This window comes from Xanthomonas chitinilytica (assembly GCF_026107455.2).
Classification (GTDB): domain Bacteria; phylum Pseudomonadota; class Gammaproteobacteria; order Xanthomonadales; family Xanthomonadaceae; genus Stenotrophomonas; species Stenotrophomonas chitinilytica.
On the sequence record NZ_JAPCHY010000003.1, the window covers coordinates 55,148 to 110,999 of the forward strand.

Sequence of the window (55,852 nt, forward strand, 5' to 3'; positions counted from 1 at the left end):
GCTGCCGCAGCTGCGGGCGATCGCCTGCAACGGCGGCAGCGCCGCGCAGGCGTTCGCAAGGTGGGTGCAGCCTTCGTTGCCCGTCGCCGCGCGGTCGCTGCCGGTGCTTGCGTTGCCCTCGACCAGCCCGGCCAACGCCGCATTCACCTTGCCGCGGTTGCTGCAGCAATGGCAGCGGGTCGGCCCGTACCTGCCGCCGCCGCCCTGACTGCCGCTGGCGCGTTCTGGCCGCGGCGGACAGGGCCGGGACAGCCGTCATCACGCCCGCCTCGCAGGGACGCCGCGGCCGCGGCCGTGGCGCCGGCCTGTCCCGGGACATACGTATTCGAATTGAGGCGCGGCGGTTGGCGCAGCGGCCCGGTGCCGCCACAATAGGCGTTTCCCTCACCGTTGCTGGAGTTACCCATGGCCGAAATCAAGGAAGCACTTGTCCCCGATATCGGTGACTACAGCGATATCCCGGTGATCGAAGTGCTGGTGGCCGTGGGCGATACGGTCAAGAAGGACCAGGGGCTGGTGACGCTGGAATCGGACAAGGCGACGATGGAAGTGCCGTCGGCCTATGCCGGCGTGGTCAAGGAGCTCAAGGTCAAGCTGGGCGACACCCTGTCCGAAGGCAAGGTGGTGGCGCTGATCGAGGTGGCCGAGGGCGATGCCAAGCCGGCCGCGGCAGCCCCCGCGCAGGCACCGGCGCCGGCCGCCCGGGTCGAGACCGCCGAGACCGGCGCGGTGGTCGAGCCGGTGGCCGTGGACGAGCAGCCGGACAGGCTGGCCCAGCGCGAGATCCAGCAGGTCGATTCGCTGCCGACCGGCGGCCAGCCGGCCACACCGCCGGTGCAGTTCAACGCCGACAGCGTGCTGCCGGCCAAGGTGCCCTATGCCAGCCCCGCGGTGCGCGTGTTCGCGCGCGAGCTGGGCGTGGACCTGAACCAGGTGTCCGGTACCGAGAAGGGCGGGCGCATCACCCGCGAGGACGTGCAGCGCTTCGTCAAGGCGGCCTTGGGCGGTGGCGTCGCCGCGGGTGCGGCGGCTGGCGGCGGCAACGGCCTGAGCCTGCTGCCGTGGCCGAAGGTGGACTTCGGCAAGTTCGGCGAGGTCGAGACCCAGCCGCTGTCGCGCATCCAGAAGATCTCCGGCGCCAACCTGGCGCGCAACTGGGCGATGATCCCGCACGTCACCCAGTTCGACCAGGCCGACATCACCGACCTGGAAGCGTTGCGGGTGGCGCTGAACAAGGAGAACGAGAAGGCCGGCATCAAGCTGACCATGCTCGCGTTCCTGATCAAGGCCAGCGCCGCGGCGCTGAAGAAGTTCCCCACCTTCAACGCCTCGCTGGATGCGTCCGGCGAGAACCTGACGCTGAAGAAGTACTTCCACATCGGCTTCGCCGCCGACACCCCGAACGGGCTGGTGGTGCCGGTGATCCGCGACGTCGACAAGAAGGGCGTGATCCAGATCGCGCAGGAAACCGGCGAGCTGGCGAAGAAGGCGCGCGACGGCAAGCTCGGCCCGGCCGACATGTCCGGCGGCTGCTTCTCGATCTCCTCGCTGGGCGGCATCGGCGGCACCGCGTTCACGCCGATCGTCAACGCGCCGGAAGTGGCGATCCTGGGCGTGTCCAAGTCCTCGATCCAGCCGGTCTGGAACGGCAAGGAGTTCGCGCCGAAGCTGCTGTTGCCGCTGTCGCTGAGCTACGACCATCGGGTCATCGACGGCGCGCTCGCCGCGCGCTTCACCACCTACCTGTCGCAGGTGCTGGCCGACATGCGCCGGGTCCTGCTGTGATGCGGGCAGCGGCAATGGCGGTGCTGCTGGCGCTGCCGGCGGCACAGGCATGGGCGGCGCGCACCTGCAGCACCGACCTGGGCCAGGGCTGGCCGCCGGCGGTGGGCAACTATGGCGAGGCGGTCGAGCGGCTGTTCGACGGCGCGCGGACGCCGATGCTGTCGCTGGTGGTACTGCCGCCGCGCGGCGTGGAAAGCGGGGTGTCGCTGACCCCGGCCGGCGATGGCCAGGACTGGATCCTGCGCTCCAGCGTGGCCGACAAGCGGGTCTACAACTGGAACAGCAACAGCCGCGGCGGTGGTCTGGAGCTGCGCGTGGACCAGAGCCCGAAGCAGGACGAGGTGCCGATGCCGGCGGCGCTGGCCCAGCGCCTGGTGCGCACCTGGCAGGCGGCGCTGGAAGGCGAAGTGCCGGCCGACGTGCGCGCGCCGGTGCTGGAGGGCGAGGTGCTGTCGTTCCAGGTGGATGGCGCGCGTTACAGCGGCAGTCGCCCGGGTTGCGGCGCCGGCAAGCTGATGCTGGAACAGGTGTCGCTGCTGGTCACCGCCAGCGACACCAAGGAAAAGAAGCGCGACCGTCGCTGGAGCGACCTCGAGGCGTCGCTGGACGAACTGCAGCAACTGCTGACCGGCGCAGCCGGTTGAGCACCAGGAGAACAGGCATGGCGGTGATTGAAATCAAGGTTCCGGACATCGGCGACTACAGCGATGTGCCGGTCATCGAGGTGCTGGTCGCGGTCGGCGACACGGTGAAGAAGGACCAGGGGCTGGTCACGCTGGAATCGGACAAGGCCACCCTGGAAGTGCCGTCCTCGGCCGCCGGCGTGGTCAAGGAGCTGAAGGTCAAGCTGGGCGACACCCTGTCCGAAGGCAGCGTGGTGCTGCTGCTGGAAACCGAGGGCGCCGGCGAGGCGCCGGCCAGGGCCGAAGCGCCGAAGAGCGAAGCGCCGGGCAGCAAGCCGCCGGTCACGCCGTCGCATCGGGCGCCGGATCCGGCGGTCGCGGCCAAGGCGCTGCCGTCTTCCGGCCGCACTGCCGACATCGAATGCGCGATGGTGGTCTTGGGTTCCGGCCCGGGGGGCTACACCGCCGCATTCCGCGCCGCCGACCTGGGCCTGGATACGGTGCTGGTCGAGCGTTATCCCAGCCTCGGCGGGGTCTGCCTCAACGTCGGCTGCATCCCGTCCAAGGCGCTGCTGCATGCCGCCGCGGTGATCGACGAGGTGGCCCATGCCGGCGATTTCGGCGTCGACTTCGGCAAGCCGAAGATCACCCTGGACAAGCTGCGCGAATACAAGGAAAAGGTCGTCGGCCAGCTGACCAAGGGCCTGGCCGGCATGGCCCGGCAGCGCAAGGTGCGCACCGTGCAGGGCGTGGCGAAGTTCGTCTCGGCCAACGAGCTGGAGATCGTGGGCGGCGACGGCAAGACCCAGCTGCTGCGCTTCGGGCAGTGCATCATCGCCGCCGGTTCGCAGGCGGTGAAGCTGCCGAACTTCCCGTGGGACGACAAGCGGGTGATGGATTCCACCGATGCGCTTGAACTGCAGGAAGTGCCCAAGTCGCTGCTGGTCGTCGGCGGCGGCATCATCGGCCTGGAGATGGCCACCGTGTACGCCGCGCTGGGCAGCAAGGTCACCGTGGTCGAGTTCATGGACCAGCTGATGCCCGGCGCCGACAAGGACTTGGTCAAGCCGCTGGCCGATCGCCTGAAGAAGCAGGGCGTCGAGGTGCACCTGAAGACCAAGGCCACCGGCGTCAGCGCCGACAAGAAGGGCATCACCGTGACCTTCGAAGCGGCCAGCGAAGGCGAGAAGCCGGCACTGCAGCAGGGCACCTTCGACCGCGTGCTGGTCGCTGTCGGCCGCGCCCCGAACGGCAAGAAGATCGACGCCGACAAGGCCGGCGTGGAAGTGACCGAGCGCGGCTTCATCCCGGTCGACCGGCAGATGCGCACCAACGTGCCGCACATCTTCGCCATCGGCGACATCGTCGGCAATCCGATGCTGGCGCACAAGGCCACGCACGAAGGCAAGCTGGCCGCCGAAGTGGCCGCCGGCGAGAAGAAGGAGTGGGTGGCGCGGGTGATCCCGTCGGTGGCCTACACCAACCCGGAGATCGCCTGGGTCGGCGTCACCGAGACCGAAGCCAGGGCCAAGGGCCTGAAGGTCGGCGTGGCCAAGTTCCCGTGGGCGGCCAGCGGCCGCGCCATCGGCATCGGTCGTACCGAAGGCTTCACCAAGCTGATCTTCGACGAGGACACCCACCGCATCATCGGCGGCGCCATCGTCGGCGTGCATGCCGGCGACCTGCTCGCCGAGATCGGGCTGGCGATCGAGATGGGGGCGGAAGCCGAGGACATCGGCCACACCATCCACGCCCACCCGACCCTGAGCGAGTCGGTGGCGATGGCGGCCGAGGTCTACGACGGCACCATCACCGACCTGTACATCCCGAAGAAGAAGTGATGCGCGGGCATCGCCGCTGAACCGACGACGCCCCGCTTGCCGGGGCGTCGCTTTTTCGTGTCGGCCCCGGCGGTTTTTCCGTGGTCTTGCAGGCGCGACGCCAGTCGCGACCGGGGCATTACCGGTGAGGCCCGGTCGCGACTGACGTTGCTCCTACGAAGGCATTGAGGGAGCGTCAGAACGCCAGCGTCACGCCTGCCACCGGGCCCTTGAATTCCTGCTTCAGGCCGATGAGGCCGTCGCTGCCGCTCCTGTCCACATCGAGCTTGAACCAGTCGTAGCCGGCGAAGAGGCCGAAGTTGTCGGTGAGGCGGTATTCCACGATCGCGTTGGCGCGGCTCAGGTCGCCGTCGTAGTCGTCGAAGCTGCCCCAGTCGGTGTTGAGGTACTGGCCCTGCAGGTTGACCAGCCAGCGCTCGGCGGGCCGGAACGTGGCGCGCACGCCGACCACCGGCGCCACGCCGTCGGTCTTCTCGTCGAGGAAGCGGCCCTGGTACAGGTCGCCCAGATCGGCATCGGCCTTGGCGCTGACCTTCGCCCATTCCGCGCCCAGCTGCAGGCCCAGGTTGAAGCGCTCGTTGTCCACCACCGCATAGTCGTACACCAGGCTCGCCACCTGGTACTTCAGCTCGCCCTTGACGAAGCTGCCGGCCGGCACCGTGACGTCGCCGTAACTGACGTCGTCGCCCAGGGTTTCGCGACGGTCCTTGTCGTACTTGAAGTAATCGAAGATCAGGCGCTGGCGGTTGCTGATGCGGAACACGCCGTCCACCCGCGGCTCCCATTCCTTGCCGCCGAGGTCGAAATCCTCGGAGAAGGACAGCTCCTGGCCGCCCGCGGTGGTGCTGCCGCGCAGGGTGTTGTCCGAGTCGATGTTCATCGCACCCAGGCGCAGGGTGAAGCGGTCGTCGCCTTCGGCGGCGTCGGCGCTGCCGGCATGGACGGCGGCGGCCAGGGCGCAGGGCAGGGCCAGGGCGTACAGGACATGGCGCATCGTGTGTTCCTTGTGGGAGTCGTTGAGATCGACTTCCACTATCGGCGTTGCCGCGTCCACCATTCGTGATCGTACGGTGGACGTCGTGTCGATGCGGCTGGCCGGCGATGCGGCGAGAACAGCAGGGCGGCCCCGGAGAGAGCTGACGGGGCCGCCTTGCCCGGGCCTGCCGGGAAGCGTCCGACGAGGATGAGAAGGCGGGCCGCCTGCTCAGACACCGCGGCCGCAGCGGAGTTCCCGATGCTGCAATGCGGCGACAAGCTGCCGTTCGCGGCCGCCGGCGATGCAAAAAGGGCAGATATGTCGCGGACTTGCGCCGATCCATCGGTGAATGGGTGGCGGTTGTCTCGCAAAATGTCCCACTGCTATAATCTCGAAGCTCGACGGGGCGCATATCCACGCGCGCTCAGAACTTCCTTTCAACCATGGCGGGACATTCGTGCTGAACTCCGTTGATTCGGGTCGGCGGCTGATGCTGCGCGCAGCGGTGTACCCGCTGGTTGCGGTGACTGTCTTGGCCCTGGCGTTCCTGATGGTCGGGCCGAAGTACGCTATCGGCGCGGCGGCATCGGGTCTGGCCGTGGTGGCAGGGGGGTGGCTGGCAGCGAGGATGGCGCTCGGCGGCGGTGTGCAGGCCGCAGGGTCTGCGATGATGCGCCTGATTCTGGCCGTGGTGCTGAAGTGGGTGCTGGTATTCGCCGTATTGGCGCTGGGCTTTGCCTGGTGGCGGCTTCCTCCTTTGGCCCTGTTGGCGGGTATCGCGACGGGGTTGATGTTCCAGGTTCTGGCCTTGGCCAGACGTTGATCGAATTCATAAAAGGTTCCGGACACATGGCAGGCGAGGCACTGACCCCCACCTCCTACATCCAGCATCACCTTCAGAACCTGACCGTCCAGGTCCAGGAAGGTGGTTTCTGGGCGCTTCACGTCGACAGCATCGTGACGTCGGTCCTGATGGGGCTGGTGATGGTGTTCGCCTTCTGGCTGGCCACCCGCAAGGCCACCGCCGGCGTGCCGGGCAAGTGGCAGGCCTTCGTCGAGATCTGCCTGGAGTTCGTCGACCGCCAGGCCAAGGACACCTACCACGGCAAGAGCAAGCTGGTGACGCCGATCGCGATCACCCTGTTCTTCTGGATCCTGCTGATGAACCTGCTGAAGATGATTCCGGCGGACTTCATCTCCAAGCCGCTGGAACTGGCCGGCGTGCACTACTGGAAGCCGGTGCCGACCGCCGACGTCAACGTGACGCTGGGCATGTCGATCAGCGTGTTCTTCCTGATGCTGTTCTTCGCGCTGCGGTCCAAGGGCTTTGGTGGCTTCACCAAGGAGTTCCTGACCGCGCCGTTCGGCAAGTGGATGATGCCGTTCAACCTGATCCTGAACATCGTCGAGTGGCTGAGCAAGCCGATTTCGCTCTCGATGCGACTGTTCGGCAACATGTTCGGCGGCGAAATCGTGTTCCTGCTGATCTGGGTCCTGGGCGGAGCCGGCATTGCCGGCGCCATCGCCGGTGGTGCGTTCGGCCTGGGCTGGATGTTGTTCCACCTGCTGGTGATCCCGCTGCAGGCCTTCATCTTCATGATGCTGTCGATCGTGTATCTGAGCCTGTCCGAAGACAGTCACTGATCCGCAAGTTTTCGCTTCACCCTTCATCCGTTTCGTTTCTCAACCCTTAGCTACTCAAGTTCCTGGAGATAACCATGTACTTCGCCGCCCTGACCAACCTCGCCCAAGTCCAGAGCTCCACCGTCCTCGCTGTCGGCATCATGATCGGCCTGGCCGCGCTGGGCGCCGGTCTCGGTCTGGCCATCATGGCCGGTAAGTTCCTGGAATCGGCTGCCCGCCAGCCGGAGCTGATCCCGGTGCTGCAGGTCCGCATGTTCATCACCGCCGGCCTGATCGACGCCGCGTTCATCATCAGCGTCGCCGTCGGCCTGCTGTTCGCCTTCGCCAACCCGCTGGCCGGCGAGTTCATCTCGCGCCTGTCGCAGGTTGCGGGCTGATCCAGCGATAGCGACACGACCGGGCGCCACGCGCGCCTGGTCGCGGATGAAGGTTCGGGTGCGCCGCCACGGCGGCGCATCCAACCCGTCACCATCGATCGAGCGAAACCCATGAATCTCGGACTTACCATCTTTGCCCAGGCGCTGGCGTTTGCCGGTCTGATCTGGATCGTCGCGACCAAGATCTGGCCGCCGCTGATGAATGCGATCGAAGAGCGCCAGCAGAAGATCGCCGAAGGCCTCGCCGCTGCCGACCGCAGCCAGAAGGACCTGGCCCAGGCGCAGGAAAAGGTCAACGACACCCTGAAGGAAGCCCGCAGCAAGGCCAACGAGATCATCGACCAGGCCCATGCGCGCGCCAACCAGATCATCGAGGCCGCCAAGAACGAGGCGATCGCCGAAGCCGGCCGCCAGAAGGACCTGGCCCAGGCCGAAATCGACGCTGCTGCCACCCGTGCCCGCGAGGACCTGCGCAAGCAGGTGTCGGTGCTGGCGGTGAGCGGTGCCGAAAAGCTGCTCAAGCGCGAAATCGACGCCAACGCCCACAAGGCGCTGCTCGACGAGCTGGCTGCGGAGATCTGATAGATGAGCCAGGCCCTCACGCTTGCCCGCCCGTATGCCCGCGCCGCGTTCGCGATCGCGCGCGACGAAGGCAAGTTCGCGCCGTGGTCGGACGCCCTGGCGTTCTCCGCCCACGTTGCCGCCGATCCGCGCGTGTCGGCCCTGCTGTCGAATCCGGAGCTGGGCCGCGACGATGCCGTCGCGCTGCTGGCCCCGGAATCGGCGGGCGAGAGCTATGGCCGCTTCCTGAGCCTGCTGGCCGAAGCGCGCCGCCTGCCGCAGCTGCCGGAGATCGCCGGCATGTACGAACAGCTGCGCGCCGACGCCGAACACGTGGTCAAGGCCACCGTGACTTCGGCCGCCGAGCTGTCCGCCAGCGAACTGGACAACCTCAAGGCCGCGCTGCGCAAGCGCTTCGGCCGCGAGGTGGAAGTGCGGACCGCGGTGGACGCCTCGCTGATCGGCGGCGCGGTGATCGACGCCGGCGACGTGGTGATCGACGGCTCGCTCAAGGGCAAGCTGTCGCGCCTGCAGAACGCGCTCGCACACTGAATTCATTTAACGTCCGGCGTGACCGCCGGCACTAGGACCTGACCATGGCAACCACGCTCAACCCCTCCGAAATCAGCGAACTGATCAAGAACCGCATCGAGAAGGTCAAGCTGGCCGCGGAATCGCGCAACGAAGGCACCGTGACCAGCGTGTCCGACGGCATCGTGCGCATCTTCGGCCTGGCTGACGTGATGCAGGGCGAAATGATCGAGCTGCCGAACAACACCTTCGCGCTGGCCCTGAACCTGGAGCGCGACTCGGTCGGCGCGGTGGTGCTGGGCGACTACCAGCAGCTGCGCGAAGGCGACGTAGCCAAGACCACCGGCCGCATCCTGGAAGTGCCGGTTGGTCCGGAGCTGCTGGGCCGCGTGGTCAACGCCCTGGGCGAGCCGATCGACGGCAAGGGCCCGATCGGCGCCGCGCTGAGCGCGCCGGTCGAGCGCGTGGCGCCGGGCGTGATCTGGCGCAAGTCGGTCGACCAGCCGGTGCAGACCGGCTACAAGTCGGTCGACGCGATGATCCCGATCGGCCGCGGCCAGCGCGAGCTGATCATCGGCGACCGCCAGACCGGCAAGACCGCGATGGCGATCGACGCGGTGATCAACCAGAAGGGCACCGGCATCAAGTGCGTGTACGTGGCGATCGGGCAGAAGGCCTCGACCGTCGCCAACATCGTGCGCAAGCTGGAAGAGAACGGAGCGCTGGCCCACACCGTGGTCGTGGCCGCCACCGCTTCCGAATCGGCCGCGATGCAGTACATCAGCGCCTACTCCGGCTGCACCATGGGCGAGTACTTCATGGACCGCGGCGAAGACGCGCTGATCGTCTACGACGACCTGTCCAAGCAGGCCGTGGCCTACCGCCAGATCTCGCTGCTGCTCAAGCGCCCGCCGGGCCGCGAAGCCTACCCGGGCGACGTGTTCTACCTGCACTCGCGCCTGCTCGAGCGCGCCGCGCGCGTGTCCGAGGAGTACGTGGAGAAGTTCACCGACGGCGCCGTCAAGGGCAAGACCGGCTCGCTGACCGCGCTGCCGATCATCGAGACCCAGGCCGGCGACGTCTCGGCGTTCGTGCCGACCAACGTGATCTCGATCACCGACGGCCAGATCTTCCTGGAAACCGACCTGTTCAACGCCGGCATCCGCCCGGCCGTGAACGCCGGCATCTCGGTGTCGCGCGTCGGCGGCGCCGCCCAGACCAAGATTATCAAGAAGCTGTCCGGCGGCATCCGCATCTCGCTGGCGCAGTACCGCGAGCTGGCGGCGTTCGCGCAGTTCGCCTCGGACCTGGACGAAGCCACCCGCAAGCAGCTCGAGCGCGGCCAGCGCGTCACCGAGCTGATGAAGCAGAAGCAGTACGCGCCGATGTCGATCGCCGAGCAGGCGCTGTCGATCTACGCCGTCAACGAGGGTTACCTCGACGACGTGCCGGTCAACAAGGTGCTGGCGTTCGAAGAGGGCCTGCACGCCCACTTCGCCAACACCCAGGGCGAGCTGATCGGCAAGATCAACGCCACCGGCGGCTGGGACAACGACATCGAAGCGGCCTTCAAGAAGGGCATCGAAGAGTTCAAGACCACCGGCAGCTGGTAATCGAGGTCCTGTAGAGCGGAGCCATGCTCCGCTGGACCAGATGATCAAACGGTTGAACAACGCGGGGCATCAGCCCCGCGCCACGGGAAACAAGAGATGGCAGGCGGACGCGAAATCAAAACCAAGATCAAGAGCGTGCAGAACACCCGCAAGGTGACGCGCGCGCTCGAGATGGTCTCGGCCTCCAAGATCCGCAAGGCGCAGGAGCGGATGAAGACCTCGCGCCCGTACGCGCAGGCGATGAAGCAGGTGATCGGCCACCTGGCCCAGGCCAGCACCGACTACCAGCACCCGTTCCTGGTGCAGCGCGACCAGATCAAGCGGGTCGGCTACATCGTGGTGTCGTCCGACCGCGGCCTGGCCGGCGGCCTGAACAACAACCTGTTCCGCAAGATGCTGGGCGAAGTGCGCCAGTACCAGGAGCAGGGCGCCGAGATCGACGTGGTGACCATCGGCCAGAAGGCGTCGACCTTCTTCCGCCGGGTCAAGGTCGACATGGTCGGCAGCGTCACCCACATCGGCGACCTGCCGCAGCTGGAACAGCTGATCGGCGTGATCAAGGTGATGCTGGATGCGTTCACCTCGGGCAAGGTCGATCGCGTGTACCTGGTCTACAACCGCTTCATCAACACGATGACGCAGAAGGCCAGCTTCGACCAGCTGCTGCCGTTGCCGGCAGCCGACGCCCCGGTCTCGCACCACGACTGGGACTACCTGTACGAACCCGATGCGGCGACCGTGCTCGAGCACGTGATGACGCGCTACATCGAGTCGCTGGTATACCAGGCGGTGCTGGAGAACGTGGCGTCCGAGCACGCGGCGCGCATGGTGGCGATGAAGGCCGCCAGCGACAACGCCAACAAGCTGATCGGCACCCTGCAACTGGTCTACAACAAGGCCCGCCAGGCAGCGATCACCCAGGAAATCTCCGAAATCGTCGGCGGCGCGGCAGCAGTCTGACGCGCGCGAACAGAAGTATTCAATTAGAGGATGCAGCAATGAGTCAGGGCAAGATCGTTCAGATCATCGGCGCGGTCGTCGACGTCGAATTCCCGCGCGAGTCGGTGCCGAAGGTGTACGACGCGCTCAAGGTGGAAAACACCGAGATCACGCTGGAAGTGCAGCAGCAGCTGGGCGACGGCGTCGTGCGCACCATCGCGCTCGGCTCCACCGACGGCCTGAAGCGCAACCTGGTGGCCAACAACACCGGCCGCGCCATCTCGGTGCCGGTCGGCCCGGGCACCCTGGGCCGCATCATGGACGTGCTCGGCCGCCCGATCGACGAGGCCGGCCCGGTCGCCGCGTCGGACACCTGGGAAATCCACCGCGCCGCACCGTCGTACGAGGACCAGTCCTCGGCCAACGAGCTGCTGGAAACCGGCATCAAGGTGATCGACCTGATGTGCCCGTTCGCCAAGGGCGGCAAGGTCGGCCTGTTCGGCGGCGCCGGCGTCGGCAAGACCGTCAACATGATGGAACTGATCAACAACATCGCCAAGGCGCACAGCGGCCTGTCGGTGTTCGCCGGCGTGGGCGAGCGTACCCGCGAGGGCAACGACTTCTACCACGAGATGAAGGACTCCAACGTCCTGGACAAGGTGGCGATGGTCTACGGCCAGATGAACGAGCCGCCGGGCAACCGCCTGCGCGTGGCGCTGACCGGCCTGACCATGGCCGAGTACTTCCGCGACGAGAAGGACGCCTCGGGCAAGGGCAAGGACGTGCTGCTGTTCGTCGACAACATCTACCGCTACACGCTGGCCGGTACCGAAGTGTCGGCACTGCTGGGCCGCATGCCGTCGGCGGTGGGCTACCAGCCGACCCTGGCCGAGGAAATGGGCGTGCTGCAGGAGCGCATCACCTCGACCAAGACCGGTTCGATCACCTCGATCCAGGCCGTGTACGTGCCCGCGGACGACCTGACCGACCCGTCGCCGGCCACCACCTTCGCCCACCTCGACGCCACCGTCGTGCTGAGCCGCAACATCGCCTCGCTGGGCATCTACCCGGCGGTCGATCCGCTCGACTCGACCTCGCGCCAGCTGGATCCGCTGGTGATCGGCAACGAGCACTACGACACCGCCCGCCGCGTCCAGTCGACCTTGCAGAAGTACAAGGAACTGAAGGACATCATCGCCATCCTCGGCATGGACGAGCTGTCGGAAGAAGACAAGCAGGCCGTGTCGCGCGCGCGCAAGATCGAGCGCTTCTTCAGCCAGCCGTTCCACGTGGCCGAAGTGTTCACCGGTTCGCCGGGCAAATACGTGTCGCTGAAGGACACCATCCGTGGCTTCAAGGCCATCGTCGATGGCGAGTACGACCACCTGCCGGAGCAGGCGTTCTACATGGTCGGCGGCATCGAGGAAGCGGTCGAGAAGGCCAAGAAGATGGCCGAGAAGGCCTGATCCTGACGGTTCCTCCCGCTTGCGGGAGGAACTCCAGGCGACGTACATCCTGCCTCCTTCCATTCCCGGAAGGAGCGGACAAGGCAGACAAGAGGTTCCATGAGCACCATCCGTTGCGACATCGTCAGCGCCGAGCAGGAAATCTTCCATGGCGAAGCGACCCTGGTCGTGGCCACCGGCGAGCTGGGCGAGCTGGGCATCGCGCCCAAGCACGCGCCGCTGATCACCCGCCTGAAGCCGGGCAAGGTGGTGGTGACCACGCCGGACGGCGAGCACCTGGATTTCGCCATTTCCGGCGGCATCCTCGAGGTGCAGCCGCAGGTGGTGACGGTGCTGGCCGACACCGCGATCCGCGCCCAGGACATCGACGAAGCGTCGGTGCGCAAGGCCAAGGAAGAAGCCGAGCGGATCCTGGCCAACCGCGGCGAGGCGATGGAGGTGGCCGAGGCGCAGGCCAAGCTGGCCGAAGTCACCGCGCAGCTGCAGGCGCTGGAGCGCCTGCGCAAGAACCTCAAGCACTGAGCGCGCGGCGGGTTCGCCGCACGCGCACGAAGAACGCCGGCCCGCCCGGCGTTTTTTCGTTTCGGGAGGTTCATCGGGGCGGCCGCTGCCCCATCGGTCGCGACTGACGTCGCTCCTGCAACGGCTTCCTGCAGGCTGTAGGAGCGACGTCAGCCGCGACCTCTCCAGGCGCCGGCAAGTCGAGCCGGAAGTGCGCTCTTTCCCGCGGATGCCGGGTGTCTGACGCGCCTGCCGCGCGCATGCGAAGAACGTCGGCCCGTCCGGCGTCTTTCGTTTCTGGGGATTCATCGAGGCGGCCACTGCCCGATTGGTCGCAACTGACGTCGCTCCTGCAACGGCCTCCTGCAGATTGTAGGAGCGACGTCAGTCGCGACCTCTCCAGGCGCCGGCAAGTCGTGCCGGAGCGCGCTCTTTCCCACGGAGGCATCCGGCCGTCGCCAAAGCCGCAGGCGGCAACCGCTCAGCGATAGACGACGTGGCGCAACAGGAAGAACGACAGTGCCGCCAGTCCTCCTTCCACCACCGGCTTGGCCAGCCATGCCAGCTGCAGGCCCAGGCCATGCGCGACTGCCGCCACCAGCCAGGTGCTGACCACCGTCATCGCCAGCCACAGGGCGAGGAAACGGCCGAAGCGTTTCCAGCCCAGGCGCTGTTGGCCGCCGTCGGCGAAGGTGATGCGGCCGTTGAGCCAGAATCCCAGCAGCGCGCCGCAGCTGCGGCCGAGCAGGTTGCCCGGTGCGGCCGGCATGCCCAGTGCAGTGGCGGCGACAAAGATCGCCCAGTCCAGCAGCAGCTGCAGCAGGCCGATGACGATGAAGTGGCTGCCCTGGCGGAAGAGGCTCATGCATGTCGCATCGTGACGGAAAGGCGCCATGCTAACGGTTGCGGGCATAGAATTCGGTTCCACCGGATCATCCAGGCCTACGAAACATGACCCAGCCCTTGCACGTCGTCGTCCTTGCCGCGGGGGAGGGCAAGCGCATGAAATCCGCCCTGCCCAAGGTGCTGCAACCGATCGCGGGGCGGCCGATGCTGGCGCACGTGATCGAGGCCGCGCGCGAGCTGGTGCCGGCGGCGATCCACGTGGTCCATGGCCACGGCGGCGAGGCGGTGCGCAGTGCGTTCGCCGACCAGCAGGACCTGCGCTGGGCCGAACAGCAGCAGCGGCTGGGGACCGGGCATGCGGTGCTGCAGGCGATGCCCGAGGTGCCCGATGCTGCGACGGTGCTGGTGCTGTACGGCGACGTGCCGTTGATCCGTGCGCAGACCCTGCGGCGGTTGCTGCGCGATTCCAGCAGGCTGGGCGTGCTGGTGGCCGAGCCGGCCGATCCCACCGGTTACGGTCGCATCGTCCGCGATGCGGAGGGCAAGGTCGCCGCCATCGTCGAGCAGAAGGATGCCGACGACGAGCAGCGCCAGATCCGCACCATCAACACCGGCATCATCAGCGCCGAATCCACCGCGCTGCGGCGCTGGCTGTCGCAGCTGTCCAATCTCAACGCGCAGGGCGAGTACTACCTGACCGATGTGTTCGCGGCGGCGGCGGCGGAGTACACGCCGGCGGAGATGACGCTGGTCGAGGATCCACAGGAGGCCGAAGGCGCCAATGACCCCTGGCAGCTGGCGCAGCTGGAGCGCGCCTGGCAGCTGCGCGCGGCGCGCGCGCTGTGCGAGCAGGGCGCGCGGCTGCTCGACCCGGCACGGGTGGACCAGCGCGGTCGCGTGCGGGTCGGCCGCGACGTGCAGATCGACGTCGACGTGGTGCTGGAGGGCGAGGTGGAACTGGGCGATGAGGTCAGCATCGGCCCGTTCGTGCGGCTGAAGGACGTGAAGCTGGGGCCGGGCACCGAAGTGCGCGCGCACAGCGACCTGGAAGGCGTGGTGACCGAGGGCGCGGCCCAGATCGGCCCGTTCGCGCGGCTGCGGCCGGGCACGGTGCTGGCCGACGGCGTGCACATCGGCAACTTCGTCGAGACCAAGAAGACGGTGATGGGCGTGGCCAGCAAGGCCAACCACCTGACCTACCTCGGCGATGCGGTGATCGGCAGCGGCGTCAACATCGGCGCCGGCACCATCACCTGCAACTACGACGGCGTGAACAAGTCGCAGACCATCATCGGCGACAAGGCGTTCATCGGCTCCAACGCATCGCTGGTGGCGCCGGTGGAGATCGGCGAAGGCGCGACCATCGCCGCCGGGTCGGTCATCACCCGCAACGCGCCGGCCGGCAAGCTGAGCGTGGCGCGCTCGCGGCAGCAGGCGATCGAGGGCTGGAAACGGCCAGTCAAGGGCGGCCAGTGAACCGATGCGGCGGCGAGCCGGCGACCGTGCCGGTGTTCGTGATGGAACCGTTGCACGGCATCGGGCCGGTGCGCTTGGGTAGTTCGCGCGTGGCGATGCGCGCGGCGTTGGCCGAAGCGGGGTTCGCGCTCGAGTCCTCGCGCGGCGCGCTGGATTTTTTCTGCGAAGCGACGATCCAGGTCGAGTGCGGTCCCGACGAGCAGGTGCGCTTCGTCGGCGTTTCCTGCAGCGAACGGTTCGTCGTGCGGTTCCGCGGCCAGGACGTTTTCGCCCTGGGCGCGGAAGAACTCTTCGCCGTCGTCGCGGCCGTGGACGGCACCGGCGCGCATCGCTTCGTCGACCACGAATACTGCTTCCCCGGGCAGATATTCACCCTGTGGGATGCCGACGAACAGTACGACCGGAAGGGCGGCGGGCGCCGGCTGGTCTGGGCGCAGGTGGGCCTGGGCGATGCCGCCTATGCGGCGGCCATTGCCGAGATCCGGGCCGGGGCCTGATCCGCCCCGGGCCCCTCGCGCATGTCGAACCCTCGCACACGTTGTATCCGGCCGCCGACGGTCGCCGAGCTGCCACTGCTGCAGAAGATCGAGCAGCGCGCCGGCGACCTGCTGCAGGGGCATCCGGCATACGCGGTATTCGCCGCGCATGCATTGCCGCTGGCCAGCCTGCAGGAAGGGCTGGCGGCTGGCCGCTTGTGGCTCGTCGTTGCCGGCGGCGAGGTGGCCGGCTATTTGCTGGGCGGCGTGCTCGATGGCGATTTCCATGTCCTGCAGATGGACGTGGACCCTGCGCATGCGCGCCGCGGCCATGGCCGGGCGTTGCTGCGCCATGCCTGCACCCAGGCGCGCCGGCATGGTTTCGGCCATGCCGTGCTGACCACCCTGCGCGATGTGCCGTGGAATGCGCCCTTCTACGCCAGCGAAGGCTTCCGCGAGCTGGGCGAGGCGCAATGGGGCGAGGGACTGCGGCAGACCATGGCCGAGGAGCGGGCGCTGGGATTCCCGATGGCGCTGCGGGTCGCCCTGCGCAAGCCGCTGCTCTAGCGCCGCGGAACGCGGCTCACGCCTGCGGTAGCAGGATGGTCACGCACAGCCCGCCATCATTGCGGTTGCGCAGCGAGATGCGGCCGCCATGGGCTTCCACGATCTCGCGGGTAAGCGCCAGGCCCAGGCCGGTGCCGTTGCGCTTGGTCGAGTAGAACGGCATCAGCGCGTTCTGCAGCACCGATTCGTTCATGCCGGGGCCGCGGTCCAGGATCTCCAGCCGCAGCCAGTTCGGCACCCGGCCGATGCGCACCTGCACGTCGTCGTTGGGCGGCTGCGCCTCGCCGCAGGCCTCGTGCGCGTTCTTCAGCAGGTTGAGCAGCGCCTGCCCGAACTGGGCGATGTCGATGCGGCTGCACAGCTCGGGCGGCGGCGGCTGCATGCGGAACGGGATCTGGTGCTGCAGGCCGGCGAGGAACTGCTGCCACTGCACCGTCTGCAGCTGCGGCTGCGGCAGCTTGGCGAAGCGCGCGTAGCCGCGGATGAAGCCCTCCAGGTGACGGGCGCGATCCTCCACGGTGCCGAAGATCTCGCCCAGCCGTTCGGTCTTGCCGCGGCGCACCAGCTCGGCGCCGGAATGGGCGAGCGAGGCGATCGGCGCCAGCGAGTTGTTGAGCTCGTGGCTGATGACGCGGATGACCTTCTTCCAGGTCTGCACCTCCTGGCGCCGCAGCTCGGCGGTGAGCAGGCGGATCAGCAGCAGCTGCTGCGGCTTGCCGTTGAGATGGAAGCGGCGCCGCGCCAGGTGGTAGACCTGCTCGTCGTCCTCGTCGTCGCCTTCTTCGCGCACCGCGAACAGGCTGTCGCCGCCGCGGGCGATGGCGTCGCGCAGCTCCTGCGGCATCTGTTCCAGCAGGTCCGGCATGTGCTGGCCTTCCAGCTTCCAGCCACCGTGCAGCAGCTTGCGCGCGGCGACGTTGGAGAACACCACCCGTTCCATGCCGTCGCCGCCTTCGGCCACCAGCAGCATCGCCACCGGGGTGTTCTGCAGCATGGTGTCGAACAGCAGCTCGCGCTGCGCCAGCGCCTGCCGCTGGGCGCGCAGCACGTCGCCGAGTTCGGCATGCGCCTTCACCAGCGCGGCCAGTTCGTCGTCGCCCGGCCAGTACACGCCGAAGTTGTACTCGCCGTCGCGGTAGCTGCTGGTGGTGCCGGCCAGCGCGCGCAGCAGCGAACGCACCGGTGCGGTGGCGCGGCGCAGGGTCCACCACATCAGCGCCAGCAGGCACAGCGCCGACACCGTCACCACCACCCAGCCGCGGTCCATCCAGTAGGCCAGCAGCCACGGTACCGCCGCGGCCAGCGCCAGCACCGGCAGCAACCGCAGGAACAGGCGGAAGGTGAAGGACATGCGCATCATTCGCGCGGGATGCCGTAGCGGTCCATGCGTCGGTACAGCGCCTGGCGGCTCAGGCCGAGCTCGGCCGCCGCCTGCGCGATCACGCCGCCCGCCCGCGCCAGCGCCGTCTCGATATGCGCACGGTCGGGTTCGGCCGCGGTCGCCGGCGCTCGCGAAGGCGCCGCCCGCGGCAGGTTGAGGTCGGCCGCCTCGATGCGCGGGCCGGTGGCCAGCAGCTCGGCGCGCTGGATCACGTTGCGCAGTTCGCGCACGTTGCCCGGCCAGGCATGCCGTTGCAGCGCGTGCGCGGCCTGGCTGGACAGCGGCTTGTCGCCGGACAGGAACAGCTCGGCCAGCGGCAGCACGTCGCCGGGGCGCTCGCCCAGCGGCGGCAGCGCCAGCTCCACGGTGTTGAGCCGGTAGTAGAGGTCCTCGCGGAACTGGCCGTTGCGGATCATCGCCGCCAGGTCGGCGTTGGTGGCGCTGATCACCCGCACCTTGACCTGGCGTTCGCGGTTGGAGCCCAGCCGTTCGAAGCGCCCGGTCTCCAGCACGCGCAGCAGCTTCATCTGTCCGGCCAGCGACAGGTTGCCGATCTCGTCCAGGAACAGGGTGCCGCCGTCGGCCGCCTCGAACTTGCCTTCGCGGGCCTTGTTGGCGCCGGTGTAGGCACCGGCGTCGGCGCCGAACAGTTCGGCCTCGATCAGTTCGGACGGGATGGCACCGCAGTTGAGTGCGACGAACGGGCCGTTCTTCACCGAGGAGTTGGCCTGGATGATCTCGGCGATCTTTTCCTTGCCGGCGCCGTTGGGGCCGGTGATCAGCACCGGCAATTCGGAACGGGCGACCTGGCAGGCCAGGGCGATCACCCGCTCGCTGGCCGGATCGGCGAACACCGCGCCGCGCAGGTCGTAGCGCTGGCGCAGGGTGTCGCGGTTGCGCAGTTCGCGTTCGCGGCGGCGGTCGAGTTCGCGCCGCGCCTCGGACAGCTCCAGCAGGTTGTTGACCGTGGTCAGCAGCTTGCCGTCCTCCCATGGCTTGGCCAGGTAGTCGGCGGCTCCGGCCTTGACCAGCTCCACCGCGCTGCCCAGGTGGGTCCAGGCGGTGAGCAGGATCACCGGCAGGTCGGGGTGGCGCTGGCGGATCTGCCGGAACAGGGTTTCGCCTTCCTCGCCGGAGGTGGTGTCGGCGGTGAAGTTCATGTCCTGGATCACCAGTTCGAACGCCTGCTCGTCCAGCATCGCCAACCCCTGCTCGGGCGAGCTGGCGTGGCAGGTATCGATGTCATGCAACGAGAACAGCACGTCCAGCGCGGTGGCTACGGCCGGGTTGTCGTCGATGATGAGGATCTGGGACATCGTGGACCTTGGAGGCTGGGAAGCGGAGACCTTACACGTAGCGCGCCGCGCTTGCAGGCGGCGGTCACGCCGGGTCGTCGCGGACGGCCGCCACCGGGCGATGGGCGTAGCTCAGCACGCGGGTGATCGTCCAATGTCCTTCGTGCTGGCGCCAGACGAGGGTGAAGTCGGCCAGTCCCTCGCACTTTCCCGTCGCCGTGTCGCAGAAACGGTGCCGGCCCTGCGAGATCGCGCCGAAGTCCTTCACCGGGAACACCTGCAGGCTGCCGCCCACCAGTTCCCGCGTGTAGCGGCCGCAGACGTGCTTCCGGGTGTTGGCCAGCATCGCGTCGCGGGTCCAGGTCGCGCCGCCGGTGTCGTGGTAGAACTCCACCGCCGGATCGAAGTAGCCGGCGTGCTTTTGCAACTGCGCCGGGTCGGAACAGCGGTTGAAGCTGTCGAAGACCTCATGGTCGAGGGCGGCGATGGCGGCATGCAGGCTGCCATCGCCCGAGTCTTCCGCCAGTGCGGCCGGACACGACAGCGACAGCGGGACGAGCAGGAGCAGCGGGAGGGCCTTCATCGCAAGGTTTCCTGGCAGGTGCGTTGGCGAACGGTAAGGAGGCTCAGGTACTGCGGGTCGCCACCGCCGGCGCGATCGCCGCCGCGCGCCGGGCCGGGCCGAACACCGCAACCTGGCCCAGCAGCCACAGCGCGGCGGCGCCGAGCGGCAGGTACAGCAGCGGCAGCCGCGGCAGCTCGTAGCGCCCCATCAGCCACTGGTTCAGCAGGTAGGCCAGCAGCATGCCGAGCACGATGCCGATCGTCGCCAGCAGGAAGTTCTCGGTCTGGAAGTAGCGCAGGATCTGGCCCTTGGTCGCGCCCAGCGCGCGGCGGATGCCGATCTGCTTGGTGCGCTGCTGCACCCAGAAGCTGGCCAGGCCGACGATGCCCAGCGCGGTGACGAGCAGCAGCAGGCCGCACACCATCAGCAGCAGGCCGACCATGTCGCGGTCGTTGGCAAAGAATTCGGCGCGCCCCTGTTCGAAGCTGAGCTTGCGCCATACCAGGCGGTTGGGATCGTTCTTGTCCAGCGCGGCCAGCGCATGTTCCAGTACCTCGTCGCGACGCGCCGGGTCGGTGACGCGGATGACGTAGCGGCCGCCGTTGGCGAAGTTCATGCGGACGGGCAGCAGCACCGAGTAGGTGCGGTTGTTGCCCTGCATGTTCGGGCGTACCAGTGTTTCCACCACGCCCACGATGGTCAGCGGGATGTTGGCCATATAGACGGTCTTGCCGACCGCATTGCCGTCGGGGAACAGCTTGTCCGCCGCCGGCTTGCTGAGAATGATGGTTGGGGTGAAGGTGTTGAGGATGTCCAAAGACGACCGCAGCACGTCGTTGCTGATGTATTCGTTGGCATTGAAGTCGCGGCCCGCGACCAGCTTCAACCCCAGCGTCGCCAGTGTGCCTTCGCTGGTGAAGTACTGGGCGGCGTTGAGCGTGGGGACTTCCTGCTCGGCGCTGAGCGCGAGCGAAGTGTTCCAACTGCCGTTCTGGAACGGCAACTGGTTGGTGACGGCCACGTGTTCAGCGCCGGGGATGGCGCGCAGCACGGCCAGGTCTTCGGCGGTGCGGGCGTCGGCGTTGGTCTGCTGGCCGATGCCGCTCAGGCCGATCTCGAGCAGGCGTTCGTCATCGACGCCGCTGGCCATGGTCAGCGTTTCCATGCGCTGGGAGACAATGAACAGCGCGTTGCAGATGATCGCGCAGCTCAGCGCGATTTCCAGCACGATCAGCGCCGCTGCGGTCTTGTGGCGCGACAGCGTGGAGAGGATGGGGCGGATTTCCATGGGGTTCTCCGGGAGCGGAAGAAAAAACGAGGAGTGGGAAGTGGGCGGAGAGAGCTGGCTTGCACCTGCCCGGTACTCCTCCAGTTGTTCCAGCCTTGTTATTGGCTCTTGAGTTGCAGTGCCGGCGTCACCTGCATCGCCCGCCATGCCGGCAGCACGCCGGCCAGCAGACTGGCGGCGATGGCCATGGCGAAGGTCAGCAGCAGCATCGAGCCGTCCAGGTGCGCCAGCGCGGCGTAGTCGGCCGGGCGTTGGCGCACCGCCCACAACCCGCCCAGCGCGAACAGCAGGCCGAGCAGGCCGCCGGCCAAACCAATCGTTCCGGCTTCGACCAGACACTGCTTGAAGATCTCCATGCGGCTGGCGCCGAGCGCACGGCGCACGCCGATCTCGCCGCTGCGGCGCAGGAACTTGGCCAGCAGCAGGCCCACGGTGTTGACCAGGCACACCAGCAGGAAGCCGAACGCCAGCCACATCTGCAGGCGCACGTCGCCCGGCACCACATTGCGGAACTCCAGCAGCTGCATCACGTTGCGCAGGCGGGTGTTGGCCGGGCGCTCGAAACGGCCGGCGGCGCGTTGCTGGTCGGAGTAGTTGTCCAGGTAGGTCTTGAAGGTGGCCGCGTCGCCGGCCGAATCCAATTCCACCCAGTACTGGATCCATGCACAGGGTACGTTCAAGGCCATGTTGTCGTTGATGACCTCGCGGCCAAAGCAGTTCATGTTGCCGCTGCGGTCAAGGTTCAGGTCGCGCGAGGTGGAGAACGGCACGAACACCTCCTCCCGGCGATCGTAGCGGCCGACATACAGATCGTAGAACAACGGTTGCGGCTTCCAGGCGTCGAGCACGCCGACGATGCGCAGTGCGTGGCCTTCGACCAGTACTTCCTTGCCGACACTGTTGGCGCCCTTGAACAGCTTGTCGTTGAGGTTGCGGCTGATCACCGCCACCCGCGCATGGCCTTCGTCCTCGGCCGCGTTCCAGCCTTGGCCATGCAGAAACGGCGTGTCGAACATCGGGAAGAAATCGGCCGAGGTATAGCGCATGCCGACGCTGAACGGCTTGAGCGCATCCACCCGCGGATCGACGATGCCGCCGCCGCCGGTCATCATCGCCTGCCGCGGCGCCTTCTTCTGCCGCAGCAGCTCTTCGGCGTCGAAGCGGGTCAGCTGCCCCTCCGGCTCCTCGCCGGGTTGGTAGCCTTCGCGCATGCCGGGGTCGAGCTGCACGTAGAACAGGCGTTCGCTCTTGTGCGGGATGGGGTCGCCGGAGAGCACCTTGAACACGGTGAGCGTGGTCATCGCCGCGCCGATGCCCAGGGCGATGGCCAGCACCATCAGCGCGGTGAGCACCTTGTTGCGGCGGAAGCTGCGCAGGGCCAGTTTGAAGTAGTAGGTGAACATGCTCGTGTTCCTTGCGGGCGGTCAGGTACTGCGGGTGGCGACGATGGGTGGCACGGCGGCGGCGCGCAGCGCCGGGCCGATCACGGCGGCCTGGCCCAGCGCGAACAGCGCCAGTGCGCCGATGGGCAGGTAAGGCAGTGGCAGGCGGGCGATCTCGAAGTACCGCATCAGCAGCTGGTTGCCGCCATAGGCCAGCAGCATGCCCAGCACGATGCCGGCGGCGGTCAGCAGCAGGTTCTCGGTCTGGAAATAGGCCACCACCTGGCGTCGGGTGGCGCCCAGCGCGCGGCGGATGCCGATCTGTTTGGTGCGCTGCTGCACCCAGAAGCTGGCCAGGCCGACGATGCCCAGCGCGGTCACCAGCAGCATCGCCAGGCACACGCCGAGCAGCAGCCGGGTCATGGCCCGGTCCTGGGCGAAATAGGCGTGGCGCAGGTCGGCCAGGGTACGGCTGTATTCGCGGTTGAGGATGGCCTCGGGCACCAGCGCCGGTGCCGCGGCGATGACGTTGCCGAGGATGCCGGGCAGGTCGCGCGGGTCGGCGCGCACCACGTAGGTGCCGCTCTGCGCGTCGGTGGTGACCGGCACGATCACCGACCACTGCGCCGCGGCGATACCGTCCTCGCTGCGGCCCGGGTCGGGCCGGGCGAAGTGCTCGACGATGCCGGCCACGCTGAGGCGGGAGTTGCTCATCCAGAATTCGCGGCCGAGCGGATCCTCGCCGGGCCACAGGTGCTCGGCGAAATCGCGGGTGATCCATACCTGCGCGTTGGCCGGCAGGAAGTTGTCGATCGGCTGGTGGTCGGCGGCAGTGAACGCGCGTCCCCGCACCGGCCTCAGGCCCAGCGCCTGGATCGCGCCCGGGTCGAAGGTGTAGAAGTGCGGCACACCGCCGAAGTGCTTGCCCTCGGCGTCCAGGGTCACCCCGGCCACACCGGCGCGCTGCGCGAACGGCACGCTGTTGACCACGCCGGCCGCCTGCACGCCGGGCTGGCGGCGCAGCAGGTCCAGCCAGCGGCCGTTGATGTCGGCCGCGTTGCAGCCTTCGCAGTCGTTCAGCGCCAGCGTCGCCAGCGAGGCCTCGTCCACGCCGCTGTCCAGGCCGATCAGGTCGATGCGGGCCACCGCCAGGAACAGCGCGTTGCACAGCACCGCGCAGGCCAGCGCGATTTCCAGGGTGATCAGCAGCGCCGACACGCGGTGCCGGGTCAGCGTGGCGAGGATGGGCTTGATGTCCATGATCAGGGTTCTCACAGCGACTTGACCTGCAATGCGGGGTCCACCCGGCTGGCGCGCAGCGCCGGCAGCAGCCCGGCGACGAGGGTGGCGGCCACCGCCAGGACGAAGGTGAGGGCGAGCATCGGCAGGTCCAGATGCACCATGTCGGCGTACTCCAGCGGCTGTTGGCGCACGTTCCACAGGCCCAGCAGGGTGAAGCCCAGGCCGATCACGCCACCGGCCAGGCCGATCAGTGCCGCCTCGACCAGGCATTGCGCGAACACCATCGAGCGGGTCGCGCCGAGCGCACGCAGCACGCCGATCTCGCCGCTGCGACGCAGGAACTTGGCCAGCAGCAGGCCCACGGTGTTGAACAGGCAGATGCCGAGGAAGGCCAGCGCCAGCCACGATTGCAGGCGCGCATCGCGCGGCACCGCGCCGTTGTAGTCCAGCCATTCCATCAGGCTGGGCAGGCGCACGTTGCCGGTCTGGCGGATGCGGCCCAGCTCATGCTGCTGGCGCACGTAGCCGTCCATGAACTGCCGGTAGGCGGAGGCTTTGGCGGCGCTGTCCAGCTGCACCCACAGCTGCAGCCACACGCAGTCCGAGTTCTCCAGGTGACCGGGGCGTTCGGGCAGGCCCCAGCAGGTGAACTGGCGGAAATTGCCGGCATTGAGCTGCAACCCGGTGAAGAACGGCACCATCACATCCTCGGGTTTGGCGTAGTAGCCGGCGGTGTCGCCCTGGGCGAAGCGGCCGCCGGCCACCGTGTAGTACTGCGGCGACGGCCGCCACGGTGCCAGCACGCCGACGATGCGTACGTCGCTGCCGCGGATGCGCAGCATCCTGCCGGTGCTGTCGCGGCCGCCGAACAGGTGCTGGTTGAGGTCCCACGAGATCACCGCCACCCGCGCCCGGCGCTCGTCGTCCTCGGCCGACCAGCCGCTGCCCCAGGCCATCGGTACCTGGAACATCGGGAAGAAGTCGGCGGTGGTGGAGAGCATCGTCGCCATGCTCGCCGGCTCGCGGCTGTCCGCTGCCTGCAACCTCACCGGGCTGTCCACCACCAGCGCCTGGCGGTCGGCCCTGCCGGAGCGCCACAGGTCCACCGCCGAGGTGTAGTCGAGCATGTCCGGCGGGTTGCGGCGCGGCTCCTCGCCGGGCATCGCGTCCAGCTGCGGGTAGTACAGGTACTGGCTGCGGCCGGGCAAGGGATCGCCCGAGAGCAGGTGGCGCACCGTCAGCGTGGTCATCGACGCGCCGATGCCCATGGCGATGGACAGCACCATCAGCGCGGTGAGCACCGGCGTGCGGCGCAGGCTGCGCAGGCCCTGGCGGAGGTAGTACGGGAACAGGGACATGCCGTGGTTGCCTCAGTCCTGCGTGGTGGATTCCGCGATGTGCGCGGCGCGTACCAGCACCGGCTCGCGCAGCAGGTCGGTGGCCTGGCCATCGACGATGTGCACGTTGCGCTGCGCGCGTGCGGCCAGCTCCGGGTCATGGGTGACCATGACGATGGTGGTGCCCTGGCTGTTGATCTCCTCCAGCAGCTCCATGACGCCGCGCGCCATCTGCGTGTCGAGGTTGCCGGTCGGTTCGTCGGCCAGCAGCAGGCGCGGGCTGCCGGCCAGCGCGCGGGCGATGGCGGCGCGCTGCTGCTGGCCGCCGGACAGCTCGGCCGGGTAGTGCTTCATGCGCGAGCCGAGGCCGACGTCGCTCAACGCCTTCTCGATGCGCTGGCGGCGCTCGGCCGCCGGCATGCCGCGGTAGCGCAGCGGCACATCGACGTTGTCGAACAGGTTCAGGTCGGGGATCAGGTTGAAGCCCTGGAAGATGAAGCCGATCTTCTGGTTGCGCAGGCGCGAGCGGGCGTCGTCGCCGAGGTGGCTCACATCCTGGCCGTCGAGCAGGTACTGGCCGCTGGTGAAGGTCTCCAGCAGCCCGGCGATGTTGAGGAAGGTGGTCTTGCCCGAACCGGACGGACCGGTGACGGCGACGAACTCGCCTTCGCGCACGTGCAGGTCGAGCGAGCGCAGCGCGTGGGTTTCGACCTGTTCGGTGCGGAAGACCTTGGAGACGGATTGCATCTGGAGCATGGGAGGTTCCTGTGCTGAAAGGTGGAAACGGGGATCAGTTGATGGAAACGCGCTCGGCATCGCCGAACAGGTCGGTACCGGAAACGACGATCTTTTCGCCCGGCTGCAGGCCTTCGACGATCTCGACCTCGCCCAGGCTGCTGACGCCGAAGGTCACCGGGCGGCGGCTGGCGGTGCTGCCGTTGACCACCCAGGCATAGCGCCCGCCGGACTGCTCGACGAACGGGCCGCGCTCGACCTTGACCACGTCCTTGCGGGTGTCGAGCAGGATGCGCGCGCTCATCCGCTGGCTCTGGCGCAGGCCCGGCGGCTGCTGGTCGGAGAAGCGGATGCGGGCCACGACCTCGCCGTTCACCACTTCCGGCGACACCGCCGAGATCTCGCCCGGGAACGGCTGGCCGGAGCCGCTGGTGAGCTGTGCCGGGATGCCGATGGCCAGGTCGCGGGCGAAGCTTTCCGGCACCTTGATCTCGACCTCGAAGCGCGACAGGTCGACCACGCCCAGCACCGGCGCGTTGGCCGCGACCTGGGTGTGCTGGGTGGCCTGGACCTGGCCGACCTGGCCATCGAACGGCGCGCGCAGGGTCAGCGCGGCGACCTGGCGCTCGACCTCGTTGACCACGGCCTTCTGCCGTTCGGCCAGCAGGCGCTTGTTGCGCGCATCCAGGTCGGCGCCGCGACTCTGCAGGGCGGCGTCCTGGCGTGCGTGCTGCAGTTCGATGTCGGCCTTCTTCAGCTCGTCCTGGGCCTTGGCCAGGTCGACCTGCGGTACCGCGCCGCCGTCGTAGCCACGCTGGAAGCGGTCCAGGTCGCGCTGGGCGGCGGTGCGCACCAGCCCGGCCTGGTCGGTGAGCTTGCTGCCGGTGGCGCGGGCCAGGGTGGCGTCGAGCGTGGCGCGGCTGGATTCGGCCTCCAGCCCGGCCAGCGTGGCCTGCTCCTGCGCCAGCTTGCTGCGCAGCTCGGGGCTGTCGATCACCGCCAGCTCCTGGCCCTGCTTGACCACGTCGCCGGCCACCACCTTCAGGGTCACGGTGCCGGCGGAGATCGCGTACAGCACCGGGCTGTTGGCGGCGATCACGCGGCCGTCGGCGGCGATGTCGCGCACCAGGTCGCCGCGGCCGACGGTGGCGATGCGCAGGCGGGCGCTGTCGAACGAACGCGAACCGCCCAGCCAGCCCTTGGCGACGAAGCCGATGCCGACGAGCACGACCAGGACGGCCACGGCCGGCCACAGCCAGCGGCGCCACGGGGCGGGCGCGTCCTTGGAAGAGAGGGTGTGGTCCTGGGCGGAAGTGTCGCGGATCATCAATCGGCTTCGCTGCTGGGGTTGGTTACCGTTAAGCAGAACCCGTGCCAATTCCAAGCCATTGAAAACACTTGTTTATTTTTCACGCGGCCAGTGTCCGGGTGTCCGCGGACACTGCCGCGGACACCGCCCGGCCGGCACCGGACAGCATTTGTCCGGAGGGCCGGTGCCGGCCATGGCTAAAATGACCGCCTGACGTTTCCAGTGGACTGACTATGTGCGGCATTGTGGGTGCGATCGCTGATCGCGATGTGGTTCCGGTACTGATCGAAGGACTGAAGCGCCTGGAATACCGCGGTTACGACTCGTCCGGCATCGCCGTGATCGACGGCAGCGAGGTGCGCCGGGTACGCCGCACCGGCCGCGTCTCGGAGATGGAAGCCGCCGCGCAGGTCGAACGCTTCCACGCCACGCTCGGCATCGGCCACACCCGCTGGGCCACCCATGGCGGGGTGACCGAAGCCAATGCCCATCCGCACATCAGCCACGGCGTGGCGCTGGTGCACAACGGCATCATCGAGAACCACGAGGAGCAGCGCGAGAAGCTGGCCGCATTGGGCTACGTGTTCGAGTCGCAGACCGACACCGAGGTCATCGCGCACCTGATCCACCACCACCTGCAGCAGCACGGCGACCTGCTGCTGGCGCTGCAGCACAGCGTCAAGGAACTCACCGGCGCCTATGCGCTGGCGGTGGTCAGCCAGGCCGAGCCGGAGCGGCTGGTGGTCGCGCGCATGGGCTGCCCGCTGCTGGTGGGGCTGGGCGAGGGCGAGAACTTCGTCGCCTCCGACGTGTCGGCCATCGTCCAGGCCACGCGCCGGGTGATCTTCCTGGAAGAGGGCGACACCGCCGAGCTGACCCGCCAGGGCGTGCGCGTGTTCGGTGGCGACGACCGCCCGGTGCAGCGCGGCGAACACCTGTCCGACGTGTCGCTGGCCTCGCTGGAGCTGGGCCCGTACCGCCACTTCATGCAGAAGGAGATCCACGAGCAGCCGCGCGCGCTGGGCGACACCCTCGAGGCGGCCATCGATGCCGGCGGTTTCCCGGCCGAGCTGTTCGGCAAGAACGCCGAAGCCGTGCTGCGCGATATCGAGGGCGTGCAGATCCTCGCCTGCGGCACCAGCTACTACGCCGGCCTGACCGCGCGCTACTGGATCGAGGCCATCGCCGGCCTGCCGTGCAGCGTGGAGATCGCCAGCGAATACCGCTACCGCGCCGCCTACGCCAACCCCAGGCACCTGATCGTCACCATTTCCCAGTCCGGCGAGACGCTGGACACGATGGAGGCGCTCAAGTACGCCAAGTCGCTGGGACACCTGCATACGCTGTCGATCTGCAACGTGCCCGAGAGCGCCATCCCGCGCGCCAGCGAGCTGGTGTGCTACACCCGCGCCGGCGCCGAGATCGGCGTGGCCTCGACCAAGGCGTTCACCACCCAATTGGCGGCGCTGTTCCAGTTGACCGTGGTGCTGGGCAAGCTGCACGGCCGTGTCGACGCCGAGCGCGAAGCCGACTACCTGGAGCAGTTGCGGCACCTGCCGGGCAGCGTGCAGCACGCATTGAACCTGGAACCGCAGATCGTCGCCTGGGCCGAGCGCTTCGCCGGCAAGTCCAATGCGCTGTTCCTCGGCCGCGGGCTGCATTACCCGATCGCGCTGGAAGGCGCGCTCAAGCTCAAGGAAATCTCCTACATCCACGCCGAGGCCTACCCGGCCGGCGAACTCAAGCACGGCCCGCTGGCGCTGGTCGACGCGGAAATGCCGGTGGTGGTGATCGCGCCCAACGACAGCCTGCTGGAGAAGGTGAAGTCCAACATGCAGGAAGTGCGCGCGCGCGGCGGCGAACTGTTCGTGTTCACCGACCAGGACAGCAACTTCGGCGCCTCCGAAGGCGTGCACGTGATCCGCACCCCGCGCCACGCCGGCGTGCTCAGCCCGGTGGTGCACACCATCCCGGTGCAGTTGCTGGCCTACCACACCGCACTGGCGCGCGGCACCGACGTGGACAAGCCGCGCAACCTGGCCAAGAGCGTCACCGTGGAGTGAGTGCGCATGGCGCGATGCCCTGATCCGCAGGGGATCAGGGTGCAGCGAGCAAGGGTCCGTCGACATCGAATTCCAGCTGCCGCGGTGTGCGCATGGCCCGGTAGCGACGCCACGGGCCGAGCTGGTCCGCGCTGCGCGGTGGCGTGAGTGCGATAGCGCCTTGTAGGCTGGCGATGCGCCTTGCCTCGGCACAGCGGCGATAGGCATACGAGACTGAGATCGGCAGCCGTGCGGCTACCGCCGGCATGTGGTTGCCGCAACTTCGCAGCAGCACGATCCATGCGCCGGCGCGCGAGGGATGGGCGGTGTCCCTGTCGGGAAGACCGGCGCGTTCTTCGCCGGCGATCAGGCGGGCCAGCGGATCATGGGCCTCGTCGCTGACCAGGCGGTTCATCAGCCGGTGCGGAGCGCCTTCGTCGGCCTCGTCGCCGCTGGCGTGGTCCGGCCGTACCCATGCCGGACGTGGAGTCCGGCATGGCGCACCAGGGCCTGGTACAGGTGGCTGATCAGCCGTTCCTGGAAACCGGGATCGGAAAAGTCGGCCTCCACCCCGTGCCGGGCCGACAGCTGCCCGGCCATCGGCCAGGCCTCCTGCACCACATCGGCAGGCCCGTATTCGCCGCGCGTGGCCCGGACGATGCGGCGCCGATCTTTGCCGCGCTGGCGCAGGAACCACTCGAACGGATCAGCGGCGCCGGTCATGGGCTTGGGCCTGCGGGATGGTGCAGGGCCAAGCGTGGCGCGACTTCTCCCGTCCGGGAAAGGCCACCCCGGCGGCGATATGCCACAATCGCCGCCGCACGGCAGGAAGCAGCAGGACCCCGACGTTTGAGTACGCCCAACCCCACGACCACCCCGCCTTTGTTCACGGTCGTGCCCGCCGGCATCTTCGGCCCGCTGGCCTCGGCCAACCGCCAGAACTACTGGTCGCTGCTGTGCCGGCTGTTCGACGAGTTCTTCGGCCCGGACGCGCCGGTGCCGCCCAGCCACGGTTTCCCGCGCCGCGAGATCACCGCCGCGATCGAGCGCTACCTGCTCACCGACGACCCGTGGGAGGACGAGGACGGACAGGCCCCGGATGCGCCGCTGAACGTGCGCGCCAACGCCATCCACGACCGCTTCCGCACCGCCGGCTGGCTGCGCCAGGAGCGCATCGGCGCGCGCGAGATGGTGACCATGCCGCCGATGGTGGCGCAGCTGCTGTCCACGCTGGTGGAGTTCTGCGAACACGGCCCGACCTTCGTCTCGGCCAAGATGCGCTCGGTGGAGCTGCAGTTGCAGCAGGTGGCCGAAGGCCGCATGGACGGCGGCATCCTCGACGAGGCCGCCGACCAGGCGCGCCGGCTGCTGGTGTCGCTGGCCTCGATGAGCCTGCAGGTGCGCGACCTGATGCCGGAACTGAGCAAGGCCGAGACCACCGCGCAGTTCGCCCGGCAGTGGTTCGAGCGTTACGTCGGCCAGTTGTTCATCGGCGACTACGCCGAGCTGCACCGTGCCGACCACCCGATGGCGCGGCGCAGTTCGATCCTGGCGATGGTGCAGCAACTGGAAACCGGTACGCAGCGCGAGACGCTGGTGGCGTGGTACCGCGAACACGTCAGCGGCGGCGACGAGGCACGCGCGCAACAGCGGTTGTCGCGCAGCCTCGGCCGCCTGCGCGAGCTGGAGCGCATCGACGAGTACCTGACCCGGCTGGACGAGGACATCCGCCAGGCCAACCGCCGCGCGCTGGCCTTCTTTGACTACCGCCTGCGCGCGCCGGACAAGCTCGACGTGCTGCTGCGCCGCGCCTGCCGTGGCGTGCTGTCGGCACCGGAGGAAGCCTTGCGGCTGCCGGTCGCGCCCGGCCCGCTGATGGATGAAACCCGGCTGCGCCCGCCGCACCGCAAGCCTGCGCCCATCCCGCGCAGCGCCAACGCCACCACCCCGCCCACGCCCGAGCAGCTGGCGCGGCTGTCGCTGCTGCGGCGGATGAAGCGCGCGCGGCTGGTCAACGCCGAGGACATGGCGCGCTACGTCGGCCGCCACCTGCAGCACGGCACGGCGATCGAATCGGCGCAGCTGGACATCGCCAGCATCGAGGACCTGCGCGCTTATCAAACGCTGCTCACCCTGGCGCTGCGCGGCAACCGCATCGGCGGCCTGCGCCGCGAGGACCCGCTGGGCCGGTTGCTGCGTGGTTTCCGCGTCGAACTGCTCGACATCGGCGAGACCCCCGACAACGACTACCTGCGCGGCCCGCGCTTCCGCATCCAGCGGGTCGGTGCGGCCGCTCCCACGCCTGTAGGAGCGACGTGAGTCGCGACCGGGGACTGCCCGGTGAAGCCCGGTCGCGACCCACGCCGCTTCCACGCACCATTTCCCATTTTCGATTCCCGGCCACTGAATGAAACGCAGCTGGAACACCCTCAGCCAGATGTCCAACGGCACCTACACGGTGCAGGACTTCGAACGCGCCGCCTATCGCCTGGCCACCGAGCAGGTGCTGTACGCCACCGACCCGCGCTCGCGCGTGGCCTATCACCTGGTCGAGGACCACCACAACGACTTCGTCGCCGCGCTGGAGCCGCTGGGCATCCGCCTGGAGCGCAATGCGCACTATCGCTACGTGGTGGCCTTGCCGTCGCATGGCGAAGGCGCGCCGGTGACGCTGGACGAAACCCTGGCCCTGCTGGTGCTGCGCCAACGCTATGACGAAGCCATGCGCCAGGGCCTGATCGAGGACCACGGCGAAGTGGTGGTGGAACTGCCCGAACTGCAGGAAAGCTGGCAGGCGCTGACCGGCCGCGCCATGCCCGACGTCGGCGCGCTGCGCGCGCTGGCGCGCACGCTCAAGCGCTGGGGCGTGTGCCGGCTGGTGGACTCGGAAAGCGACGACCCGCAGCCGTTCCACCTGCGGGTACGCCCGGCCATCGTCGAGATCGTCGGCGAACAGTGGCTGCAGCGGCTGGACCAGCACAACCGCGACGATGACGGCGATGTGGAAACGGAGGACGACGATGCAGCAGCTTGAGCGTGTCCATCTGGTCCAGTTCTTCCTGTTCGAGGCGCAGAGCCTGCAGCTGGACCGCACCAGCGCCATCATCGCGCCCAACGGTGCCGGCAAGAGCGCGCTGCTCGATGCCCTGCAGATCGTGCTGCTGGGCGGCGACCGCAGCCGCATCCGCTTCAACGCGCAGGCCGGCGGCAGCCACCGCGCGCGCACCATCCGCGACTATTGCCTGGGCGTGTTCCGCACCGGCGAGGAAGGCCGCAAGCGCCGCACCGCGACGACCTACATATCGCTGGTGTTCCGCGACACCGAGACCGGCGTGCCGTTGACCGCCGGCATCGCCCTGGGCGCATCAAGCGACGAACCCGATCACCGCGTGCACGGCCTGTACCTGCTGCCGGGCGTGGCATTGGAGCTGGACGAGCACGTCGAACGGGTCAAGGGCAAGGAACTGCCGCTGGCCTGGAACACCTTCCGCGAGTACATCAGCCGCCGTTGCAAGGAAGCCGGGGAAACCCCGCAGCTGCACCCCAATGCCGAACGCTTCCTGCGCGACCTGCTGCTGCGCCTGCGCGCCGGCCCCTCGGTCAGCCCCGACCTCACCGCCTACCGCAAGGCCTTCCTCAACGCGCTGAATTTGCAGCGCGTCGAGGACGTGGACCTGTTCGTGCGCACCCTGGTGGCCGAGGACCGGCCTACCGACATCGCCCGTTTCCGCGCGTTGCTGGAAAGCTTCCGCCAGATCAAGGAGAAGATCGAGCAGGTCAGGCAGCGCATCGATGCGGCCGAAGGCGTGGAGCGCCAGTACGAGAAGATCGCCGGCCAGGCCACCCGCGCCGCCTCCGCGCGGGCGCTGGCCGCCGAATACGCGCGCGACCTGTACAGCGAGCAGCTCGACCAGGCCGAAGGCGCACTCGGCGATGCGGAAAACGCATTGGCCGACACCCGTCGTCGCCTGGCCGACACCCGCGTCGAGCGCGACACCCTGCGCGAGGAACAGGCCCGCGCCAACGCCCGCCTGCAGGGCAGCGCCGGCTATGGCGAACAGGCGCAGCTGGACGAACTGGCCGGTCGCGACCGCGACCGCCTCGCGCAGCTGAAGAAGGATCTGGCGCGCGAGATCGGCTTCGTCCGCGAGCAGTTCCGCCAGCTCGGCACCCTTGAGCTGGAGGGCATCGACGCCGACGTGCTGGCTGCCGCGCGCGCCGACTGGGACGGCTGGCATGCCGAATTGTCGGGGCTGGCCGCCGAGGACGCGCTGCCGTGGACGCCGGAGGACTTGTTCTCCCGCGCGCGGCAGGCATTGCAAGCCGCCGCACCGCTGCGCGAGCAGGTGGACCGCCACGCCCGCCAGTTGCACGCCGCCCACGACAAGGCGCGCGACGCGCTGGAAACCGCGCGGCAGAACCAGAAGCGGCTGGCCGCCGGCCAGGCCGAACTGCACCCGGACACGGTGCGGCTGATGAGCTACCTGCGCGACGCCGGCATCGATGCACGCCCGGTCTGCGACCTGGTGCGCGTCACCGATGCAACCTGGCAACACGCCATCGAAGGCTACCTGCGCAGCAACGTCGAGGCGCTGCTGATCCCCGACAAGGACGAGGAACGCGCGGTCAAGCTGTACCGCGGCCTGTCCGGCGGGCGCTCGGTGTATGGCGTCAAGCTGGCGCTGTCCAGCCAGGCGCGCAACTCGCGCGGCGCCGAGGAACCGGCCGCAGGCAGCGTCGCCGCGTTGCTGGAAGGCGTCAACGCCGATGCGCTGGCCTTCCTGCGCCGCCAACTCGGCGAACTGCGCTGCGTGGAAACCGAAGCCGAATTGGTGCGCAGCCGCCAGGGCCTGACCCGCGACGGCCTGCTCTCGCGCGGTGGCAGCATCGAGCGCCTGCGCCTGCCTGCCGCCGGCGACCTGCGCATCGGCGCCTCCGACAACCGCGCACGCCTGCGCGTGCTGCACGAGGAAATCGAACAGGCCGAGCGCGCGGTGCGCGAGATCGAACCACGCCTGCGCCGCGCCGACGACTGCCAGCGCGGGCTGGCACGGCTGGCCGACGCCGACGCGGTGGCGCAGGCGCTGCACGAGCGCGTGCTCGAACACCGCCAGGTGGCCGAGCGCTACCGCAGCGCGCAGGACAGCCGCCGCGCCTCGCTGGACCCGGACCTGCTGCGGTTGTCCGAGCAGGTGCGCGAACTGAACCTGCAACTGGGCGAGTGCGAAAAGCGCGCCGAGACGCTGGTCGGCCAGGAAGCGGTGGCCGCCTCCGACCTCGAACGCACGCGCAGCCTGCTTGACGGCCTGCGCCAGCAGGAAGAACTGGTCGTGCGCCGCGCGGTGGAAGCCTTCGCCGACCCCGACGTCGACCCGAACCGGGTCGAGCGCCAGCGCGAGGAGCTGGACGAGAAGTACGCCTCGCTGGAGGAGCGGGCGCGCCGTTGCGACGAACGTGCCCGGGACAGCGACGCACAGCTGGCGCGGCTGCTGCCCGAGGCCTGGAGCGGGTTGGCGCAATACGCGCGCGACCACGCCATCGAACTCGACTTCGACGCCAGCGCATGGCGGCCCGCACGCAGCCTGCTGCAACGCGAACTGACGCAACTGCGCGACACCGAACTGGTGCAGTACGAAGAAGAAGCGCAGCAGGCCTACGCCACCGCGGTCGATACCTTCCGCACCGGCGTGGCTTCGACGCTGTACGACAACTTCACCCGGCTCAAGACCCAGATCGCCACGCTCAACCGCACCCTGCGTGCCAGTCCGGCGTTCTCCAACAACGAGCGCTACCAGTTCCACTACGAGGTGGTGCCGGAATTCCGCGAACTGCATCGCTTCATCCAGCGCGCCGCCGACATCGGCGGCGAAGACACCCTGTTTGAAAGTGCAGGGCAGGTGCCCGAGGCGTTCCGCGCGCTGGTCGAGGACAAGGCCAGCGCGCACGTGGCCAACTCGCCGCTGGACGACTACCGCCGCTTCTTCCGCTTCGAGGTGCAGATCCGCCAGGAAGACCGCGTGATCGGCAGCCTGAGCGAGCGCATGCGCTCCGGCTCCGGCGGCGAGCACCGTGCGCCGCTGTACGTGATCGCCGGCGCCGCCCTGGCCGCGGCCTACGGCAAGAGCGAGGCGCAGCCGGGCGGGCTGGGGCTGATCCTGCTCGACGAGTTCGGCGACAAGATCGACGCGCAGAACGCGCGCGCCATCACCGGCTACCTGCGCTCGCTGGGCCTGCAGCTGGTACTGGCCGCGCCGGACACCGCGCAGGGCACGTTGTCCGGCGTGCTGGACAGCTACATCGAGCTGTTCCGCGATGGCGACCTGCTGCAGGCCGAACGCATCGAGGTCACCGAAGCCGCGCGCACCCTGCTGCTGTCCGACCAGTTCGACCTGCACCCGGAGCTGCTGGCGGCCGAGACCGAACGCATCGAACGCGAGCAGGCGATCCCATGAGCCGGGCGCCGGGCAGCGAGCGCGACACGCCGGCCCGGCGCGTCCTTGAACGCTTGTTGCGGCGTGCCGAAGCCGCGGCGCTGGCCGGCGATCCGGAACCGGCCACGTTGTCGATGGACGGCAAGCGCGACGGCGCCGAGTACCGCGCGCTGCGCGGCGTGGCCGATTTCGAGGCGTTCCACGCGCGCATCGCCCTGGCCGAGCGCGCCGGCGCGATCACGGTCGAGCGCGACCGCCACCGCGACGACGGCGAGCGCTTGCTGCGCCTGCGCGTGCTCGATGCGGCGGCATTGGCGCGCGAGCTCGGCGTGGAGCTGTTGGGCGAACGCGTGGCGCGCGCGGAAGCCCTGCTCGTGCAATGGCACGCACCCCACCCGTGCAGGAGCGACGCGAGTCGCGACCGGGCTTTACCGGGAAAGCCCGGTCGCGACTCACGTCGCTCCCACGGGGATTCAGAAGGTGGGAACGCGGAACCCGGCGCGCAGCCGCACTTCCCCGTCATCGCCACGGTGCTGGACGCATGGCGCACCGGCCGCAAGGTGCGTGGCCACGGCCCGGACGCCGCCGCCGACCTGGCCGCTGCCGCGCACGCAGTGGCTGTCTTGCAGGCCGACGCACGCGGTGAACGCATCCTGCGCAGGGCCAGTGCGCAGTTGTTCGGCAACAGCAAGCGACTGGAAGCGCTGACCGCATGGCTGGACCTGCTGGTGACGGGCGAATTGATGCCCAGCGGCCTGGAGGACGAGCAGGTCTGGTCGGCATTGGGGCTGCGCAAGGAACCGCAGCCGCTGCTGCTGGCCGGGCAGGGCACGGTGGAACTGGACGATGCCAGTCGCCACACATTGCCGCAGCGCTGGCTGGGCTTCCCGGTGGATGCGGTGCGCGGCATCGCCACCGGCGCCCGCGCCCTGTTGAGCATCGAGAACCTCGCCAGCTTCCACGAGGCCGCCACCCTGCGTGGCGATGCCCCGGTGCTGCTGCTCTACACCGGCGGCATGCCGTCGCCGGCCTGGCGCACCGCCTACGCGCGCCTGCTTGCCGGGCTGCCGGCCGATGCCGCGCTGTACCACTGGGGCGATATCGATCGCGGCGGCTTCCGCATCGCCGCCAAGCTGGCCGACACGGCTCGGCAATCCGGTCGGGAGCTGCAGCCGTGGTTGATGGCACCGGATGAACTGCCGGTCGACCTCATCGCCGGTGCCGAAGCTCCGTCACCGACGGTGTTGACCACGATGTGCGACTGGGCGCACCGCGCCGGTTGGGACGCGGTGGCTGCCGCCCTGCAACGCACGCCGCTGCTGCTGGAACAGGAACACCTGCCGCCGCAGCTGCCGTAATCCGGCGGCTTGGGCGCCTGGACTTCGTCCACTCTCGTCCGCCGGTTCAAGGCGGCCCCGCCTTCGCCGGAGCAGGCTTCTTCACGATGAAGGAATGGGCCGGGGCGTCTTCGCGTGCCTGGTCCGGCCGCTCCGGGCCGGCGGCAGGGAGCCCCTCATGCATGAAGGACCGCCGGGGGCTGCCCCGGGCGACACGGCAATCGGGTGTAGCCGGTCGCGACGTTCGCTCATATACTGTCCCCCAGTATAGATAGAGGTGGGTATGCCGCATTCGCCGCAGGAAAAGAAGCGCGTCCTGGCCCGGGTCCGGCGCATCCGCGGCCAGTGCGATGCGCTGGACCGCGCATTGGAGGCCGGCGCCGAGTGCGGGCCGGTGCTGCAGCAGATCGCCGCGATCCGCGGCGCGGTCAACGGGCTGATGTCCGAAGTGATGGAGGCGCACCTGCGCGAGGAATTCGGCCAGCCCGCGCAATCCGATGCGCAGCGCGCCGAACGCGTGCGCGAGATGAGCATGCTGATCCGTTCCTACCTGAAATGACGGTGCGCGGTCGTCCGCGTACCGATGCCCTTGTCGTTGTTTAGCCATGCAGGAGTGTTCCCCATGAAATCCCGTGCCGCCGTCGCGTTCGGTCCCGGCCAGCCGCTGCAGATCGTCGAGATCGACGTCGCCCCGCCCAAGGCCGGCGAGGTGCTGGTCAGGATCACCCACACCGGTGTCTGCCATACCGATGCGTTCACCTTGTCCGGCGACGATCCGGAAGGCCTGTTCCCGGCCGTGCTCGGCCACGAGGGTGCCGGCATCGTGGTCGAAGTGGGCGAGGGCGTGACCAGCGTCAAGCCGGGCGACCACGTGATCCCGCTGTACACCGCCGAGTGTGGCGAGTGCCTGTTCTGCAAGTCGGGCAAGACCAACCTGTGCGTGGCGGTACGCGCGACCCAGGGCAAGGGCGTGATGCCGGACGGCACCACCCGCTTCTCCTACAACGGCGAGCCGGTCTACCACTACATGGGCTGCTCGACCTTCAGCGAATACACCGTGGTGGCGGAGGTGTCGCTGGCGAAGATCAACCCGGAAGCCAACCCGGAGCACGTGTGCCTGCTGGGCTGCGGCGTCACCACCGGCATCGGCGCGGTGCACAACACCGCCAAGGTGGCCGAAGGCGACAGCGTGGCCGTGTTCGGCCTGGGCGGCATCGGCCTGGCGGTGATCCAGGGCGCGCGCCAGGCCAGGGCCGGCCGCATCATCGCCGTGGACACCAACCCGTCCAAGTTCGAGCTGGCGCGCCAGTTCGGCGCCACCGACTGCATCAACCCCAAGGAGCACGACAAGCCGATCCAGCAGGTGATCGTGGAGATGACCGGCTGGGGCGTGGACCACAGCTTCGAATGCATCGGCAACGTCAACGTGATGCGCGCCGCGCTGGAATGCGCGCACCGTGGCTGGGGCCAGTCGGTGATCATCGGCGTGGCCGGCGCAGGCCAGGAGATCTCCACCCGCCCGTTCCAGCTGGTCACCGGCCGCAAGTGGCTGGGCACCGCGTTCGGCGGCGTGAAGGGCCGCAGCCAGCTGCCCGGCATGGTCGAGGACGCGATGAAGGGCGATATCGAACTGGCCCCGTTCGTCACCCACACCATGCCGCTGGACGACATCAACAGCGCGTTCGAGCTGATGCACGAAGGCAAGTCGATCCGCTCGGTGGTCCATTACTGACGGCCATGCGCGCGGTCGAGCTGCTGCCGCACGATCCGGCCTGGGCGCACGTCGCCCGGGCCGAAGCGGCGACACTGCGCCGGTTGCTCGGCGACGGCCTGGTCGCCGTCCACCACATCGGCTCGACCGCGATCGCCGGCATCCGCGCCAAGCCGGTCGTCGACCTGATGGCGGTGGTGCGCGACCTGTCCGTGCTCGAGCTCCAACGCGACGGACTCGGGGCGCGGGGTTACCGGTGGCGCGGCGAGAACGGCTTGCCGGGGCGCCGCTACTGCACGAAGGACGATCCCGCCACCGGACGCCGCCTGATGCACCTGCACGGGTATGCCGAAGGTTCGCCCGGGATCGCGCGCCATCTGGCGTTTCGCGACCACCTTCGGGGCAACCCATCGCTCGCGCTGGAATACGACCGCGAGAAAGAGCGCTGCCAACGCCTGCACCGGCTTGATCCGCGGGCCTACGGCGACTGCAAGAGCACCTGGATCCAGCGCATCGAACCGGATGCGGTCGCTGCTGCCGGCCTCGCCGCGAAACAACCCTTGACGGAGTGAATCCCATGCAACGCATCGAACATCGCGCCTGCTTCGGCGGCTGGCAGGACGTCTACCGGCACGAATCGAAAGTGCTCGGCTGCACGATGGATTTCGCCGTGTACCTGCCCCCGCAGGCGGCCACGCAGGAACTGCCGGTGCTGTATTGGCTGAGCGGCCTGACCTGCACCGAGCAGAACTTCATCACCAAGGCCGGCGCGCAGCGCTATGCCGCCGAGCACGGCCTGATCCTGGTCGCGCCGGACACCAGCCCGCGCGGCGAGGGCGTGGCCGATGCCGAGGGCTACGACCTGGGCAAGGGCGCCGGTTTCTACCTCAACGCCACGCAACAGCCATGGGCACGCCATTACCGGATGTACGACTACATCGTCGAGGAACTGCCGGCGCTGATCGAGGCCGATTTCCCGGCCACCGTCGCGCGCGCCATCAGCGGCCACTCGATGGGGGGCCATGGCGCGCTGATCATCGCGCTGAAGAATCCGGACCGCTATCGCAGCGTGTCGGCGTTCTCGCCGATCGTGGCGCCATCGCAGGTGCCGTGGGGCGAGAAGGCGTTCAAGGCCTATCTCGGCGACGACCGCGAGGCATGGAAACAGTACGACACGCTGGAGTTGCTGAAGTCGGCCACGGAGAAGCTGCCGTTGCTGGTCGACCAGGGCGGGGCCGACGAATTCCTCGAAACCCAGCTGCGGCCGCAGCTGCTGCAGGCCACCTGCGCCGCCGCCGGGCACCCGCTGACGCTGCGCATGCGACCCGGCTACGACCACAGCTACTACTTCATCGCCAGCTTCATCGGCGAACACATCGCCCACCATGCGAATGCGCTGGAGGAGCCGGGCATGCCATAGTGAGCGGATTATTGGCCTGCTGCCGGCACCGGCCGGATCGAACCGCGGGATTTGCCCGGAGCAGGTCCGGATGGGGGGAGTCGAGCCCCGGTGTCCGGTCCGTCCATCTCCCGCGCTGCCATCGTTGCGGTGCAAGTCGGCGTTGGGTTGCACATCAGAGGTAATCGCATGGACAAGAGACAGGCGGATGCGATCGCCCGGGCCATCCTTGAACCGGGTATCCGCGCACAGGAAGAGGTTTATCGCAAACGCATGGCGGAGGCTCTTTTCCTGGTGCGGAGACGCCAGGTGGGCAGGCTGGCGCTCATTGGTTGCGCCATTGGTGGTGTGGTTGCCTACTTCATCGAAGTGCGTTTGACCCAAGGCCTTATCGGGGGAGGTGCCACAGGAGCGGTGCTCGGCGGGCTCTTCATATGGCTGCGTGCCAGGTCGCATGCAGCCCGACAACGGGATCAAACCGGCGCCGCTTGGCAGCGCGACTTGATCCAGGCCCTGGGCATCGGCGGAAGGCGGGGGAGAACGATGGAAAGTGACTACGACAATCCGCATGGATGCAACAACGTGCCCCCGGATGTGATTTTCGAGTATCGCGATGGCTACGCACTTCCTGTCAGGGCCATGAGAATTTCCGGGGAGCCCTACTCTGGCAAAGCTTCTGGCTCGATAAGTGTCGTGGACTGGGACGGTGCATTTTGCGACGGTGTTCCGCATGGGGATTTCATGTGGACGTACGGTGGCATACAGACACGTAAGGCCAGATTCATACACGGCGAGATAGCGCCTGATTCCTACGGTTGAGCGCCTACGCCCGCCGCACGCTGCCCTGCAACGGCGGCGCGGCCTGCGCGATCCCGGTCATCGGGCGGAAGCCGTCGATGTTGCCGGAGATACGAAGTCCGGGTAGCTACATCCCCATCGTGGGACCGCCCTGCCCCTGAACACGGGTCTGTTCGCGCTGCTGGGCAAGCGCCTGTTCCTGCGCGATGGTCTGGTTGGCGGCCTCCAGCTTCGCCTCCAATTCGGCGATCGGCGTCTGCATGCCCTGCGCGACGGTAACGAAGGTACGTTTGCTCGCGGGGTTGTCCAGCGCTCCTTCCGCCGCGAACAGGTTACCGGTGGTGCCCACCACCACATGGTCCACGCGTTTCAGGGCATTATCGGACAGCGGACCGTTGTAGTCCGGGTACTGCTCGCGCTTGTCCTTGCACGCCGCCAGCAGGCTGTGGCTCAGGCGTTCGCCGGCCGCCTCGTCGGGGTTGCCCAGTGCCAGCCGCTGCGATCGCACGCCGGCGCGGACCTGCTCCAGCATGGCCTGGTCCACTGCTGACAACTGGCCGGAAGCGGGCGGGGGCTGCGACTGCGAAGCCGCCGGTGCGGCATTTGCCTGCGGTTCGGCGGTTGCCGGTGGAGGTGCCGCTCCCACGGCGGGCACATGCGCATCGGCCTTGCGTTCCACCGGTGCGGTCACCTGAACCGTTTCCAGAGTGGGGATCTCGCGATCGGGCGCGAGGCCCGGCTGCAGCAGTTTCCGGACCTGCGCGCGTTGGGCGTCGACGGCCAGATCCAGTTCCGTCCGCAGGTTGCCGTCGGCATGGGTGTTCCACAGCATCCCATCATGTATCCACTGGCCGCTGGCTTGGTGGGCATACTGCCGGCCATCCGATGCCAACACCCGCTCCGGGTGCGCCAGGGTGTTCTCGACCGCCTCCGGCATCTTGCCGTGCCGTTGCCAGTCGTTCTGCTCGTACATGACCTTGAACGTGGCCGCGAGGGCCGCCGGGCTGTGCGCGGCATTGTCGGCGGTGATCTGGCGCGACTGGGCGTCCAGTTGCGCGGCACGCTCCGGCGAGGCGGATTCGGGGTGGCCCAGGCCGGGCTTGTCGCGGTTGATCTGCCGCTGCCACGAGTTGTCGTGCGGGTTGTGGATCCAGTCGCCGCCGTAGGCGCTGTGCGCATCGTCGCGGCTGGCTGGCAGCCGGAACGGATCGCGCGCCCTCGCCGAGGCCAGCGCCAGTTCGGTGGCCTTGGACACGGCCTTGTAGTTGAGTTCGTCGGCCAGTTCCGGGCTGGCGGTCAGGCGCTGGCCCTGCGGATAATCCGGCAGCGGCGGCAGGGTGCGCGTCCAGCCCTGCCCGGGATGGGCCGGGTCGGCCTGCCAGGTGTTGCCGTCGCTGCCGCGCTGGGTGTAGATGCGATGGTGTTCGACCTTGTCGGCCAGCTTGTCGCCGGCTACGCCACCGACCACCGCGCCGACCGCACCGACGGCCAGCGCCCCCGGTCCCAACGGACTGCCGGCGGCCAGCCCTGCCTCGAAGCCCAGCCACGCCCCGGCGCCGGTACTGGCCGAGCGCCCGACAGCCGCCTGTGCCGCGGTCAGGTTGCCCTGGCTGCGCAGGCGGCCGTAGTCGTGGGCGGTGTTGGCGACCTCGACGCCGGTCGCCACCACGGCGGCGCCGTGTCCCAGCGCGCGCGCCAGCCGGGTTTCCGCTGCTCCCGGGTTGATGCCCGCGTCCGGCATGACCTCCAGCCGCCATGCCTGCACGCGCGCCTGGCCGGCCTGCACATGCGCGCTGGGCGGCCCCGCCAGTTCGCCCAGCTCGCGCGAGGTGCCGGCGATGTCGGGCGCGCGTCCCTGCACCGGCCCGTCCTTGAAATACGCCCGGCTGTCCAGCTGCATCCGGCCCTGGTCGTCGTGCAGCAGCGTACCGGCGTAGTTCGTGCCCGCCCGCAGGCCGCCCAGGTTGGCGTGCGACTGCGCCGCCACCATCTCGAAGACCGCCTGCTGGCCCTCGCGGGCATGGACCTGCGCCAGCATCGGGCGCGGCAGCCCTTCCACCGCCGTGACCTGGGGATTGGCCAGGATGCGCGGCAGCTCGGTGGCTCCGAACACCCGGTCCGGCACGGCATTGGGGACAATGGCGCGCACCTCGCCACGCGCGCCGTCGGCGAAACGCCCGGACACCTCTGCCCATGGGCCGTCGGTGGGGTGGTAGAGCCATATGCTGGTGGGGCTGCGGTAGCCGTCTTTCGTGAACTCATCCAAGGCCACCCCATCCAGCCGGGCGGCAGCACTGAGAAAATCATCGGACGCCAGGAACTGTGCCGCCTGGCTGTTGTTGATGATGCGGATGTCCTGGACCGATGCGTTCAATCCCTTGGCTACGTCCTCCGTCGACAATCCCTCGTGGATCTTGGTGCTGTACAGCACGGTGACGCGGCCGGGGCTGTCCGCATCCAACTGCGTGGCCAAGGCCGCCAATTTCTCCCGAGTGTTGTAGGCAGTAGGCTGCTTTTGCAGTAATTCGATGGCTTGATCAGCGGTCAAGGGCGTGCTCACAGGATGCACTCCTCGGCCAGATCCAAAGTTACGGTGTAGTCAGTTTTTACCGAAAAGACGCCGCCGTCCTTGTAAGCTAGCAATGCCTGCTTCAGATCGTCCAAGATCGCCTGTCGATGCCCCTTCAAGGCCGGTGGCAGTCCGTTGGTGCCGTTGAGAAAGACCAGTCGCCAGTGCCCTCCTCCTGGCTCACCAACTTTTCCCCATGCGTCCAGCAAATCAAGCCGCAGCGTCAGCGGCGTTCCTTTCCAGTAAAACGTCCAGATGCTCTGATGGCGGGTCTCCTCTTCACGCCCTCGCGAGAGATTGCGGAAGTAGATGTCGCGCTCGCGGTCAATGGTCCACTGCCGTGTTCGATTTCCCCCATTGAACTTCGCATCGATCTCCGCCAGCCGATACTTTTCCTCATCCTCGGGCGGGATGTATTCGTTGACGAACGGCATGGTGTTCTCCTTGAAGGTGGGCCGGGCGTGGATCGGATACTACCCCGGGTGGAGTAGGCAATCGGTACCCGGCTCCATCTTTTGGCAAGCGCGCTTGCGCAGCGGTTCGATGGCTTGGGCAGCAGTCAAAAGCGTGTTCACAGGATGCACTCCTCGGCCAGATCCAAAGTTACGGTGTAGTCAGTTTTTACCGAAAAGACGCCGCCATCCTTGTAAGCTAGCAATGCCTGCTTCAGATCGTCCAAGATCGCCTGTCGATGCCCCTTCAAGGCCGGTGGCAGTCCGTTGGTGCCGTTGAGAAAGACCAGTCGCCAGTGCCCTCCTCCTGGCTCACCAACTTTTCCCCATGCGTCCAGCAAATCGACCCGCAGAGTCAGCGGCGTTCCTTTCCAGTAGAACGTCCAAAGACTCTGGTGGTGAGTATCTTCATCACGCCCTATTTCGACATTGCGCAGGTAGATGTCACGCTCACGGTCGATGGTCCAGTCACGGGATTTATTGCCTCCGATGATCTTCGCGTCGATCTCCGCCAGCCGATATTTTTCCGCATCCTCGGGCGGAATGTATTCGTTGACGAACGGCATGGTGTTCTCCTTGAAGGTGGGCCGGGCGTGGATCGGATACTACTCTCGGGTGGACCCGGCATCGGTACCGGGTTCCATCTTCTGGTAGACCGCTTGCGTAGCAGTTCGATGGCTCGGGCAACCATCAGCGATGGTGCTTACAGGATGCATTCCTCGGCCAGCTCCAAGATCACTCGGTAATCAGTGTTCACCGAGAAGACGCCACCATCCTTGTAAGCCAGCAATGTCTGCTTCAAGTCGTCCAGGATCGACTGCCGATGCCACTCCAAGGCCGACGACAGCCCATTGGTGCCATTGAGGGAGACCAGCCGCCAATGCGACCAACCGGGGTCACCGGGCTTGCCTTCCCCTCCCAGTAGATCGAGTCGCAGCGTCAGCGGCGTTCCTTTCCAGTAAAACGTCCAGACACCCTGATGGCGGGTCTCCTCTTCACGCCCTCGCGAGAGATTGCGGAAGTAGATATCGCGCTCGCGGTCGATGGTCCACTGCCGTGTTCGATTTCCCCCATTGAACTTCGCATCGATCTCCGCCAGCCGATACTTCTCCTCATCCTCGGGCGGGATGTATTCGTTGACGAACGGCATGGTGTTCTCCTTGAAGGTGGCCGGGCGTGGATCGGATACTACTCCCGGGTGGACCCGGCAACCGGTACCGGGTTCCATCTTCCGGCAGGCTGCTTGCGCAGCGGTTCGATGGCTTGGGCAGCAGTCAAAAGCGTGTTCACAGGATGCATCCCTCGCCATGCTCGCCGTCGCCGAACGTCGAGAGGATGCGGGGCTGACCTCGCGGCTCAGGCAATGCGCATACGCGCTTGCGCCGCATCTGCAGGACGGAGAGGAGTTTCTCCATCGATGGGGCAGCTTCCTTTGGGCGGCGTCTTGCGTGAATTCCCCGAGGCAGACGGCACACGTTCTTCCATGCCGGCACGAGAGGGCCGATGCAGCCGCAGCATCGGGATCGCGGAGCGATGCATGGGGAATGCCGTCCGCCAGGGACCGGATGCGCGGGGGCGACTTCAGGCCAAGCGGAAATCGGTGCGCAGGAAGTCGCCGTCGCGCGTCTGCGCGCCGACGTGCAGGCGCAGCGGTGCGGCAAACATCGGGCCGGCATGGACGCAGGTGTGGAATTCGCCGTTCTCGCCGCAGCGATCGACGCCGGGTGGGAGGTCGTCCAGCAGCGCCGCGTCGAACCGGCGGCCGGCGAATTCCGGTGGCAGTCGCCGGGTGTCGATGCAGCAGAGCGTGGCCTGCAGGCCGCCGTCGATCATCGCGCGCGCGAGTGCGGCGGTATCGCTGTCGAACAGCGGCGTGTCGATCGACCAGCCCCAGCGCGCCCACAGCGCCTGGCGGTAGTCGCGGATGTCCTGCAGCAGCAGGTCGCCGAACGCGATTCGGGAAATCCCCGGCCAGCGTTGGCGGGCCTGTGCGGCGGCCTGCGCCAGCGCCGCTTCGTAGACCGCGTTGCTGGGCATGGCCGGCTGCGGCACTTCGATCAGCGGCAGTCCGGCGGCATCGGCCTGGGCCTGCAGCACCTCACGGGCGATGCCCTGCATCGCCGCACGGCCGCTGTCGCTTTCGATGCTGGCCAGCAGGCCGACGACTTCGAACTGGCCGGACTGGCGCAGCACGTGCAGCGTCCAGGCCGCGTCCTTGCCGCCGCTCCACGACAGCAGTACCGGGACGGGCATCGTGGCGTCAGCGCACGTTGCGCAGTTCCCAGTGGTTGCCGGCCAGCAGCCGCATGCGGTGCTTGAAGATATCGCCGGGCAGGCTGGTGGTGGCCACCAGGTTGATGCGCAGATCCTGCTGCTGCCCGCTGACGCTGGCCTGCGGATCGGTGGCGCCCAGCGCCGGATCCACCTGGTCCGGGTCGGGCTGGCGGTCGCGCCAGCGTTCGAACAGCGCCGGCGAGCGCAACGCGTCCTGCAGCTGTTCGGCGAAGGCGTCGGCGCCGTTGGCGCTGAAGGAAAGTTCGGGGTCGCTGCCGCGGGCCAGGGCCGGGTTGGGCAGGGCGATGGAATATTGCACGGACATGGGGGTCTCCTGGATGGGCCGCGCGCGGGTGTCCGCAGCGCGCGGCGTGTGATGTCGGCGATCCGTCGCGCCGCCGCGGCCTCAGCCGTTGAAGGTGTGCGGGCCGTCGGCGAAGCCGAGCGTGACCGCGCCCTTGCCGACGTTGACCATGCCGGTCAGGCTCATCACGCTCTCGAACAGGGTCACGCCGTGGCTGGCGCAGGTCTCGCGCAGCCGGTCGTAGCCGGGCAGGGCGCGCAGGTCGGCCAGTTCGCCGCCGTAGCTCACGCACAGCGTGGGCGTCATCAGCCCGGCGCGTACCCGCTCGCCGACGAAGTCGAACAGCTTGCCCACGGCGTTGTCGAAACCCTTGATCTTGGCCACCGGCGCGGTCTCGCCGCGGTAGCCGTGCAGCACCGGCTTGATGTCCAGCGCGCTGCCGAGCGCGGCGCTGAGCAGGCCCACGCTGCGGTCGCCCTTGTGGCGCGCGCGGGCGCGCATGTAGTACAGGTCGCGGGTGACCATGTAGCCGTGCACGTTGCCGGCCAGTTCCTCCAGCCGCTCGCGGATCTGCTGCACGCTGGCACCGGCGTCGCGCAGGCGCACGGCCTCCACCGCGGTCACCGCCTGGGCGGCGAACAGGTTCTGGGTATCGAGCACCCGCAGCGCGAACGGCGAGTTGTGGCCGGCGGCCTGGCGCACCGGCTTGTAGTCGTTGAGGATCGCGAAGCTGGCCTGCATCGCGTTGTCGTGGATCGGGCTGCGGGTCCTGGTGATGGTCAGGCAGAACACGTGGTCGTAGTCGATCACCAGTTCGCCCAGGAACAGGTCGCGGATCTGGTTGACGCTGAAGGGAATGGTTTCGGCCTCGGCGCCGTGTTCGGCGACGTGCGCGTGCAGGAAGCTCAGCGTGGCCTCCTCGTCGCGGTGGTCGGCCAGTACCGCCTCGCCGATACGCACGGTGATCGGCAGCAGCACGATGTTGTGTTCACGGATGAAATCCTGCGGTAGATCGCAGGCCGAATCGACGACGATTCCAATACGCATCTGGGGCCCTCCCGGCCGATACAAGGTGCCGTAGTGAGAAACCTATCGCAATTTTGCTTCGGTTGCCTGTCCTATTTCTCCCATTGACGGGGGCGGTCGTCAGCTCTGGCGCCGGACTGCTTCCGGCAGCGTCGCCAGCCGCGCCATTTCACCGCGCTGCAGCAATCGTGGATCGGCCAGCACCGCCTGCATCAGGCCGTGGGCGTCGTTGCCCCAGTAGAGCTCGCCGTCGATGGACAGGGTGGGCACGCCGAACACGCCGGCGGCGATGGCCGCTTCGGTGTTGGCGCGCAGCGCGGCCTTGACCGTGGCGCTGCCGGTGGCGGCGTCGACATCGGCGATGCCCAGCGTCGCGGCCACCGGTGCCAGCGCCGCCGGGCTGTCGCCGGCGTGGCTGTCGCGCCAGATCCAGTCGTAGATCGCGTCGACGGCGCGGGCATCGCTGCCGGCGGCGATGCACAGCCGCAGCGCCGCCAGCGGGTTGAACGGATGGGCGGGGGGAAAGCGCAGCGCCACGCCTTCGCGTTCGGCCTGCCACTGCACGTGGCGGTAGGTGAACAGGCGCTTGTGCGGGATTTCCGCCGGGCCGCGGCTGCCGAGGTGCTGCAGGATGGCGCCGAACACGATCGGCACCGGCGTCACCTCGTGGCCCTGCGGCAGGGCCTTGAGCTTCTGCCAATGCAGGTAGGAAAACGGCGAGATGAAGTCGAAATACCAGCGCAGGTCCATCGTTTGCTCCAGCCGCGGGTCGGGTGGGCATTATTGCTGCGCCGACGCTGCCGGATGCGGCGGCCGCCCTTCGCGCGCCCGCCGGTGGCGGACGCGCGGGCGACGGGTGCTACGGGTAGGCGCGCGGCAGGGCGCCGGCCGGACGCAGGTAGCGGTCGCGCAGCTCGGTCTGGCGCGAGCGCATCGGGATCGCGTTGCCGCCCAGCCACAGCTGGTCGGCGGTATGCGCCACGTCCAGCGGATCGCCGTTCCACAGCACCAGGTCGGCCAGTTTGCCGGGGGCGATGCTGCCGATCCGCGCGTCGACGCCGAACGCCTGCGCCGGTATCCGGGTCAGGCCGGCCAGCCCGGCTTCCCACGGCAGGCCGTTGGCCACCGCGTTGCCGGCCAGCTGGCGCAGCTTGCGGGCGTTGTGCGAGGCATCGCCGGACTGCGCGAACGACACCGCCACGCCGGCCGCATGCAGCCGCGCGGCGTTCTCCAGGGTGGCGCCGACCTGGTCGAAGCTGGACGGCAGGTTGGCCAGCGCATCGACGAACACCGGCACCTCGGCGCGGGCGATCTCCGCCGCCAGCTTCCATGCCTCGGCACCACCGGCGATGGCGATGCGCACCTTCTCGCGACGGGCCCAGCGCAGCAGCTGGCGGATGTCGGCGGCGCGGTCCACTTCCACCACGATGCGGCCCTGGCCCTCCAGGTACCGGGCCAGCACCGCGCGACCGGCGGGAGTCAGCAGCGCGTGCGGCGAATCGCTGGCGACGCGACCGCGGGCCTCGGCCACCAGCTGGTCGAGCAGCATCCACTGCGCTGCGCGCGAGTTGCCGCTCAGCGGCGCCGCGGCTGCGCCCAGGCGCACGAACAGGGCGCGCGGGCCGAGCGGGTCGGGGCCGCCGTCCAGGCGCACGATCCCGCCCTGGCCGGCGATGAAGGCGCCGCCGGTGTTGGCCGCCAGCGCGGTGAAGCCGATGCCTTCCACCCGCGCCACCGGCACCAGCACCGAGTCGGGGTTGTAGGCCAGGGTGACGTCGAATTCCGGGCGCATCGGCTGTTCCTGCGGCAGCGTCAGGGCGCTGTCGACGGTGGACTTCTCGCCGGAAACTTCCTCCACGCCGATGTCGTTGATGCCGCCGAACAGCGCCGGCGTCAGCGGCCGTCCGCCGGCCTCGACCACGGTAACCCCGGCTGGCGCGGGCAGCGCGGGGCCGACGGCGCGGATCACCCCGCCCTGCACCAGCACGTCGGCGTCGCGCAGCGTGCCCTGCGGGCCGGCGGTGTGCACCGTGGCGCCGCGGATCAGCACGTCCTGGGCCATGGCCGGGGCGACGCAGGCGGCGAGGGCGGCCAGCAGCAGGCCGCGCAGGCGCGGTCTGCGAAGGGTTGTGCGGCTCATCGGGCCACCTCCTGTCCCAGCAGGAAATCGGCCACCGGCTGCAGCCGGCGCTGCGCGCGGTCGTAGACCTGCGCGCCGTCGATGTAGACCTTCTCGGCCTGGGCGTAGGAGCTGAACGGGGTGCCGTTCCAGACCACCACGTCGGCCATCTTGCCTTCCTCCAGGGTGCCGGTCTGGCGCTCGATGCCCAGCGCCCTGGCGGCATTGCCGGTCAGCCAGCGGATCGCGCGCTCGGGAGCGATCTCGATGCCGGCGCGATGCGCGTTGGCGATCACCTTGGCCGCCTCCTGGTTGAGGCGCTGGATGCCCTCGGGTGAATCGGAATGGACGATGGCGCAGCTGTTGGCCGGGCGGTCGACCAGCGCCACGTTCTCCTGGATGCCGTCGAAGGCTTCCATCTTGAAGCCCCACCAGTCGGCCCACAGCGCGCCGCACACGCCTTCGGCGGCCAGCCGGTCGGCGATCTTGTAGGCCTCCACGCCGTGGTGGAACGAGGCCACCTTGAAGCCGAACTCCCCGGCCAGGTCGAGCATGGTGGTCATCTCGTCGGCGCGGTAGCAGTGGATGTGCACGCGGATGTCGCCCTGGATGGCGCCGGCCAGCGTGTCCAGCTTCAGGTCGCGCTTGCCGCCGCTGTCGCCGCCACTGTCCATGTCGCCATTGCTCCCCCAGCGCTTCTTCTTTGCCGGCTTGGGCGACTGCTTGGCGATGTACTCGCTGGCGTCGATGAAGGCCGCGCGGTAGCCGGCGACGTTGCCCATGCGCGTGGCCGGGCCGGTCTTCTGGCCGTAGACGCGCTTCGGGTTCTCGCCGCAGGCCATCTTCAGCCCCCATGGCGCGCCGGGGAACTTCATCGCCTGGTAGCTGGTGGCGGCGACGTTCTTCAGGGTGACGCCGCGGCCGCCGACCAGGTTGGCCGAGCCGGGCAGGATCTGCATCGTGGTGACGCCGCCGGCCAGCGCCGCGGCGAACCCCGGGTCCTGCGGCCATACCGAGTGCTCGGCCCAGACGTTGGCGGTGACCGGCGCGGTCATCTCGTTGCCGTCGCTGTGCGCCTGCACGCCGGGACTGGGATACACGCCCAGGTGCGAATGCACGTCGATGATGCCGGGGGTGACCCACTTGCCGCGGCCGTCGACGCGCACCGCGTCGGCGGGCGCCTGCAGTCCGCGACCGACCGCGGCGATGCGGCCGTCCTGCATCAGCACGTCGGCATCGTCCAGGCGCTCGCCGTCGCCGGTCAGCACGGTGGCGTGTTCGATCAGCACCGGCGCCGAGGCGATGGCGCGGTAGGTGCTGGGATACGGGTCCTGCACGAAGCGCGAGGCCGCCGATGCGGGACTGGCCAGGGCGATGCCGCCGGCCAGGGCAAGGCCGAGCGCGGCCGCGAGTGCGGCAGACGGTGGTCGATACATCCGGTTGTTTCCCCAGGTGACGGCGCGCAGGGCGCGGTGGTGTACTCGAAGCACCCTAGCCAAGCGCGTCCGGCGTGCCAAGCCTGACGATGGTCATGGTGCCGGCGACGGCAGCCCTGTGGGTTGGTTGATGTGGGCGGGCCCTCGTGCGCGATGATCGTGCCGGCAACGGAAAGTCTCTCCTGCATGGACGAAGCGACGGAAGCGCGGCACGCTGTGCAGGTACGCGCGGAAGGGCCGGCGATCGCGTCGGCGACGGCTGGAATGCCGCCACGGACGCTGCGCCGGTTGGTTGCTGAGTGCTTCGGGTGCGCGATCGTCGCGCAGGCGGCCGATCCTCGCCGCCGGGACCCGGATTGCCGCCCCGGCCGGGGCGCCGGATGTGATCCGCAGCGCGAAGTCCATCGAAAACCATACCGTCGTTACTGTCCGGACGTTAAGCTGAACAGGCGTCGATGCCGGGCCAACGGGCGATCGGCGTTCCGATGGACGAGGATGGGCGATGCGGCAAGGCACGAACGGCATTCCGGCCGGCAATTGCATGGGACGTGAAGTGCGTTATTCCGAAGAAGGCGGCGAATCGATGAGCGCGGGCAAGCAGGTGGTGGATTTCTGGCGCGCGGCCGGGCCGCGGCGCTGGTTCGCGCGCGACGATGCGTTCGACGCCGAGTTCCGCCGGCTGTTCCTGGACGAGCATTATGTGGCCGCCAGTCGCGGCTACGAGGCGTGGCTGGCCACGGCCGAAGGCGCGCTGGCGCTGATGGTCCTGCTCGACCAGTTCCCGCGCAACTGCTTCCGCGGCACCGCGCATTCCTATGCCACCGACGGCCTGGCGCGGCATTACGCCATGCGTGCGATCGAGGAAGGACTGGACCGGGAACTGACCCCGCAGCTGCGCGCCTTCCTCTACCTGCCGTTCGAGCATTCGGAGGATCCGCAGGACCAGGAGCGCTCGGTGGCGATGTTCGAGATGCTGGGCGACCTGGAATACCTGCGCTTCGCCGAACTGCACCGCGACATCATCCGCCGCTTCGGGCGCTTCCCGCACCGCAACGCGGTGCTGGGGCGGATCCCGACCCCGGAGGAACTGAACTACCTGGCTACCGGCGGCTTCGCCGGCTGATCCGCAGGGGCCGCACCGGCGGGCGAAGGATGCGGCGGCCGTGAACGGCAGCAAGGGCTCACGGGCAGGCCGCCTGGCGAGGGGGGAATGCACTGCAGGAGCGACGTGAGTCGCGAGCCTTTCGTGCGGACAACCGATGCCGGGTGCCGGTTTCCCCGGAAAACGGGATCTGCCCCCAGCCGGGGAAAGAGCTGGAAAGACATCACCGCTGCAGCGGCTGAGGCCCATGGGCGGGCGGCAACGGTCGTTGCCGGTCGCGACTCACGTCGCTCCTACACAGGCGGTAGGCATTGTAGGAGCGACGTGAGTCGCGAGCCTTTCGTGCGGACAACCGATGCCGGGTGCCGGTTTCCCCGGAAAACGGGATCTGCCCCCAGTCGGGGAAAGAGCTGGAAAGACATCACCGCTGCAGCGGCTGAGGCCCATGGGCGAGCGGCAACGGTCGTTGCCGGTCGCGACTCACGTCGCTCCTACACAAGCGGTAGGCATTGTAGGAGCGACGTGAGTCGCGGGCTTTTCGTGCGGACGTCCGATGCCGGGGGCCGGTTTCCCCGGGAAACGGGATCTGCCCCCAGTCGGGAAAAGAGCTGGAAAGACATCACCGCTGCAGCGGCCGAGGCCCATGGGTGGGCGCCAGTGGTCGTTGCCGGTCGCGACTGACGTCGCTCCTACACCAGCGGAAGGTCCCCTACTGTTCTGGCAGGCGCGGCGTGGCCTTGGGCCATCAGTTGCGGGCTGTTCGGGTCCGGAACGTCCCGTGCCCGGAACGGGCAACAAGGCTGCCCGGATGCGCGGTTGTCCGCGGAGAAGGAAGAAGCACCAAACAAAAAGCGCCGGCGTTGCCGGCGCTTTGCTGTTGCCGTCCGCGGGAGCGGATCAGTACTTCGGCACGCCGTTGTCGACCGTGTCCGACCAGGCGTCGATGCCGCCGGCCACGTTGTAGACGCGGGTGAAGCCGAGGGCGCGGAACTGCTCGGCGGCCTGGGCGCTGCGTCCGCCGTGGTGGCACAGGAACGCCAGCGGTGTGTCCTTGGGCAGGGCCTCGAGCTGGCTGCGGCCGTCGCCGTCGAAGCTGCGGAACGGCGCGGCGACCGCGGCGATGGCGCGCTCCTCGGCCGGGCGCACGTCCACCAGGGTCAGGCTGCCGGCACGCGCCTGGTCGTCGGCGTCGCGCGGTTCCAGGTCCTGCACCGGCCTGGGGGCGTTGGGGTTGTCGATCGCCAGGCCCTTGCCGCGGATGTCGTCCACCCAGTCGATGGTGATGCCTTCGGCGCGGCGCGCGCTGGCCAGGTCGAACTGCACGCGCAGGCCGTTGGATTCGGCGGCGATGGCGTTGGCGTCGAACGGCGCCAGCTGGAAGTTGGGCTGGAAGCGCGCGTCGATGCCCAGCTGCAGCGCGGCACCGTCGGCATCGGCCAGCGCGCCGCGCAGCATTTCCACCGCGGCCGGGGTGATGGTGATGTTCGGCGGGGTGCGGTCAGGCGCCGGCAGACCGAGCACGCTGCTCAGTTCGCCGCTGCCGGCCATCTGCAGGATGATGTCGCTGCCGCCGACCAGCTCGCCGTCGATGTACAGCTGCGGGATCGTCGGCCAGTCGCCGTACACCTTGATGCCTTCGCGGATCTCCGGGTCGGCCAGCACGTTGACGTGGGCGAACTCCACGCCCAGGTCGGACAACGCGCCGACCGCCTTGGCCGAGAAGCCGCATTGCGGCATGGTCGGCTGGCCCTTCATGAAGAGCACGACGCGGTTGGCGCCGAGGATGGATTCGATGCGCGTGCGCAGGGCGGGATCAAGGGACATCGGCTTCGATTCTGGGTGGAGGCGGAAAGCCCATTCTACGCGGCATGGCATCATGGGGCATGACTGCCCCGCAAACCCTGTCGCGCGTTCCCCGTACTCCCTGGCGCTGGCTGCCGTGGCTGCTGGCCTCGCAGCTGGCGGTGCTGCTGCTGTGGCTGTGGCTGGGCTGGCAGGCCGGGCTGCCGGCGATGGTGGCCTCGCACGCGCTGTTCATGGTGCCGGTGTTCCTGCCCAACACTGCGTTCTACGCACCGGTGCTCAGCCGCCTGCCGCAGGCCGGCAAGCGCATCTGGCTGACCATCGACGACGGTCCCTCCGACGACACCCCGGCAGTCCTCGACCTGCTGGACCGCTACGACGCGCGGGCCACCTTCTTCCTGGTCGGCGAGCGCGCTGCGGCGCGGCCGGAGCTGGTGCGCGAGATGCTGCGCCGCGGCCACTCGCTGGGCAACCACAGCCACTCGCATCCGCAGGCGCGCTTCTGGGCGCTGGGGCCGGGCGCGCTGGCGCGGGAAATCGGCGACTGCCAGCGGGCGTTGACCGCCATCGCCGGCGCGCCGCCGCGCTGGTACCGCTCGGTGGTGGGCATGACCAATCCGTTCGTGGCCGCCGCGCTGCGCACGCACGGGCTGACCCGGGTGGGCTGGAGCGCGCGCGGCTTCGACGGCGTCGATTGCCAGCCGCAGGCGGTGATCGCGCGCATTCAACGCCACCTGCGCCCCGGCGCCATCGTGCTGCTGCACGAAGGCGCCGCCCACGGGCACAACCTCGAGATCCTGGAAGCGGTGCTGCGCGTGGCACGCGAGCGCGGCTACGAGGCGCGGCTGCCGGAGTAGGCTGCACCGCACTTGCCGGCCGCGACGCCGGCCCCATCCGCCGATACGGAATCCCCGATGGCATTTTCCACGCTGGGCCTGTCCCCCGACCTGCTGGCGCAGCTGCTGCCGGCGCTGGAACGGCAGGGCTACCGCCAACCGACCGCGATCCAGGCGCAGGCGGTGCCGGCCATCGTGCAGGGACGCGACGTGATCGCCGCCGCGCCGACCGGTTCCGGCAAGACCGCCGCCTTCGTGCTGCCGCTGCTGCAGCAGTTCGCGCTGCGTCCCGCGTCCCGGCCGCGGCGCGTGCGCGCGCTGGTGCTGGTGCCGACCCGCGAACTGGCGACGCAGGTGGAGGCCGCCCTGGCGACGCTGGGCGATGGCCTGCCGTCGCGGCCGAAGCGGGTGGTGGCGATCGGCGGGGTCTCGATCAACCCGCAGATGATGGCGCTGCGCGGCGGCGCCGACATCGTCGTGGCCACGCCCGGGCGGCTGCTCGATCTGGTCGCGCGCCATGCGCTGGAGCTGTCGGCGGTGGCCACGCTGGTGCTGGACGAGGCCGATCGCCTGCTCGACCTGGGATTCGGCGAGGAACTGCAGCGGTTGCTGGCGCTGTTGCCGCAGGAGCGCCAGACCGTGCTGTTCTCCGCCACGTTCCCGCCGGCGGTGCGGCAGCTGGCCGCCACGATGCTGCACGAACCCGTGCGCATCGGCGGTGATGAGGAGGAAGGCGCGCAGGCGCCGGACATCGCGCAGCGGGCGATCCTGGTCGATGCGGCGCAGCGCACGCCGTTGCTGCGGCAGTTGCTGGACGGACAGGACTGGCCGCAGGCGCTGGTGTTCGTGGCCAGCCGCCACGCCGCCGAGACCGTGGCGCAGAAGCTGCGCAAGGCCGGCATCGAGGCGCAGCCCCTGCACGGCGAGCTGGGCCAGGGGCGGCGCAGCCGCACGCTGCAGGAATTCCGCGACGGCGCGCTGCGGGTGCTGGTCGCCACCGACGTGGCCGCGCGCGGCATCGACATCCCGCGCCTGCCGGTGGTGGTGAACTACGACCTGCCGCGCTCGCCGGTGGACTACACCCACCGCATCGGCCGCACCGGACGCGCCGGCGAGCCGGGCCTGGCGGTCAGCTTCATCGACGCCGCCGCCGAGGCGCATTTCCGCCTGATCGAGAAGCGCCGGCGGCAGCGGGTACCGCGCGAGCAGGTGCCCGGGTTCGAGCCGCGTGCGCTACCGCCGGCATCGCCGGCGGCCAGCACGGACAACGGCGGCGTCAAAGGCCGGCGTCCGAGCAGGAAGGACCGCCTGCGCGCCGCCGCGCAGGCCTCCGGGGAACCCGCCGCCGATTGAGGACGGCGGAGCGGCTCAGGCCTCGGCCGGGTCGCTGCCGGGCGCTTCCGCGCGCGGGCGGGGCGTGCGCTGCCCCGGCTTGCGCAGCACCTCCACGTAGAACT

The 55,852-nt window shown here is 68.7% G+C and carries 54 protein-coding genes (2 of these 54 cut by a window edge); 29 read left to right on the forward strand and 25 right to left on the reverse strand.

Annotation, left to right across the window (positions count from 1 at the left end; all coding sequences use genetic code 11):
* From OK345_RS04185 to lpdA, 4 genes are all read left to right on the forward strand, one after another.
* A protein-coding gene (locus OK345_RS04185; RefSeq protein WP_265126669.1) for a DNA-deoxyinosine glycosylase crosses the window boundary here: on the forward strand, positions 1-208 show its 3' portion. Its footprint begins 320 nt before the window's first position; the window shows 208 of its 528 coding nt (coding positions 321-528); the start codon falls outside the window, past its left edge; its stop codon occupies positions 206-208.
* Positions 209-405: 197 nt separating this feature from the next.
* Positions 406-1,785, forward strand: coding sequence for a dihydrolipoyllysine-residue acetyltransferase (gene aceF, locus OK345_RS04190; RefSeq protein ID WP_265126670.1), 1,380 nt, complete (start codon positions 406-408; stop codon positions 1,783-1,785).
* The gene (locus OK345_RS04195; protein ID WP_265126671.1) at positions 1,785-2,429 is read left to right on the forward strand and encodes a hypothetical protein; all 645 of its coding nucleotides are present in this window, start codon (positions 1,785-1,787) and stop codon (positions 2,427-2,429) included. The genes aceF and OK345_RS04195 overlap by 1 nt, the downstream gene beginning before the upstream one ends.
* 17 nt (positions 2,430-2,446) lie before the next feature.
* Positions 2,447-4,249: a dihydrolipoyl dehydrogenase gene (lpdA, locus tag OK345_RS04200; RefSeq protein WP_265126672.1), complete on the forward strand. Its 1,803-nt coding sequence runs from the start codon at positions 2,447-2,449 to the stop codon at positions 4,247-4,249.
* Between the two features lie 175 nt (positions 4,250-4,424).
* Here the strand turns inward: lpdA and OK345_RS04205 are convergent, their stop codons facing one another.
* Entirely contained in the window at positions 4,425-5,243 is an 819-nt protein-coding gene (locus tag OK345_RS04205; protein ID WP_265126673.1) for a hypothetical protein, read from the reverse strand.
* Positions 5,244-5,682: 439 nt separating this feature from the next.
* Here OK345_RS04205 and OK345_RS04210 point away from each other — a divergent pair, with 439 nt between their 5' ends.
* From OK345_RS04210 to OK345_RS04250, 9 genes are all read left to right on the forward strand, one after another.
* Positions 5,683-6,048: an ATP synthase subunit I gene (locus OK345_RS04210; RefSeq protein WP_265126674.1), complete on the forward strand. Its 366-nt coding sequence runs from the start codon at positions 5,683-5,685 to the stop codon at positions 6,046-6,048.
* A 26-nt stretch (positions 6,049-6,074) separates the two neighbouring features.
* Positions 6,075-6,869: a F0F1 ATP synthase subunit A gene (atpB, locus tag OK345_RS04215; protein ID WP_265126675.1), complete on the forward strand. Its 795-nt coding sequence runs from the start codon at positions 6,075-6,077 to the stop codon at positions 6,867-6,869.
* A 74-nt stretch (positions 6,870-6,943) separates the two neighbouring features.
* Positions 6,944-7,246: a F0F1 ATP synthase subunit C gene (gene atpE / locus OK345_RS04220; protein ID WP_225766104.1), complete on the forward strand. Its 303-nt coding sequence runs from the start codon at positions 6,944-6,946 to the stop codon at positions 7,244-7,246.
* A gap of 111 nt (positions 7,247-7,357) precedes the next feature.
* Positions 7,358-7,828, forward strand: a complete 471-nt coding sequence (locus OK345_RS04225; protein ID WP_265126676.1) for a F0F1 ATP synthase subunit B — start codon at positions 7,358-7,360, stop codon at positions 7,826-7,828.
* A 3-nt stretch (positions 7,829-7,831) separates the two neighbouring features.
* On the forward strand, positions 7,832-8,359 hold the full coding sequence (locus OK345_RS04230; RefSeq protein ID WP_265126677.1) for a F0F1 ATP synthase subunit delta: 528 nt from the start codon (positions 7,832-7,834) through the stop codon (positions 8,357-8,359).
* A 44-nt stretch (positions 8,360-8,403) separates the two neighbouring features.
* A complete protein-coding gene (gene atpA / locus OK345_RS04235; RefSeq protein ID WP_265126678.1) occupies positions 8,404-9,951 on the forward strand; it encodes a F0F1 ATP synthase subunit alpha in 1,548 nt (515 codons plus the stop codon).
* Positions 9,952-10,047: 96 nt separating this feature from the next.
* Positions 10,048-10,911, forward strand: coding sequence for a F0F1 ATP synthase subunit gamma (gene atpG, locus OK345_RS04240; RefSeq protein WP_265126679.1), 864 nt, complete (start codon positions 10,048-10,050; stop codon positions 10,909-10,911).
* Positions 10,912-10,949: 38 nt separating this feature from the next.
* Positions 10,950-12,356 (forward strand): F0F1 ATP synthase subunit beta, encoded by a 1,407-nt coding sequence (gene atpD / locus OK345_RS04245; RefSeq protein WP_265126680.1) that lies wholly within the window; start codon positions 10,950-10,952, stop codon positions 12,354-12,356.
* Between the two features lie 99 nt (positions 12,357-12,455).
* Entirely contained in the window at positions 12,456-12,878 is a 423-nt protein-coding gene (locus tag OK345_RS04250) for a F0F1 ATP synthase subunit epsilon (RefSeq protein WP_265126681.1), read from the forward strand.
* 460 nt (positions 12,879-13,338) lie between these two features.
* On the opposite strand, the gene OK345_RS04255 is transcribed toward OK345_RS04250, so the two are convergent.
* Positions 13,339-13,722 carry a GtrA family protein gene (locus tag OK345_RS04255; protein ID WP_265126682.1) on the reverse strand — a complete coding sequence of 128 codons (384 nt, stop codon included), beginning with the start codon at positions 13,720-13,722 and terminating at the stop codon, positions 13,339-13,341.
* Between the two features lie 86 nt (positions 13,723-13,808).
* Here OK345_RS04255 and glmU point away from each other — a divergent pair, with 86 nt between their 5' ends.
* The 3 genes from glmU to OK345_RS04270 are packed head-to-tail and all read left to right on the forward strand — an operon-like array spanning position 13,809 to position 16,222.
* Positions 13,809-15,179 (forward strand): bifunctional UDP-N-acetylglucosamine diphosphorylase/glucosamine-1-phosphate N-acetyltransferase GlmU, encoded by a 1,371-nt coding sequence (gene glmU, locus OK345_RS04260; RefSeq protein WP_265126683.1) that lies wholly within the window; start codon positions 13,809-13,811, stop codon positions 15,177-15,179.
* Positions 15,180-15,205: 26 nt separating this feature from the next.
* Positions 15,206-15,676, forward strand: a complete 471-nt coding sequence (locus tag OK345_RS04265; protein WP_265126685.1) for a hypothetical protein — start codon at positions 15,206-15,208, stop codon at positions 15,674-15,676.
* Between the two features lie 21 nt (positions 15,677-15,697).
* Complete coding sequence (locus OK345_RS04270; RefSeq protein ID WP_265126686.1) at positions 15,698-16,222, forward strand: GNAT family N-acetyltransferase; 525 nt, start codon at positions 15,698-15,700, stop codon at positions 16,220-16,222.
* Positions 16,223-16,238: 16 nt separating this feature from the next.
* On the opposite strand, the gene OK345_RS04275 is transcribed toward OK345_RS04270, so the two are convergent.
* The 9 genes from OK345_RS04275 to OK345_RS04320 form a co-directional block, all read right to left on the reverse strand.
* Positions 16,239-17,582, reverse strand: a complete 1,344-nt coding sequence (locus tag OK345_RS04275; protein WP_306332088.1) for a sensor histidine kinase — start codon at positions 17,580-17,582, stop codon at positions 16,239-16,241.
* On the reverse strand, positions 17,579-18,919 hold the full coding sequence (locus OK345_RS04285) for a sigma-54-dependent transcriptional regulator (RefSeq protein WP_265126687.1): 1,341 nt from the start codon (positions 18,917-18,919) through the stop codon (positions 17,579-17,581). The genes OK345_RS04275 and OK345_RS04285 overlap by 4 nt, the downstream gene beginning before the upstream one ends.
* Positions 18,920-18,983: 64 nt before the next feature.
* Positions 18,984-19,481 (reverse strand): nuclear transport factor 2 family protein, encoded by a 498-nt coding sequence (locus tag OK345_RS04290; protein ID WP_265126688.1) that lies wholly within the window; start codon positions 19,479-19,481, stop codon positions 18,984-18,986.
* Between the two features lie 43 nt (positions 19,482-19,524).
* Positions 19,525-20,751, reverse strand: a complete 1,227-nt coding sequence (locus OK345_RS04295; RefSeq protein ID WP_265126689.1) for an ABC transporter permease — start codon at positions 20,749-20,751, stop codon at positions 19,525-19,527.
* 98 nt (positions 20,752-20,849) lie between these two features.
* Positions 20,850-22,154, reverse strand: a complete 1,305-nt coding sequence (locus OK345_RS04300; RefSeq protein ID WP_265126690.1) for an ABC transporter permease — start codon at positions 22,152-22,154, stop codon at positions 20,850-20,852.
* A gap of 21 nt (positions 22,155-22,175) precedes the next feature.
* Positions 22,176-23,393 (reverse strand): ABC transporter permease, encoded by a 1,218-nt coding sequence (locus OK345_RS04305; protein WP_265126691.1) that lies wholly within the window; start codon positions 23,391-23,393, stop codon positions 22,176-22,178.
* 11 nt (positions 23,394-23,404) lie between these two features.
* Positions 23,405-24,727, reverse strand: coding sequence for an ABC transporter permease (locus tag OK345_RS04310; RefSeq protein ID WP_265126949.1), 1,323 nt, complete (start codon positions 24,725-24,727; stop codon positions 23,405-23,407).
* 18 nt (positions 24,728-24,745) lie between these two features.
* A complete protein-coding gene (locus OK345_RS04315; protein WP_265126692.1) occupies positions 24,746-25,468 on the reverse strand; it encodes an ABC transporter ATP-binding protein in 723 nt (240 codons plus the stop codon).
* A gap of 34 nt (positions 25,469-25,502) precedes the next feature.
* The gene (locus tag OK345_RS04320; RefSeq protein ID WP_265126693.1) at positions 25,503-26,774 is read right to left on the reverse strand and encodes an efflux RND transporter periplasmic adaptor subunit; all 1,272 of its coding nucleotides are present in this window, start codon (positions 26,772-26,774) and stop codon (positions 25,503-25,505) included.
* Positions 26,775-26,989: 215 nt separating this feature from the next.
* Between OK345_RS04320 and glmS the strand changes: the two genes are divergently transcribed.
* A complete protein-coding gene (glmS, locus tag OK345_RS04325; RefSeq protein ID WP_265126694.1) occupies positions 26,990-28,819 on the forward strand; it encodes a glutamine--fructose-6-phosphate transaminase (isomerizing) in 1,830 nt (609 codons plus the stop codon).
* A 34-nt stretch (positions 28,820-28,853) separates the two neighbouring features.
* Here the strand turns inward: glmS and OK345_RS04330 are convergent, their stop codons facing one another.
* Positions 28,854-29,213: a hypothetical protein gene (locus OK345_RS04330; RefSeq protein ID WP_265126695.1), complete on the reverse strand. Its 360-nt coding sequence runs from the start codon at positions 29,211-29,213 to the stop codon at positions 28,854-28,856.
* Entirely contained in the window at positions 29,213-29,521 is a 309-nt protein-coding gene (locus OK345_RS04335) for a hypothetical protein (RefSeq protein ID WP_265126696.1), read from the reverse strand. The genes OK345_RS04330 and OK345_RS04335 overlap by 1 nt, the downstream gene beginning before the upstream one ends.
* A 126-nt stretch (positions 29,522-29,647) precedes the next feature.
* On the opposite strand from OK345_RS04335, the gene OK345_RS04340 reads away from it, so the two are divergent.
* The 9 genes from OK345_RS04340 (at position 29,648) to OK345_RS04380 (ending at position 40,495) form a co-directional block, all read left to right on the forward strand.
* Positions 29,648-31,117: a Wadjet anti-phage system protein JetA family protein gene (locus tag OK345_RS04340; RefSeq protein ID WP_265126697.1), complete on the forward strand. Its 1,470-nt coding sequence runs from the start codon at positions 29,648-29,650 to the stop codon at positions 31,115-31,117.
* 88 nt (positions 31,118-31,205) lie between these two features.
* Positions 31,206-31,832 (forward strand): DUF4194 domain-containing protein, encoded by a 627-nt coding sequence (locus OK345_RS04345; protein ID WP_265126698.1) that lies wholly within the window; start codon positions 31,206-31,208, stop codon positions 31,830-31,832.
* Complete coding sequence (locus OK345_RS04350) at positions 31,819-35,250, forward strand: SbcC/MukB-like Walker B domain-containing protein (RefSeq protein WP_265126699.1); 3,432 nt, start codon at positions 31,819-31,821, stop codon at positions 35,248-35,250. Before OK345_RS04345 ends, OK345_RS04350 begins: the two co-directional genes overlap by 14 nt.
* Positions 35,247-36,587 (forward strand): Wadjet anti-phage system protein JetD domain-containing protein, encoded by a 1,341-nt coding sequence (locus OK345_RS04355; RefSeq protein WP_265126700.1) that lies wholly within the window; start codon positions 35,247-35,249, stop codon positions 36,585-36,587. The genes OK345_RS04350 and OK345_RS04355 overlap by 4 nt, the downstream gene beginning before the upstream one ends.
* A gap of 262 nt (positions 36,588-36,849) precedes the next feature.
* A complete protein-coding gene (locus OK345_RS04360; protein WP_265126701.1) occupies positions 36,850-37,125 on the forward strand; it encodes a metal/formaldehyde-sensitive transcriptional repressor in 276 nt (91 codons plus the stop codon).
* A gap of 63 nt (positions 37,126-37,188) precedes the next feature.
* The gene (locus tag OK345_RS04365) at positions 37,189-38,298 is read left to right on the forward strand and encodes an S-(hydroxymethyl)glutathione dehydrogenase/class III alcohol dehydrogenase (RefSeq protein ID WP_265126702.1); all 1,110 of its coding nucleotides are present in this window, start codon (positions 37,189-37,191) and stop codon (positions 38,296-38,298) included.
* Between the two features lie 5 nt (positions 38,299-38,303).
* Complete coding sequence (locus OK345_RS04370) at positions 38,304-38,849, forward strand: GrpB family protein (RefSeq protein WP_265126703.1); 546 nt, start codon at positions 38,304-38,306, stop codon at positions 38,847-38,849.
* A 5-nt stretch (positions 38,850-38,854) separates the two neighbouring features.
* Positions 38,855-39,697 (forward strand): S-formylglutathione hydrolase, encoded by an 843-nt coding sequence (gene fghA / locus OK345_RS04375; RefSeq protein ID WP_265126704.1) that lies wholly within the window; start codon positions 38,855-38,857, stop codon positions 39,695-39,697.
* Positions 39,698-39,865: 168 nt separating this feature from the next.
* The gene (locus OK345_RS04380; RefSeq protein ID WP_265126705.1) at positions 39,866-40,495 is read left to right on the forward strand and encodes a hypothetical protein; all 630 of its coding nucleotides are present in this window, start codon (positions 39,866-39,868) and stop codon (positions 40,493-40,495) included.
* Positions 40,496-40,601: 106 nt separating this feature from the next.
* On the opposite strand, the gene OK345_RS04385 is transcribed toward OK345_RS04380, so the two are convergent.
* From OK345_RS04385 to OK345_RS04430, 10 genes are all read right to left on the reverse strand, one after another.
* On the reverse strand, positions 40,602-42,947 hold the full coding sequence (locus tag OK345_RS04385; protein WP_265126706.1) for an XVIPCD domain-containing protein: 2,346 nt from the start codon (positions 42,945-42,947) through the stop codon (positions 40,602-40,604).
* An 83-nt stretch (positions 42,948-43,030) separates the two neighbouring features.
* Complete coding sequence (locus OK345_RS04390; RefSeq protein ID WP_265126707.1) at positions 43,031-43,477, reverse strand: hypothetical protein; 447 nt, start codon at positions 43,475-43,477, stop codon at positions 43,031-43,033.
* Between the two features lie 137 nt (positions 43,478-43,614).
* A complete protein-coding gene (locus OK345_RS04395) occupies positions 43,615-44,061 on the reverse strand; it encodes a hypothetical protein (protein WP_265126708.1) in 447 nt (148 codons plus the stop codon).
* A gap of 137 nt (positions 44,062-44,198) precedes the next feature.
* Entirely contained in the window at positions 44,199-44,645 is a 447-nt protein-coding gene (locus tag OK345_RS04400) for a hypothetical protein (RefSeq protein ID WP_265126709.1), read from the reverse strand.
* Positions 44,646-45,076: 431 nt separating this feature from the next.
* On the reverse strand, positions 45,077-45,748 hold the full coding sequence (locus OK345_RS04405; protein ID WP_265126710.1) for a Dph6-related ATP pyrophosphatase: 672 nt from the start codon (positions 45,746-45,748) through the stop codon (positions 45,077-45,079).
* A gap of 7 nt (positions 45,749-45,755) precedes the next feature.
* A complete protein-coding gene (locus OK345_RS04410; protein WP_265126711.1) occupies positions 45,756-46,094 on the reverse strand; it encodes a hypothetical protein in 339 nt (112 codons plus the stop codon).
* Between the two features lie 81 nt (positions 46,095-46,175).
* A complete protein-coding gene (locus OK345_RS04415) occupies positions 46,176-47,120 on the reverse strand; it encodes a DegV family protein (protein WP_265126712.1) in 945 nt (314 codons plus the stop codon).
* Positions 47,121-47,219: 99 nt separating this feature from the next.
* Positions 47,220-47,849: a 2-hydroxychromene-2-carboxylate isomerase gene (locus OK345_RS04420; protein WP_265126713.1), complete on the reverse strand. Its 630-nt coding sequence runs from the start codon at positions 47,847-47,849 to the stop codon at positions 47,220-47,222.
* 109 nt (positions 47,850-47,958) lie between these two features.
* On the reverse strand, positions 47,959-49,239 hold the full coding sequence (locus OK345_RS04425) for an amidohydrolase family protein (RefSeq protein ID WP_265126714.1): 1,281 nt from the start codon (positions 49,237-49,239) through the stop codon (positions 47,959-47,961).
* Positions 49,236-50,654 (reverse strand): amidohydrolase, encoded by a 1,419-nt coding sequence (locus OK345_RS04430; protein ID WP_265126715.1) that lies wholly within the window; start codon positions 50,652-50,654, stop codon positions 49,236-49,238. Before OK345_RS04430 ends, OK345_RS04425 begins: the two co-directional genes overlap by 4 nt.
* A 583-nt stretch (positions 50,655-51,237) precedes the next feature.
* Between OK345_RS04430 and OK345_RS04435 the strand changes: the two genes are divergently transcribed.
* Positions 51,238-51,777: a DUF924 family protein gene (locus OK345_RS04435; protein ID WP_265126950.1), complete on the forward strand. Its 540-nt coding sequence runs from the start codon at positions 51,238-51,240 to the stop codon at positions 51,775-51,777.
* An 876-nt stretch (positions 51,778-52,653) separates the two neighbouring features.
* Here the strand turns inward: OK345_RS04435 and grxD are convergent.
* A complete protein-coding gene (grxD, locus tag OK345_RS04440) occupies positions 52,654-53,580 on the reverse strand; it encodes a Grx4 family monothiol glutaredoxin (RefSeq protein WP_265126716.1) in 927 nt (308 codons plus the stop codon).
* A 59-nt stretch (positions 53,581-53,639) separates the two neighbouring features.
* Between grxD and OK345_RS04445 the strand changes: the two genes are divergently transcribed.
* Together OK345_RS04445 and OK345_RS04450 are read left to right on the forward strand one after the other, a co-directional pair.
* Positions 53,640-54,416 (forward strand): polysaccharide deacetylase family protein, encoded by a 777-nt coding sequence (locus OK345_RS04445; RefSeq protein ID WP_265126717.1) that lies wholly within the window; start codon positions 53,640-53,642, stop codon positions 54,414-54,416.
* A gap of 57 nt (positions 54,417-54,473) precedes the next feature.
* Positions 54,474-55,748, forward strand: coding sequence for a DEAD/DEAH box helicase (locus OK345_RS04450; protein WP_265126718.1), 1,275 nt, complete (start codon positions 54,474-54,476; stop codon positions 55,746-55,748).
* Between the two features lie 15 nt (positions 55,749-55,763).
* Here the strand turns inward: OK345_RS04450 and OK345_RS04455 are convergent, their stop codons facing one another.
* Positions 55,764-55,852, reverse strand: the 3' portion of a protein-coding gene (locus OK345_RS04455) for a DUF6172 family protein (protein WP_265126720.1). The gene runs 235 nt beyond the window's last position; only the last 89 of its 324 coding nucleotides appear in the window; the start codon falls outside the window, past its right edge; it ends in the stop codon at positions 55,764-55,766.

Bases quoted from the DNA above. Each gene is read 5' to 3' on its own strand.
- OK345_RS04250 (WP_265126681.1), top strand. From the start codon at position 12,456: ATGAGCACCATCCGTTGCGACATCGTCAGCGCCGAGCAGGAAATCTTC.
- OK345_RS04410 (WP_265126711.1), bottom strand. From the start codon at position 46,094: ATGTCCGTGCAATATTCCATCGCCCTGCCCAACCCGGCCCTGGCCCGC.
- OK345_RS04405 (WP_265126710.1), bottom strand. From the start codon at position 45,748: ATGCCCGTCCCGGTACTGCTGTCGTGGAGCGGCGGCAAGGACGCGGCC.
- OK345_RS04195 (WP_265126671.1), top strand. From the start codon at position 1,785: ATGCGGGCAGCGGCAATGGCGGTGCTGCTGGCGCTGCCGGCGGCACAG.
- OK345_RS04420 (WP_265126713.1), bottom strand. From the start codon at position 47,849: ATGGACCTGCGCTGGTATTTCGACTTCATCTCGCCGTTTTCCTACCTG.
- OK345_RS04255 (WP_265126682.1), bottom strand. From the start codon at position 13,722: ATGAGCCTCTTCCGCCAGGGCAGCCACTTCATCGTCATCGGCCTGCTG.
- OK345_RS04360 (WP_265126701.1), top strand. From the start codon at position 36,850: ATGCCGCATTCGCCGCAGGAAAAGAAGCGCGTCCTGGCCCGGGTCCGG.
- aceF (WP_265126670.1), top strand. From the start codon at position 406: ATGGCCGAAATCAAGGAAGCACTTGTCCCCGATATCGGTGACTACAGC.
- OK345_RS04300 (WP_265126690.1), bottom strand. From the start codon at position 22,154: ATGTTCACCTACTACTTCAAACTGGCCCTGCGCAGCTTCCGCCGCAAC.
- OK345_RS04450 (WP_265126718.1), top strand. From the start codon at position 54,474: ATGGCATTTTCCACGCTGGGCCTGTCCCCCGACCTGCTGGCGCAGCTG.
- OK345_RS04290 (WP_265126688.1), bottom strand. From the start codon at position 19,481: ATGAAGGCCCTCCCGCTGCTCCTGCTCGTCCCGCTGTCGCTGTCGTGT.
- OK345_RS04350 (WP_265126699.1), top strand. From the start codon at position 31,819: ATGCAGCAGCTTGAGCGTGTCCATCTGGTCCAGTTCTTCCTGTTCGAG.
- atpB (WP_265126675.1), top strand. From the start codon at position 6,075: ATGGCAGGCGAGGCACTGACCCCCACCTCCTACATCCAGCATCACCTT.
- OK345_RS04370 (WP_265126703.1), top strand. From the start codon at position 38,304: ATGCGCGCGGTCGAGCTGCTGCCGCACGATCCGGCCTGGGCGCACGTC.
- OK345_RS04435 (WP_265126950.1), top strand. From the start codon at position 51,238: ATGAGCGCGGGCAAGCAGGTGGTGGATTTCTGGCGCGCGGCCGGGCCG.
- OK345_RS04390 (WP_265126707.1), bottom strand. From the start codon at position 43,477: ATGCCGTTCGTCAACGAATACATCCCGCCCGAGGATGAGGAAAAGTAT.
- OK345_RS04285 (WP_265126687.1), bottom strand. From the start codon at position 18,919: ATGTCCCAGATCCTCATCATCGACGACAACCCGGCCGTAGCCACCGCG.
- OK345_RS04425 (WP_265126714.1), bottom strand. From the start codon at position 49,239: ATGAGCCGCACAACCCTTCGCAGACCGCGCCTGCGCGGCCTGCTGCTG.
- atpG (WP_265126679.1), top strand. From the start codon at position 10,048: ATGGCAGGCGGACGCGAAATCAAAACCAAGATCAAGAGCGTGCAGAAC.
- atpA (WP_265126678.1), top strand. From the start codon at position 8,404: ATGGCAACCACGCTCAACCCCTCCGAAATCAGCGAACTGATCAAGAAC.
- grxD (WP_265126716.1), bottom strand. From the start codon at position 53,580: ATGTCCCTTGATCCCGCCCTGCGCACGCGCATCGAATCCATCCTCGGC.
- OK345_RS04330 (WP_265126695.1), bottom strand. From the start codon at position 29,213: ATGAACCGCCTGGTCAGCGACGAGGCCCATGATCCGCTGGCCCGCCTG.
- OK345_RS04345 (WP_265126698.1), top strand. From the start codon at position 31,206: ATGAAACGCAGCTGGAACACCCTCAGCCAGATGTCCAACGGCACCTAC.
- atpE (WP_225766104.1), top strand. From the start codon at position 6,944: ATGTACTTCGCCGCCCTGACCAACCTCGCCCAAGTCCAGAGCTCCACC.
- OK345_RS04225 (WP_265126676.1), top strand. From the start codon at position 7,358: ATGAATCTCGGACTTACCATCTTTGCCCAGGCGCTGGCGTTTGCCGGT.
- OK345_RS04270 (WP_265126686.1), top strand. From the start codon at position 15,698: ATGTCGAACCCTCGCACACGTTGTATCCGGCCGCCGACGGTCGCCGAG.
- glmS (WP_265126694.1), top strand. From the start codon at position 26,990: ATGTGCGGCATTGTGGGTGCGATCGCTGATCGCGATGTGGTTCCGGTA.
- OK345_RS04400 (WP_265126709.1), bottom strand. From the start codon at position 44,645: ATGCCGTTCGTCAACGAATACATCCCGCCCGAGGATGAGGAGAAGTAT.
- OK345_RS04430 (WP_265126715.1), bottom strand. From the start codon at position 50,654: ATGTATCGACCACCGTCTGCCGCACTCGCGGCCGCGCTCGGCCTTGCC.
- lpdA (WP_265126672.1), top strand. From the start codon at position 2,447: ATGGCGGTGATTGAAATCAAGGTTCCGGACATCGGCGACTACAGCGAT.
- OK345_RS04305 (WP_265126691.1), bottom strand. From the start codon at position 23,393: ATGGACATCAAGCCCATCCTCGCCACGCTGACCCGGCACCGCGTGTCG.
- glmU (WP_265126683.1), top strand. From the start codon at position 13,809: ATGACCCAGCCCTTGCACGTCGTCGTCCTTGCCGCGGGGGAGGGCAAG.
- OK345_RS04230 (WP_265126677.1), top strand. From the start codon at position 7,832: ATGAGCCAGGCCCTCACGCTTGCCCGCCCGTATGCCCGCGCCGCGTTC.
- OK345_RS04315 (WP_265126692.1), bottom strand. From the start codon at position 25,468: ATGCTCCAGATGCAATCCGTCTCCAAGGTCTTCCGCACCGAACAGGTC.
- OK345_RS04395 (WP_265126708.1), bottom strand. From the start codon at position 44,061: ATGCCGTTCGTCAACGAATACATTCCGCCCGAGGATGCGGAAAAATAT.
- OK345_RS04335 (WP_265126696.1), bottom strand. From the start codon at position 29,521: ATGACCGGCGCCGCTGATCCGTTCGAGTGGTTCCTGCGCCAGCGCGGC.
- OK345_RS04415 (WP_265126712.1), bottom strand. From the start codon at position 47,120: ATGCGTATTGGAATCGTCGTCGATTCGGCCTGCGATCTACCGCAGGAT.
- OK345_RS04380 (WP_265126705.1), top strand. From the start codon at position 39,866: ATGGACAAGAGACAGGCGGATGCGATCGCCCGGGCCATCCTTGAACCG.
- OK345_RS04365 (WP_265126702.1), top strand. From the start codon at position 37,189: ATGAAATCCCGTGCCGCCGTCGCGTTCGGTCCCGGCCAGCCGCTGCAG.
- OK345_RS04295 (WP_265126689.1), bottom strand. From the start codon at position 20,751: ATGGAAATCCGCCCCATCCTCTCCACGCTGTCGCGCCACAAGACCGCA.
- fghA (WP_265126704.1), top strand. From the start codon at position 38,855: ATGCAACGCATCGAACATCGCGCCTGCTTCGGCGGCTGGCAGGACGTC.
- OK345_RS04320 (WP_265126693.1), bottom strand. From the start codon at position 26,774: ATGATCCGCGACACTTCCGCCCAGGACCACACCCTCTCTTCCAAGGAC.
- OK345_RS04445 (WP_265126717.1), top strand. From the start codon at position 53,640: ATGACTGCCCCGCAAACCCTGTCGCGCGTTCCCCGTACTCCCTGGCGC.
- atpD (WP_265126680.1), top strand. From the start codon at position 10,950: ATGAGTCAGGGCAAGATCGTTCAGATCATCGGCGCGGTCGTCGACGTC.
- OK345_RS04355 (WP_265126700.1), top strand. From the start codon at position 35,247: ATGAGCCGGGCGCCGGGCAGCGAGCGCGACACGCCGGCCCGGCGCGTC.
- OK345_RS04275 (WP_306332088.1), bottom strand. From the start codon at position 17,582: ATGATGCGCATGTCCTTCACCTTCCGCCTGTTCCTGCGGTTGCTGCCG.
- OK345_RS04205 (WP_265126673.1), bottom strand. From the start codon at position 5,243: ATGCGCCATGTCCTGTACGCCCTGGCCCTGCCCTGCGCCCTGGCCGCC.